Here is a 57,671-nt window from a genome sequence, read left to right on the forward strand (position 1 = left end):
TATAATCGCCAATACTTTTTAACAATTTAGACATTATTTTATGTTTCTAAATAAAAGAAAAAACCGATAGTATTTTCCTATAATAAAGAGTTGGCACAAGAAACTTAATGAAATTTTGAATGAGTTCAATTTGAGAGGAAAAGAGCAAATTAAGGCTAACCCTTTCTGCCAGCCACTTTAATTAAACCCCTATCGAATTCATCTTATTATTTTATAGTTTTTGAGTCATGATTTATAAACTTACTAGTTTAAATTATTCCTACAATTACTCTATAGCCGAATTTTGCATAAAGGTGGTAAAATTTGTATATGTTTTTAGTGCGAAACATTTTAGATTTATCATTTTACTATTAAGGAGAGAATAGTGTTGATATATAATGTAACTTGGTTAACTTCTCAAACAAAACAAATTTATCAAGCTACAAGAACTTCTGAAGTTTTAATGGCTCACTTAGAAGAATGTTTAACTAGAAGTAATTTAGTGGAAATGATAGGCGAGCTTCCAGTTCCAGATAAAGGTAGAGAGTATGGGGTCTTGATTTACTACTATAAAGCAAAACCCAAAAAAAGACTTTTATCAGCTGCTCCACGTCGAGATCATAATCATATTGTATTATTTAGAGGAATTCTTTCTAGAAAAGAATTACTTGATAATAATTTTGACGTTGGCAATTCAACGGACCCTCAACCGGATGTAAAGCTACACTCTCAGGAAGAGGTAAATAGATTAGTAGAGATATTACATAAAAAAATTTCAAAAATATAATAGGAAAGGTATCAATATGAAAAAAAATCCTATACAAAAGGATAAAATTGAAAAACCAGTTAACATATATAAAAATAGTGAACTATTACAGGAATGTCAAAGTATACAAGAAGCTGGTAGATACTTAAAGATTCAAACGGGTGACAAATATTTTCGTTTTGCACAGATTGAGAAAGGCTATATTTACGGAGATAGTTGGTCATTTAAAGGTGCCACATATACCTTTACAACGGATGAAAATTTTCGATTAAAAAGAAAAGCTGAATTGGAAGATAGACAAAAGGAAAAATTCTTATCAAACAAATAATATATGCTCAATAAGTGCTGATTAATCAGTGCTTTTTTATTTTTTTGAAGAAAATAAAAAAGCAGTAAAACTTATCTGGAAGCAATTTTACTTGTATGAAGGATAGCAAATGGAACATAAAACAGATATTAAGGTGGATATAGTGATATAGAATTAAGCCGTTTTCAAAAGTTCTAAGTAAATGTGGTATCCATGTGAAAATGTTCACAATAATGACAAGGAGTTTTAGTAAAATTTACCTTACTAAATGCTAAGATAATTACGTAAACGTTTACTAAATTTCTAGGAGGCAATAACCAAGTTAGAAAAATGAATAACAGAAAAATATTAATTATTATATTATCATTTATTTTACTAGCCCCACTGTCAGGCCCATTAATGTTTAAAAAGAAAAGTAAATCATACCTAAATACTAATGTAAGTAGTAAATCCATTTCAAATACATTTCTTCCCATTAATGGGTCATATAGTCTTAGAACAGGAGTAGTTACACCACTAAATTTTACTTACATTTATTCAAGTGATAAGAAAGACTTGTTTGATAAAATTGATTCGGTCTATCTAAATAATGAAGATACAATTAGCATTGAAAGTTTTGGAGTAAATGGGAATGCCAAGATTGGAAAGTATCATGTGAAAACTTTGGGGCTTAATATTGTTGGTAAATCTGAAGGTAAAACTGAAATAAGGGATATAACCATACAAACTAAAAATGGTTTGAAAAAATATGATGTTGGAGCATTAGGAATAAATGTAATTGATGATACTTCGGATAAGCCTCTAGAAGTAGGGAATTTTTATCCAATTATTAGAGATGAAAAAAATAATTACATTTATAGTTTGCAAAATAATAGTAGCAATAAAATAGTTGTAAATAAATTTGATGCGGAACTGAATGGTGAACAAGTATTCGATGTTAAACCAATCGTTATAGCATCAAATGAACAAAAAGAAGCTGAAATCCCAATTAAAGTAGATTTTCAAAAATCTCCTTATGCTGTTACAGTCTTAAGGCCATTGATACATTACACATATGGAAAAGAAGAAAGGGTTTTACTTCCATCACCAACTTGGTATGGATTAATGGGAATTACAGAAGAACAAATAGAAAAGACAATTGAGTATAATAATTAACCATTTTAGTTCAGTGTAAATAGATTAAATATCTCTACATTTTTATTTCCTAACGTAACTTAATAAACCACAAGAACTGAAATTGAGAGGTTAGTAATTATGAATTCCAAACCAATGTTTTTTATAAACTTTTCTCTATTATTCGGGATCAGTTTTCTAGTATTTATAGAAATTAAGAATTTTTATAATATTGAGTGGTCACGATCAAATATATTAATAACTATATTGGCTATATTTTTTATAACGCTAATATTAATTTTTTTTATTAATATTTTGTTCAACTTTATTTTAGACAGATTTACATCATATAATTTAGATTGTAAAAAGAATAGAGAAAAAGTTTTATTTACTATTTTCTTAGTTAATCAAATATTATTTTTAATAACATATAATTTATTACAATTTAATAATCAATTATTCTTTACCTTACAAGATTATAAATATATTACACCTATTATATTTTCATTATTATTTTCTGTTCTATTGGGATTAAAAATTAAAGACATAATATATTTCAATGTCGGGATAATCTCGGCAACTATTTTTCTTTTGGTTTCCCAGAAACTTTTCTTATCTATAATCAAATCCTTTTAATTGAATCATTAATATGGCTGATATTATGTCAAAAGTGGATAAAGAAATTTTGATTAAAAGGAGTAATTGAAGATTATGGATGAGAATGTTTTTCTAAAGGATGAGAAAGCTTTTCCATTATATAGAATACTATCTATTTCATCAGGGATGCAGTCTTTATTTATTATGTTAAATGGACGTTTTAGGATAGAAAATATCGTGAATGTAGTAGTTTCATGTTTATTTTTAATAAGTTACTTAGTTCTTTTTAAAATAATGCCTCGAACTAAACGAAATTATCAATATATTATTTTAAGTTTTTTATTATTTGTATGTATAACAATATTTATTAATAAATAAAATTGCGGAGTTAAATATTGAATAATTTGAGTGAATAACTTAAAAGTTCTAGATGAATCAAAGAATTTCTCTGAAGCAGTAGCAGCTCCTTCGGTTATTTTAAAAACTGCGCAAATGGATCCAGCATCTTTAGTTTTTATAGCACCTTATACTAGAATGATAGCAGCTTCAGTTGTTGGCTGGAACGATATTATAGACAAAGTTTCAAATAATGGTAAGTATGGTATGTCGTTTAATATTGCAACGAGGCCCAAATTACAGTAGTTGTTCCTTGGAGAAATATTTTAATTAGGAATAAAAAAAAGGCCTGAGATACTTTTGTTCCATAGTCATATGTTCCAATAGGAATAAATGTGGATGTTGAACGGGATGTGAAAACGCTCACACCTTTCATGGTGCAACTAATATTGAAATTGAAAAAAAGAAATTATCATTAATGACTAGAGTTCATGTAAAAAACTTACTTTCACAACATGGAGAATTAGTTATTCATGATGATGGAATTGAGTTTAAAGATTGGAAAGTTATTAAATGGCACAATATTATTGATTTGAAATTGGAAAATGATAGTACAGTTAGTTCAAAATCATTCATGACTCAATCTAGACTTTTCTTCTTTAAATCAGCGAAACCAATAAAGATGTCATTAGTAAATGATGAGGTTATTTACTTTTACGTTAATTGGAATTTTGTTACAGGACTAAGTGATAACAATCACATAATGAAATTAATTAAAGATAAAATCTATTAATAGATCCCTAAATGCATTCGAATAAAAGTTAGATGGTGACAATTTTTATCAGCACATTGTTTTAGATGATAGGAAGAATTTGAAGATTGAAGTAGAAACTCTAAAAAAGAATATACTAGGAGGTTGTTATGATTAAATTAATTAAAAACGTAACGATTATAACAATAGCTACAACGATATTAGGTTCTATTATTCATATGAAATCCCATGCTGAAGAGATTTCGAAACCAAGTAATGAAAAAACTATTAATCAAGTAAGTACACAATCTAGTTTAACAGAACTGTCTATTATTCAAGGAGAGCGGTAAATACTAAGTATACTCAGATGCCTATGCCTACAGTTGAAGTATATTCTAATGAAGATGGTACAGGGACAGGATATTTAGATATTTCTTGGGAGCCAATTGAGGGGGTTACAAAGTATCAAATTATATTATTTGTAATCCTTCGAATGTCTAATCAGACAAACTATTTAATAAGTAATGAACAATCAATAGTTTTAGATAACATATGGAATGAAAAACTCAGAGATAAAAAGAGTAATAACTTAAGCTTTGATCAGGGAAAGTTTAACCGAGAACTAGCTAACAATGTATATATGAAAGGGAAAGAAACAACGATTTATATTTTAACTGTAAAGAAGTTTCTTGACAGTAATAATGAAGGGCCATTTGTGTATGATACTCTATTATTAGAGCACCATGAGGTAGTAAGTAAAGCGACAGTTAAAAACGATACATCAAAAAAATTATTAACATCAGCAAAACAGAAGGGAATGGAAATGCTATTTTCGCACAATCCACTAATAAATATAGAAGATGTAACAATGGTACATTATAAGGAAAACAGAGGAAAAGGAGATTCGTGGGAAAAGGAGCCTAGTCAAAGTTTACTGTCCCTTTTTAATAATTTAAATCAAAAGAGATTATCACATATTATAAAGCGAGATTTGCAAGCAGAAAAATCACAAAATACCTCATTCTATAAAGATGGTGAAGCCAAAGAGTATTATGGCAATCGCTATGAGAGAAAGGCAATAAATAGATTACGTGCTATCGAATTTCATGGTACAACGTGTAAGGTATGTAAGTTTAACTTTGAGGATGTTTATGGGGAACATGGTAAAGATTTTATTGAAGTACATCATTTAAAACCCTTAAGTACATTAGATGAGGCAGTGGAAATTGATCCAGAAAACGACTTAGTACCTGTTTGTTCTAACTGCCATCGAATGTTGCATCGAAAACGTGAAAAGGTTTTGACCATTGAAGAGCTTAAAAGTTTATTAAGGAAAGGGATATTCATTAGTAATTAAGTAGGAATACGGATTAATACGCAAAAACCACAAACTTTACTCGATTAATCACATTATTATAGAAAGCTTCGTAACATTCTATAAAAAGGGCTATCCTATTAGTCAAAAAACCTGACTGATCGGATAGCTCAATTAAATTATAAATATTTCGTTTTTTAGCTGCATACAAATATGATTAAATCAAGAAAATAGCAACAACAGTAGTAACAGCCAAACCAATCAAAACAGGCACTAAATTCCGTCTAGCCAACTCAAACGGACTAACATTACAAATAGCAGCCGCAGGAATCAATGCCCAAGGAATCAACGTTCCACCACCAACCCAAATCGCCGCAATTTGCCCCATAGCAGTCAAAGTTGCAATTCCATGACCAATCGCCGTAGCAAATAATGAAGCAACCGACCCAGCAAGCGAAATTCCAGAGAATCCAGATCCATCTAAACCAGTAATTGCCCCAACAGTTGTTAAAGTTACTCCTGCAACCCCAGGATTTACAGGTACTGAATGCGCCAAAGCAAATCCTAAATCATTCACAATTCCATGTGATCCTTTTGGCAAGTAATCTCCAATAATTGCAGTAAATCCACTATCCCCTAGATAGAAGAAGGCCGCAATAGGAATAACCGGACCAAATACTCTAAACCCAAATTTGAATCCATGAATTAAATAATTTGTTACCTCTTCAAATCCTTTATTTTTGTGCCCCAACATGGATAGAAATGAAAGAATGATTAATGCAGTGCCCCCGATTAATGCTGTTGCATCTCCACCTTGTAAATTGAAGTGAACCATCGACCAAATATCCACTGCAAATAAAATGAAAACAAGAGCGGCCATCCATTTTTGTTGCGTAGATGAAAGCAGATAGTCTTCAGCTTTAGTATCTTCTTCAGGTAATTCTACTGTTAAAAGTCCTCTTTTCATATCTCGTTTTAAGAAGTAAAAAGCAACCACAGTTGTCACGACACCCATTACAATCACAAGTGGAATACTTGCATGTAAAACATCCGAAACCGGAATGCCAGCCGCGTCAGCTGTTAGTTTAGGTGCGCCTTGAATTACGTAATCACTTGAGAGAGCGATACCATGACCGAATAAGTTCATTGCCATCGCAACGCCTAAAGCTGGTAAGCCAACTCTTAATGCAACTGGAAGTAAAACCGCACCAATTAAAGCAACTGCAGGCGAAGGCCAGAAAAACCAAGATACAACCATCATCACAATCCCAATCGTCCAATAGGCAAGTGTGGCGTTTCTCATCACCTTTGTAAATGGACTGATGAGTGCCTGATGCACTCCACTATCAGTTAAAGCTTTACTCATTGAAACGATAATCGAGATTACTAGAATTGTAGAAAGTAATTCGGTTATGGCATAAATGAAACTTGAAAAAAGGATACTGACGGAACTGGAGAGTGACTCAGTTGCTACTAGACCAAGAAGGAAAATTCCTGCGAGGCAGACTAGGCTAGTGTCACGTCTAAGAATTAAAAATAAAATAATTAAACCTATAAATGCTACATAAAGCCAATGTATGGCAGTTAAATCGACATGCATGAGAATAGCCCCCTTTCGTTACATATATTGGATAACAATATATGCGTTCGCCTAGTTCAGGGTGATTGGAAATATTTTACAGATGGGTTTCTGAAAGTAGTACTAAATTAGCTACATTATTAACTCTAATTAATAGAAAGAAAATTATTTAATGACGGAATAGTCAGAATTGTGTATAATGTTAATAAAATAGAAATGGTTTCCGCATTGTGGAAAAAGTGTTGTTAATTACTCGGTGGGAGGGATGAAACAATATGATTAAGATCAAAAGTGTAAGTAAATCATTTGGGCCTTTACAAGTATTAAAAGGAATTGATTTAACGATTAAAGAAAAAGAAGTGGTTGTTTTATTAGGAGCAAGTGGCTCAGGAAAGAGTACCCTTTTGAGATGTTTAAACTTCTTAGAGATTAATGATAAGGGTGAAATTTATTTTGAAGGTGAATTGGTTCAACCCGGCAAAACAGATTTGAATAAAATTCGGTCGGAGGTTGGTATGGTTTTTCAACACTTCAATCTCTTTCCGCATAAAACTGTTTTAGAAAATATAATTGAAGCTCCTATTCATGTTAGAGGAATGAAAAAGAGTGAGGCAAAAGAGATTGCTTATGCTTTGTTGGACAAGGTTGGACTGACAGATAAGGCTGATGAATATCCAGAAATGTTATCAGGAGGACAAAAACAAAGGGTTGCGATTGCACGTGCACTTGCGATGAATCCGAGGGTAATGCTGTTTGATGAGCCTACTTCAGCATTAGATCCTGAATTGGTTGGAGAGGTTCTTCAAGTTATGAAACAGTTAGCAAGTGAAGGAATGACAATGGTTGTGGTCACTCATGAAATGGGTTTTGCTCGGGGTGTAGCGGATCGAGTTTTATTCATGGAGGAAGGTCTAATATTAGAGGAGGGTACACCTAATCAGTTTTTTGAAAATCCACAAAATGAAAGAACAAAACAATTTCTTAATAGTATTTTATAATTTAAAAAAATGATGGAGGTTTGTGTAATGAAAAAGAATTGGCATGGTATTTTATTATCTTCAATGATAGCAGGGGCAATGTTTCTAAGTGCATGTGGGGCAGATAAAACTAGTAATCAAGCGAGTTCAAAAGAATTTCATTATGCGATGAGTGGGTTATATAAACCATTTAACTTTAAGGAAGATGGCAAGCTTACTGGATTTGATGTTGAAATCGGTAAAGCACTTTCAGAAAAAATGGGAATGAAAGCTGTACCAGTAACAAACCCATGGGAAACAATTGTACAAGGATTAATATCCAATAAGTATGATGCGATTTTGGGGAGTATGACGATCACTGATGAACGATTAAAAGTGGTAGATTTCAGTAATCCATATTATATTTCAGGTTCTCAGATTTTTGTCGCTGATAATAATAAGGAAATCAAATCTGCTGAGGATTTAAAAGGGAAGAAAATTGGCGTTGTAAAAGCAAGCCCATATAAAGATTTAGCGATTAAATTTACTGGAAAAGAAAATGTAGTTGATTATGATAGTGATCTTACGGCTATTATGGATCTTCCAACTGGTAGACTTGATGCGGTAATTACGGATCAAATGGTTGGTTTTAGGGTAATTAAAGAAGGAAAGGCTAAAATTAAAGATGTAGGTACACCACTAACTCACGATAATCAAGCAATTGCTGTAAGGAAAGATGATAAAGAACTTGAGAAGAAAATTAATAAGGCTTTAGATGAAATTATTAAAGATGGTACTTACGAAAAAATTAGTAAAAAGTGGTTTGGTCGCAATATTCTTGAAGAAAAATAATAATAGAATGCTAGCGTAAAATAAGAGCCTAAGATTTTTTAGGACAAGATGAGGGGTGAGGTTCATCATGCATATATTATTAAATACGTTTCATGTATTTTTAGTAGCAACTTTATTAACATTAAAATTGACAATCGTATCTACTATTTTGGGAAGTGGAATAGGACTTATTTTTGCATTTTTCAGACTCTCCCGTATTAAAGCGCTTAATTATATTGCTAATCTCTATATCACGGTCATTCGTGGAACACCGCTTATTGTTCAAATCGCAATTTTATACTTCGGACTTTCTAGTATTATTACATTTTCGCAGTTTTGGGCTGGTGCAATAGCGTTAGGTGTGCATAGTGGAGCATATATTGCTGAAATCTTTCGTGGTTCAATTCAATCAATTGACAAAGGGCAATTGGAAGCTGCCCGTTCTCTTGGGATGTCCCAACCTTTAGCAATGAGAAGAATCGTACTACCTCAAGCATTTAAAATTGCGATTCCTACTCTTGGTAATCAGTTTATCATCGGATTAAAAGATTCTTCACTCGTAGCATATGTAGGGATGCAAGATTTATGGGGAGCAGGATTAAGTGAGGCTGCCTCTAACTTTGAACAGATGAATACATATATTGTAGTAGGTTTATATTATCTTGCGCTTGTACTAATCATTACATTTGGAGTTAAAAAGCTTGAAGATTCTTTGGATGTGAGTCGTGGTAAAAAACGAAAAATAAGAAAAAATAAGTCTAATGCATCATTAGAATCAATAAAGCTATAAATTAATCTAAAAGTCCTTGGAAAAAGAGACGATAAACTTGTAAGATAGATGTAAAAAAATTACTCTCACAATTATTCATTTGCAAGTTCGAAATGAAAACAAGAAGAGCTGAGATATTCAAGTCAACGCATCTTTAAAGAAAAGTACGTATACTACCATTACGTAATGAACGGGAATCCACCTAACGAGGAAGATTCCCAGATTTTTGAACAGACTCCCCAAGATAAGAAGTGAAGAGTCATAGGAGTTATGATCATGGTCCAATCAATTGACCGAGCAATGCTTATTATTGATATCCTAAATTCGGATGAATCCAAAAGTAATTGGCAAATCACCGAATTAGCGGAAAAAACATCTCTATCTCTTGGTACGCTTCACCGATTACTAAACTCTTTAATCCAACATGGACTTGTTATTCAAATACCTGAAACGAAGCATTACAAGTTGGGCTATAAATGGATGGAACTTGGCCTTCGTCAACTGGATAAAATGGATTTCAGATTAGTTGCAAGACCAGTAATGGAGCGTTTGGCGAACCATGTAGAGGAAAGTATCTATTTAAATATTGAAAGTGGTATAGATGGAATTGTGATTGATAAAATTGACAGTCCTTTAAAAATAAGAATTGCTGAAAATTTGGGTATCCGAATTCCACTACATATTGGTGCTCCCAATAAAACCCTTCTTGCTTATATGAAAGAAAATGAAATTCAACAAGTACTAGATCAGCTAAATCTTTCACCTGATTCAATCTCAATTTTAAAACAGCAACTGGTCGATATCAGAAAAAATGGTTATGCAATAAGTCAAAGTGAAAAAACAGAGGATACGGCGGCTATTGCGGCACCAATTACTGGATATAACAACAAAGTACTTGGTGCTTTAAGCGTGAATGTACCAGGATTTCGTTTTACTCAGGAACGTATTCCATACTTGATTGAAGAAGTAATGAAAGCAGCAGAAGAAATTTCAAAGAAAATAGGGAAAATATAGGTGATACCTTATAGACGCATTCCAGTGATATGGGATGTGTCTAATTTTTTCTAAAAACATACTTGGTTTTACTCCATCAGAAATTACCATAAGGGGTAAATACGATTCATCCCCATCCAAATTATCAATTCTCTCATTTAATATTTTTCCTATTAATACCTTGTCATAAAAGCGATATCACTAGCGTAAAATTTAAAATATAATTTCAAAATACTTAATGTAATATTAGAAATTTTGTTTATAGTAAACAACCTAAGAATGTTACTTTTTAGGATGTATTAATTGGTCAAATTGCTGAACTGCAGACATTTTCTGAAATTAAGGCATTTGATGAATGTTCATTTAAATTGATAAAAAAGGGAGAGGATAAACAACTAACAATCTAGCAACACCGACTATTCAAATCTATTTCAGGAGTTAGATTATATCTTTTAAACTAATTAACTTGTTAATTTAAAAGGAGATGTAAAGATGACAAAGGGGATTAGCAAATATTTATTAATTGCCGAATTATTATTAGAGCACTTGGGAGGAGCGGAGAATGTCTCGACTTCCACTCATTGTATGACAAGACTGCGCGTAGCGTCGAAAGATCCTTCAAAGGTAGACATAGAGGCGATCAAAAAGACAGAAGGGGTTTTAGGAGTTGTAGAAGAAGAAACGATTCAAATCATACTTGGACCTGGTGTTGTAAATAAAGTTGCAGCAGAGTTTGATAAACTGCTTGCAGCTGCAGAGGATTTTGATTTGAATGAAGTAGCTTCCAAAAACAAATCAGAGATTGATAGAAAGAACGCAAGACCTTTTAAACTTTTTTTACGTAGAATCGCAAGTATTTTTATTCCGTTAATTCCTGCCCTTGTAGCTTCAGGATTAATAACCGGTATAACAAAAGCAATTGTTCAAGCAGAATGGCTTGCAGCAGATTCAAAATTAGCTATTATTTTAACTGTTATCGGATCGGGTCTGTTTGCTTATCTTGGAATCTTGGTCGGAATAAACGCAGCAAAGGAATTTGGTGGATCCCCCGCGCTTGGGGCATTGGCAGGTATTCTTGTCATCAACCCTGGAGTTGCAGATATTTCTTTGTTTGGGCATAATCTGCTTCCTGGGCGTGGAGGGTTAATTGGTGTTCTTTTTGCTGCAATCTTCATCGCTTTAGTTGAAAGGCAAGTAAGAAAATATGTACCGCAATCACTAGATATTATTCTCACACCTACAATAGCATTATTAATTACAGGTATCCTCACATACCTAGTGTTTATGCCTGTTGGCGGCTTTGTATCGGATGCGATCACAAAAGGCTTGCTAAATGTTCTTGATTTTGGAGGAGTTGTAGCTGGATTTGTACTTGGTGCAACATTCCTTCCACTAGTCGTCACTGGGCTCCATCAAGGTTTGACGCCAGTTCATCTTGAATTAATTAACTCCATTGGAGATGACCCTTTACTACCAATCCTTGCGATGGGTGGAGCGGGTCAAGTAGGAGCAGCGTTTGCAATTTACTTTAAAACGAAGAAAAAAAGTTTGAAACGTGCGATTGGTGGGGGACTTCCATCAGGAATGCTTGGAATTGGTGAACCATTAATTTTTGGTGTAACTCTTCCGCTAGGACGTCCGTTCTTAACGGCATGTTTAGGTGCTGGAGTTGGAGGAGCATTTCAGGCTCATTTCCATATCGCTACAATTGCAGTCGGTGTTTCAGGACTTCCATTATCATTCTTAGTTCATACGAATCAGATTTTATTATACTTAACTGGAGTTATTATTTCTTATGCAGCCGGATTTGTTTTTACTTATTTATTCGGATTTAAAGATGAAATGGCAGCTGAATTCAAGTAAACTAAGTTATCATGTCAGCGTGTATAAGTGATTTCCTAAAAAGGATGAAATTAATTGATTTCATTCTTTTTTTATTGCCATCTCCTTGTAAAAGTTTATTTTTCTAAAATTACCGAATAAACTGAAAAAAATATTGACGTGGCTATATTATGATGATAGTATTTTTCTTCCATTCAAAAAATGTTAGGAGGCGAAAAAATTGATTACAGTAGATGGTTTAAGTAAATCCTTCAAGGTTGCGAAACGTTCTTCAGGACTTAGGCAGGCAGTGAAGGGGCTTTTTTATCGTGAGAATACGATTGTTGAAGCGTTGAATGATATTTCCTTCTCTATTGAACCGGGGGAAATCGTAGGCTATATTGGTCCGAATGGCGCAGGGAAGTCAACAACGATAAAAATCATGAGCGGAATATTGGTTCCAGACCGAGGGACGTGTAACATAATGGGATACACTCCATGGAAGGAAAGAGCTTCCTTTGTTAAACAGATCGGTGTTGTTTTTGGGCAACGGTCTCAATTGTGGTGGGATGTACCCGTCATAGACTCGTTTGAGCTTCTCCGTGATATTTATAAAATTCCTCAAAACGAATATCAAGATAATCTTGATCTACTGATTGAAACACTCGATTTACAAAGTCTTATTCATTCACCTGTACGACAATTAAGCTTAGGACAAAGGATGCGTTGTGAAATCGCAGCATCATTGTTACATAGTCCTAAAATTTTATTTTTGGATGAACCCACAATTGGGCTAGATGCTGTTTCAAAAATTGCCGTACGTGAGTTCATTAAAAGGATAAATAAAGAAAAGGGCGTTACCGTCATTCTTACGACGCATGATATGAATGATATTGAAGCTTTAGCTGATCGGGTTATTTTAATAGGTAAAGGAAGTTTATTATTCGATGGTAACTTAAATGAATTACGAAAACATTTTGGGACTCATAAAACGATAACTGTAGATTATCGGGAGGACCACAATCCATTTAAAATTCCTGGAACCACAATGATTTCATGGTTACCTGAACGGGCAATTATAAGTTTAGACACAGAACAAGTTAAAATATCAGATGTGATTTCCAGTTTATCCAGTAAGGTTGACCTACTCGATGTGACGATTGAAGCACAACCAATTGAAGAAATTATCGTTGGTCTCTACAAGGAGTTTCAAATATGAAGCCATATGTATCTGTACTAAAACTACGATTATTGAACGGAATGCAATATCGTTCAGCAGCATTGGCGGGGGTAGCAACACAGTTTTTCTGGGGATTTATGTACATTATGATTTTTGAAGCTTTCTATAGTCAAACAGTACATTCTCAACCACTTTCTTTAAAAGAAATCATTACATACTTATGGTTACAACAATCCTTTTTAGCTTTCATCATGCTGTGGTTTCGTGACAATGAGCTTTTTGATCTCATTACAACTGGAAATATCGCATATGAGCTTTGTAGACCATGCGAAATATACGGATTTTGGTATTCAAAACTTTTAGCTCAACGCTTGTCGAGTGCAATTCTAAGGTGTTTCCCAATCCTACTTGTTGCATTCCTTTTACCTCAACCTTATAAAATGACGTTACCACCAAGTGTCTTAACCTTTGTGTTATTTTTGATTGCCCTTATTTTTGGCTTATTTCTTCTTGTTTCAATTTCGATGTTCATTTATATTTCAGTTTTTGTGACAATGTCACCTATAGGCTCTTTACTACTGTTTGGAGTTATTGGTGAATTTTTCTCTGGATTAACAATTCCGATTCCTCTAATGCCAGCTTGGCTTCAGACCTTTGCTTATTTTCTTCCGTTTCGATGGACAGCTGATTTCCCGTTTAGGGTGTACTCTGGGAATATTCCTCAAACTGAAGCAGTAATTGGTATCGTCATTCAAATTATTTGGTTAAGTTTACTTGTTTGGTTAGGAAGAATCGCTTTTAATAAAGCCTTACGAAGAGTCGTAGTCCAAGGAGGTTGACACTATGGGACTATATTTTAAATATCTTCTTATTCTCTTTAAATCACAAATGGAATACCGCACTTCTTTTTTGTTTTTAACAATTGGCCAGTTTCTAATCCCGTTCTCGATGTTTGCGGGTCTTTATTTTTTATTTGAACGGTTTGGACAAATTAAAGGATGGACTTTTTATGAGGTTGCGCTTTGTTTTGCGATTATCCATATGGCTTTTGCCTTAAGTGAATGTTTTGCTCGTGGATTTGACTCTTTCTCTAGTCTAGTAGCTAGCGGTGGCTTTGATCGAGTACTTGTTCGTCCTAGAAGTACGGTCATTCAAGTTATGGGCTCCAAATTCGAGTTTACTAGAGTTGGTAGATTGTTTCAGAGTTTAATTGTTTTGATTTGGGCATTAAATAATCTCTCCATCGAATGGAGTAGTATGAAAGTAGTAACTATTATTTTGATGATCATTAGCGGGGGCTTTATTTTTACCGGAATCTTTATCCTTGCTGCTACGATGTGTTTTTGGACAATTCAAGGTCTCGAAGTGGTCAATATTTTTACTGATGGCGGAAGAGAGATGGCACAGTATCCATTAAATATTTATCAGAAATGGGTAACCAAATTCTTTACATTTGTTATTCCTTTCGGATGTGTCAATTATTTACCTTTAATGTACATTTTAGATAAAACAGAGGGAAAAGCGTATCTATATATGTTATCGCCAGTAGTGGGGATTATTTTTATTATACCTTGTTTACTAGTTTGGAATATTGGAGTGAGACATTATCGATCGACTGGTTCGTAAAACTCTTTACCTGATGAATCCGTTCAATTAGTGTTCCACTAATCTTCTTATTTGTGAAGCAAACTCTACCTTTTCTTTGATAAAATATTGGATATAAGGGGGAGTTAAGTTGAAAGTACAGATAGGTAAATTAAAGGTTAACTTCTTGGTAATATACGTGATTTTACTTGTATTGATGTTTAGTATAATATTTTCACTAATGTTTTTATTTCATGTATCTCACTTGAAAATTTTATTTGGAGGATTTTCTATTTTATTGTTAATTGTTTTAGCTTTTTACTGGATGGATAGTAAAAGCTTTCATAACAACTTAGGTCGTATTCGAAGGACATATTATACGTTGTATTTAATCGTCATGGCAATTGGAGTTATAACTAGTAATCTAGATTTTAAGAATTGGAAGTTACTTACAGAAATTTCAGCTTTGGTAGTTTTTATAGATTTAGCTGTATTTCTATGTCCAAACATTTTAAAAATTTGGAGTACAGAGTTTAAGTATGAAGATGAAGTTCGTGAGGCTTTGATAGAGAGTAAACAAATGATTTTAAAAAGTGCCAAAAAAGCAGAAAACTTCTCTAAAGTCATACAAGAAACCGTTGTTTCCTTTGATAATAAACCTCTTCCACAATCTAGAGACGAGTATGTTAATCAATTATCGGAATATCTGAAGCTATATAGCGATACATTTGGTATTGCCCTCACTATATTTATATTTGACCCACCAATTAACGAAGAAGATAAGCAAAATAAAATTCGGTCCCAGATTACTAAGATGAGTATTAGACACGCAATAAACTTTTCAACAATTGAAGAAGATAAAACGAGTATGATAAAGTCTTTTTCTTATGGTGAAACCATTATTTTAAAAGAGGAAAAACTAATTTCTATACCTTACTTCGGAAATTATTATAGCATGATTGTGACATTAGAGGCAGGAGATGTAGCAGTCGATGGGATTGATGCTTCTTATATTTCAAACTTGTTATATATTTTTGATTGGTATATGGTTGATTTAGAAGAGGATGATGAATAATTATAATTATTATGATAAGATATGGGTGAAGACATCTAATAGAAACAGGAGGGGTTATCAATGTCAAGTATAAGTGGACAAGCAGTAAGTGAACTTCGTAGATCCGCAGGTATTAAACGAAGAAAATCTAAGTCTAACTCCCCAACAGAGAACTCCTTACGACCAAATACACAAGTAGCAGTTGTTGAAGGATTTAGAAATGTTCTTAAAGCTAACGCTAAAGCAGAAAAGCTTACATATACAAGGTAATTTCATTAAGCAGAGGATGATAATATTCTCTGCTTTTCTTATGCATAAATCCTTCTTTTCCTGTATAGGATTGGTATTAAAAGATTGTACAGGAGGAGCATTATGGGATTAAGACGAAAAAATAAAAGAAAATCCACTCAAACACACACAAAAGTAATCGATTTTGGAATGGGTAAGACTTTAGCTAAAATTGAAAAAGCAATTCGAATTTTAGAAAAGAAATAGGAAATGCACCGTGCAAATACTAAATATATAATTGAATAAAAAGGATTATAGAAAACAATGAAAAAACAAATTAAAGTCGTTGGGGCTGTCATACGAAACGATCAAAACCAAATACTATGTGCCTTACGTTCACCTGAAATGAGCATGCCAAATAGCTGGGAATTTCCTGGTGGAAAAATCGAAAAAAATGAAAAACCTGAAGAGGCTTTGGTCCGCGAAATAAAGGAAGAATTAGGTTGCGAAATATCTGTATCTGAATTAGTTGAAGATGTCATTCATGAGTATCCAAATATAATTGTAAATTTGATAACTTACGAAGCCAAAATTATAAGCGGTACGCCAGTAGCTAATGAGCATGCGAAGATCGAATGGAAAGAAATTTCTGAGTTAGAAGAACTTGAATGGGCTCCAGCTGACCTTCCTACGGTTGACAAATTGATTAGATAAAATATCAAATACTAATATTTAAGTTATTGCTGAACGATTAAACTAAGTAATTTTGATGTCGAACGAATGATAAAAGAAATATTTCTTTGGAAATTGAATTTCTTTCCATATCCAATATAATAATAAATAAGCAACTATAGTGTACATACTAGATGAGTTAAGGAAAATTCTTGTAAAACATAGGAGGAAACTATGGGAAGATTAATTCATTTCGAAATTCATGTTGATAACATGGAACGTGCAAAGAAGTTTTATGGAGAGGTATTTGATTGGACGTTTCAAGATTGGAGTGAATATGCAGGAATGCCATATTTTGGTGCAGTGACAGGTAATGAGGACGAAATGGGAATTAATGGTGCCTTAATGCAACGCCAAAGTGCTCCTCCTGAAGCAAACCAACCATTAAATGGATATGCATGTACAATGGGAGTAGAAAATTACGACGTTACGGAAGGTAAAATTGTTGAAAATGGTGGCAAAGTAGCAATGCCTAAATATGCACTGCCTGGAATGGCATGGCAAGGATACTTCATTGACACTGAAGGTAATATTTTTGGAATTCATCAACCAGATGCTAATGCAAAGTAATTGTTTATGGGTTTGATGAATAATTTAAGAGTTTGATTTGAACTATAATTTATATATCTTAAAGCAACAAAAGTCAACTGTCGGCAGTTGACTTTTTATTTTTCAATTCTTAATTTCTGGTAATAATTGTGAATATTAAATAGCAGATTCTATTAAAATTGTTCAAACACAAAATTGCCATAATACCCTTCTTATTTCGGATATTTTTCATGTTATTCTTAAATTGAAAATTACATTGCTTCATAAGAAACAAGTAAGAAAAGAATAAACCGATGAAAAAAATAATTATTATTACAGTGTTAATCGTCATTCTTATTACAAGTGGTTATCTATTATTAAAAACCAACACATTCGAAAATTACACTAACAATATCAGTGATTTACTCAAACTAAAAAAAGAAAATGCTTATCTAAAAGAAAAAATGGGCAATGAAACCTCTTTAAAAGCAAATATAACTGAATTTAATATTGAAAATAAAGAATTAAAAATGCTAAAAGAAAGACTAAACAAAGAGAGTCAAAAATACAAAACTGATGTAGCGATCGTCACTAAAAGAGATTTTGATACATGGAACAGCTTTGTTGAAATTAATAAGGGTTCTAAAAACGGTGTAAAAATAAATACAAATGTAATAACATCTCAAGGTTTAGTAGGTAAAGTAACCGAAGTCTCTGAGAATACTTCAATAGTAGAATTATTAAGCGCAGTTAAATACAACTCATATATTTCAGTCCAACCAAAAAATAATCATCAATTACAAGGTCTAGTTAAAGGAGCAGACGAAAAAACTGGCTATTTAAAAATGACTCTTTTCAATGTAAATGATAAATTAAAAACTGGTGAAATCATTGTTACCTCTGGTTTAGGAGGAATCTATTTACCTGGTATTGAAATAGGTAAAGTAAAAGAAGCTAAAATTGATAATTTAGGTCTAAATCAAACAGCCTATGTTGAACCTTTATATGATTTAAACGACTTAGAGTACGTTATTTTATTGTTAAGGAAAAAATAAAAAGGAAAGAACAATAGAAAAAGAGAACAATGTTAGAGTTGTTCTCTTTTTTGCATAAATAATTCCAGTACATAAAAGTAGGTGTATGATAATGTTACAATTCCAGGAAAGGATTCAAAAATATGAATATAAGCTAAACGATACGGATGATCAAATCGTCGAGTTCATCCTTAATAACAAGGAGGATGTTGTAGGCTTTTCAATACAGTATTTAGCTGCAAGGGTATTTACGGTTCCGAATACGATTACGAGATTATCCAAAAAATTAGGTTTTGATGGATATGCTCAGATGAAGAATAGTTTAAAAGAGGAAATAATTCAGCAAGATAATTTTACAGAGGAAGATAGTCTTACATACAACATAAATAAAACAATTGGATTAATTGATCAAAATACGCTTTCTCTTACGACAAAATTAATTCAAGAAGCACGTAGGGTACTTTTCTTTGGTGTAGGGGATACTGCGCCATTTTGTGAGATGATGATAAAAAATTTGAAAGTAGTCGGAAAACAGGCTGAGTATTATTTCCATCGTCATGATGTCTTATATGAACTTTCTAAATTTGATTCTAAAGAGAATAATTTACTTTTTTTAATTTCATTATCTGGAGAAACAGCTCAAATATTAGATGTTGCGGAATTAGCAAAATTTAAGGGAATAAAGTTAATATCGCTTACTCATTTTAGTAAAAATCCTTTACAACAAATAGCAGATGTTAACTTGTATTGTTATTCTCCTAATAAAAAAATGCATGAATACAATGTAACGGATAAAACACCTTTATTGTTCGTTATTAGATCCTTATCAGAGTATTACTGGAAAACATTAAAATGATGTGTATAAATACACACTAAAAATAAAAATTTACTAAAAACTGTGTAAAAATAAGAAGTTTCCGGCTTCTTATTTTTTTTTTGCTATGATGAATCCAAAGTAGTCCATTAACTAATGAAAGGGGTTACAAGAATGCAATTAAAAAAGTTAACTTCAGAAGCTTTAATCAGTACAAAAATGTCATTTACATCGAAAGAAGAAATCATAAAAAATTTAGTTAAAAAGTTAGCAACAGAAGGGAAAATCCATTCTGAAGAAGATTTTTACAATGCGGTAATGGAAAGAGAAGATTTATCTCCGACTGGATTTGAAGGTGGCCTCGCAATTCCACATGGCAAATCTTCATCTGTTAAAGAGTCTTCGTTTGCGGTTGTTACACTTGAGAAACCAATTAATAATTGGGAAAGTATTGATCCAAGTAATCAAGTTGAATTAGTTATTTTGTTAGCGATTCCAAAAGAAGAGGAAGGCACAACACATCTAACCTTATTAGCCGAATTGGTTACAAGATTATCAGATGAAGAATATAAAAATAATTTACTTCATGCAAGTACAAATAAAGAACTATTTAATCTTCTTGATGCACCTTTACAGCCTACTAATCTGAAAGTCTCTCCAAATGGTGATAAAACAGTATTAGCTATTACAGCTTGTCCAGCTGGCATTGCACATACATATATGGCAGCGGAAGCACTTGTGAAAGCGGGAAATGAATTAGGTATTAATGTATTCGTTGAAAAACAAGGAGCCAATGGAATTGAAGATCGCCATTCGTTTGATTTGATTAGAAAGGCTGATGCGATTGTATTTGCGGTGGATGTTGCGGTAAAAGATGAAGAGCGATTCAAGCATCTTCCGAAAGTTAAAACATCTGTAGCCGCACCAATTCGAAACGCAAAAGGAATTTTAGAACAAGCTCTCCAAAAAGTGGGAAATGTACCTAAATCAGATATGGACGATAGGGAAGAGCAACATCATGAAGTAGAAAACAAATCTATTAAAACAGAAATTAAGGATTCTCTTTTAACAGGAATCTCTCATATTATCCCTGTCATTGTAGCGGGTGGTATGACATTAGCAGCAGCAGTCTTTATTGCTCAAGCATTTGGTCTTCAAGATGTCTATGCGGCAGAAGGATCATGGTTATGGCTATTACGTCAACTAGGTGGTTCTTTATTAGGACAGATCATGATACCGATTTTATCAGCGTATATGGCTTACTCGATTGCTGACAAACCAGCATTAGGGCCAGGTTTTGCAGCAGGGGTCGCGGCTAATTTAATCGGCAGTGGATTTTTAGGAGGTATGCTTGGAGGGTTACTTGCAGGTTATTTCTTAAAGTACATAAAAGTCAAGGTCAAACCTAAAGGGACTTTCGCAGGATTTGTTAGTTTCTGGTTCTACCCTGTAATTGGAACACTTGTTGTTGGTTCAATCATGCTATTTGTAATTGGTAAGCCATTAGCTCTCTTAAATCAAGGGCTAATTGATTGGCTAAATGGAATGAGTGGAGCAAATGCGATTATACTCGGAGCGATTTTAGGAGCAATGGTTTCATTTGACCTTGGTGGTCCAGTAAACAAAGCTGCTTACACATTCTGTATTGGTGCAATGGCAAGCGGAAATATCGTACCTTACGCAGCATTTGCATCTGTCAAAATGGTTTCTGCATTCTCCGTCACAGGAGCAACGATAATTGGTAAACATCTATTTTCCGAACAAGAAAAAGAAATTGGGAAACAAACTTGGTTACTTGGATTAGCTGGAATAACAGAAGGGGCGATTCCATTTATGATTAACGATCCACTCCGAGTGATTCCTTCATTAATTGCTGGTTCTGCAGTAACAGGAGCGATTGTTGCTTACTTTAATATTGGTTTAAATGTTCCAGGTGCTGGGATTTTCTCATTAGCTTTACTTCAAGGAAAACCAGCCATAGTAGCAGCAAGTATTTGGTTTGGAGCAGCCTTAGTTGGTGCAGTTATATCAACAATTTTACTAATCATGACAAGAAAACAAAAAATCGTTAAAGATATACAAATAAAATCATCACAACAAAATGTAGCATAAGAGTGGAGGCATAAAATGAAAAAGATTCATATCGTCCCACATATGCATTGGGATAGAGAATGGTATTTTACTACTGAAGAATCTAGAATTCTACTAGTTAATAATATGGAAGAAATTATGGAAATGTTAGAAACAAACCCTGATTATCCTTACTATGTATTAGATGGACAAACAGCAATCTTGGAGGATTACTTTGCGGTTAAACCAGAAAATAAAGAGCGAGTAAAAAAGCTAGTTCAAGAAGGTAGATTAATTATTGGACCATGGTATACGCAAACGGATGAAATGATCGTCGGTGGTGAGTCAATCGTTCGTAACTTATTGTATGGAATGATGGATTGTGAAGAGTTTGGAGTACCGATGAAAATTGGTTATCTTCCAGATTCGTTTGGACAATCAGCTCAAATGCCGATGATTTTAAACGGATTTGATATTAAGTATTCAATCTTCTGGAGAGGGACATCTGAACGTCATGGTACAGACAAAACTGAATTTTATTGGGAGACAGATGATGGTTCAAAAGTGTTAGTTCAATTGTTTCCGCTTGGTTATGCGATTGGCAAGTATTTACCAGAGGATGAGGAAGCACTGCAAAATAGAATTGATAAGTATTTTACGGTACTTGATCGTGGTGCAACAACTGATCATATTATCTTACCGAATGGTCATGATCAAATGCCTATTCAAAAGAATATTTTTATCATCATTGAAAAGCTACTAAAACTATACCCAGAGCGTGAATTTTTCTTAAGTAAATATGAAAATGTATTTGAAAATCTAGAAACACAAAAAGATCTAGCTACATTGAAAGGTGAATTTTTAGATGGTAAGTACATGCGTGTTCATCGAAGTATTTACTCAACTAGAATGGATATAAAAGCAGCGAATACTAGAATTGAGAATAAAATTACTAATATTTTAGAACCACTTGCATCAATAGCCTATCGTTTAGGTTTTGAGTATCATCATGGTTTAATTGAATTAATTTGGAAAGAGATTATGAAGAACCATGCACATGATAGTATTGGTTGTTGCTGTTCTGATAAAGTGCACAGAGAAATTCTAAACCGTTTTTATTTAGCAGAGGAAAAAGTTGATCAACTAATCAATTTTTATAAACGTAAAATTGTTGATTCGATGGATACAACTAACCAATATGATCGAATCACACTTTTTAACTTACTACCTTATGAGCGGACTGAAGTTGTGACAGCAAGTGTTATGACAAAGTTAAAATCATTTAAGCTCTTTGATCATGAGTCGAATGAAATAGATTTTGAAATTATCGCAAGCAAGATTACTGACCCAGGCTTAATTGATCGTCAAATTGTTCATTATGGAAATTACGATCCTTTTATTGAATATACAATCCAGTTAAAAGATACTATTCCAGCGATGGGTTATAAGACATATTTTGTAGAGGAAAGTGATGAAGTCTTAAAGATAGTAACATACTCAACTAATAAAATAGAAACAGATTATTATGAGATTACCGTTAATTCAAATGGAACTTTGAATGTTTTTGATAAGCAACATGAACAAAGCTTTACTAATGTGCTGCTTTTAGAAAATGGTGGCGATGATGGAGATGAATATGATTATTCTCCACTTTTAAATGAAGAGTTAATTTATAGTGATACTCTACATGCTGAAACTAAGGTTCAACAAAACAGGTTTGGGGCAACGATTGATATTAAATTTACATTGTCTGTTCCCTCGAATTTAGAAAAACGAAAAGAACAAATAATGGATGGCGCTGTCGACGTTCATATTGTAGTGAATGTTCCAAATCATAAACCAAGACTTGATATAAAATTTGAATTGAATAATCAAGCAAAGGATCATCGACTAAGAGTATTAATTCCAACGGGTATTGCTTCAGCTTTCTCAGTTTCAGATAATCAATTTGGTTCAATAAAACGAGATGTTGTAGATCCGGCAATTCAAGTCTGGGAGGAAGAAAATTGGGATGAACGTCCAGATTCGATTTATCCTATGTTGAGTTACGTTGGTTTATCAAATGATGATTATGGAATTAGTGTATTAACGAATAGTACGAGAGAGTATGAAATTGTTGGTGGAAAATTTGATACGATCGCGATTACTCTGTTTAGGAGTGTTGGTTTTCTTGGGAAAGAGGAGATGGTTCGTAGACCAGGGAGACCGTCTGGGATTAAGTTGCCTACTCCGGATTCTCAGATGATTGGGAAGTTGTCTTTGGAGTTTGCGATTGCTACATATAATAAGGAAGAGAATGTTGCTCGGATTACCAAGGAGTATTTAACTCCTATTGTTTCATATAATAAGATTCCTTATGATGCTATGAAGTTGAATGAGTTTGGTGTGAAGACGCCGTTGGAGTTTAGCTTTTTTAGGGAGAGGTCTTCGAGTGTGATTTTGAGTACATTGAAGAAGGTTGAGAGAGGAGATGGATTTGTTTTACGTTTTTATAATGCATCAGAAAATGAAGAGTATGCTTTTTGGCAATTTTATGATGAAATTGATCAGGTATACAATGTTAATTTAAATGAAAAAGTAAAAGAAGAAGTATTTGTAAACGATCAGCAAGTTGGAATAAATGTGAGAACAAATCAGGTTAAATCGATTTTGTTTTAAGACAAAAATATATGTTTTTAAATCAAAAAAGGCTATTTTTCGTTTTATTATTAACGGAAAATAGCCTTTTTCTGATGGGTATTGTGGAAACTTAGGTGACATTAATAATTTTATCTAATATTTATTAGCTATTGCTGGCTATAGAATATTTAATTTCATGTATAGATTGCATCTTACTTATATAACATAAAAAATATTAAAGTGGAAAGTTGCTTAGGAGGAAGCGCTTTGAATAATTTTATTGTTATGCAAGGACGCACTTATCATGAAGAAAAAGAACTAGGGATTATTTGGTCTCCACAGCAGGATAAAGGAAGTAATGTACCACATTCATGGCAACGAATGAAAGAAATCAAAAAAGGTGATAGGATATTTCATTACGTAAAAGGTAATATCGTTGCTATAAGTACTGCCATAGATGAGTGTATAAAAGCTAGTAAACCCACTATAATGCAAGGTCATAGTCAATGGAATGACGAGGGGTATTTAGTAAATGTAAAATATTTTGAATTAGATTTACCTTTAAATGTGCGAGAAAATTTTAATGATATTTCGCCTCTTTTACCTATAAAGTATTCGGCATTTCAGCAAGATGGAAGTGGAAACCAAGGCTACTTATATCCTTGTAACGAGGAACTAGCAATAAAGTTGCTAGAACTAATTAATGAACTGAATATTTATCAAATAAATGAAGAGCAATTAGAATTATCCATAGATGCAGTAAGAAGAACTGAAAACATTACGTTAATACATGTTATATCAGAGACGGAATTAGAAGCGAAAGCTAAAATTAGATTAGGGCAACATAAGTTTAGAAAAGATCTATTAGAACTCTGGAAAAATAAATGCGCATTGTGTGATATAAATTTAACGGAATTACTTAGAGCTAGCCATTCGAAACCATGGAAAGATTGCAATAATAGTGAACGTTTAGATCAATACAACGGCGTGTTGCTCTGTTGTAATCATGATGCACTTTATGATAAAGGATTGATTGCATTCGATGGCAAAGGGAATTTACACATTTCTTCAATAATTTGTGAAGAAAACTATATGACTTACGGGCTAGACAAGAGGATTAATATACAAATGCATTCCAAAAATAAAGAATATTTCATTTGGCATAAGAAATTTATTTATAAATATTAATAAGTGCTTATTAATGTGCTCATGTTCTAAGTTTATATTTACATGGAAAATTTAAACAAAGGATAATAGTTCATAGAGAAAAGTATAGCCAGTTTTTCTTAATGATATATTTTAGAAGAAGCTTTTTAGATTTTCAGCAGATTAGTTTTCAGTCTTAATAACTGTATACCAAAAAGAACCTGCTCAATTTTTTGAGTAGGTTCTTTTGTATTCTAAATACAGAAAATGTAAATCGAAATGACAATAATCATAGTATTAGGTATTCTTTTAAGTTAAAATCCAAATTAGAAATAAATAAAAACTGTAGTGATTGGGGATCGTATGGTGAATTTTATTCAAAAACTAGAAGAATCTTTACACAAGGGGTTTATTGATCAAAAACATAATTATAACGGAAGTTTTACTCCAAAATTACTAGTCAATAATACTAAAAATAACGAAAATGTATTATCTACTATATTAGAAGAACTAGATAATTGTAAGACATTTTATTTTTCAGTAGCATTTATTACTGAAAGTGGACTTGCCATGCTTAAGTCGCACTTACTTGACCTACAGCGTAAAGGTGTAAGCGGTCGCATTTTAACTTCGACTTATTTAAGTTTTAATCAGCCTAAAATTTTTAGAGAGTTAATGAAGATTAAAAATGTTGAAGTTCGATTAACAAATTTAGAGGGGTTTCATTCAAAAGGGTATATCTTTAATAATGATACTCACTATTCATTAATTGTTGGGAGTTCAAACATTACTGCAAATGCCTTAAAAGTAAATTATGAATGGAATATAAAGCTTACTTCACATGAAGATGGTGAAATTGTTCGTCATTTTAAAGAGCAATTTGAAGATGTATGGGGAAAATCTCAGCCATTAAACCATGAGTGGATTGACAGTTATGAAAGTGCTTATAATCAATTAGTAGAAAATAGAGTTTTCGATCGAATATCAGATTTCCCAGTATCATATCAAACTAATCCAATAGAAGAAGCGTTAAAAATCGTGCCAAATAAAATGCAACAAACGGCATTAGCAGAGATTCAAGCAGTTCGCGAGGCTGGAAAAGATAAAGGAATAATCATTTCAGCAACAGGGACGGGGAAAACTTATCTTTCAGCATTTGATGTCAGAAGTTATATGCCGAAACGAATGTTGTTTATTGTTCATCGTGAACAAATTTTACAGAAGGCTAAGTCAGATTATATAAAAGTACTTGGTGGAATTGAAGAGGATTTTGGTATTTTATCAGGTACAAACAAACAAAAAGATGCTAAGTATTTATTTGCTACTATTCAATCGATTTCTAAAGATGATACATTACAACAATTTGATCCTGAAGAGTTTGATTATATATTAATCGATGAGGTTCATAAAGCAGGAGCTCAATCTTATCAAAAAGTAATAAATTATTTTAATCCTAAGTTTTTATTGGGAATGACTGCAACTCCAGAGCGAACTGATGATTTCAATATCTACGAACTATTTGATTACAATATTGCATATGAAATTCGATTACAAGAAGCACTTGAGGAAGACATGCTTTGTCCTTTCCATTACTTTGGAGTGACTGATCTTGAGTTCGGTGGAGAAACAATTGATGATGCTACAATATTATCAAAGTTAGTAACTGATGAACGTGTTAACCATTTAATTGATAAAATCGAGTACTATGGTTATTCAGGTGATAAAGTAAAAGGTCTAATTTTCTGTAGTAGAAAAGAAGAGGCTGAAAAGCTATCAATTGCATTGAACCAAAAAGGATATAATACTTATGCTTTAACAGGGGATCATTCACAAGAAGAAAGAGCTAGAAAAGTAGAACTATTAGAGAATGGAAACTTGGATTATATCATTACAGTTGATATTTTTAATGAAGGTATCGATATTCCATGTGTTAATCAAGTAGTAATGCTCCGACAAACACAATCCAGCATAATATTTATTCAGCAGCTTGGTCGAGGTTTACGAAAACATGGTTCAAAAGATTTTGTTACGATAATAGATTTTATAGGTAACTACAGAAATAATTATTTAATTCCGATCGCACTTTCAGGAGACAAATCGTTAAACAAAGATAGCATTCGAAGAAATATGAAGGATACAAGTTATATTAAAGGAGTTTCTTCTATTAATTTTGAAGAGATAGCTAAGAAGTTAATATTTAGTTCAATTAATAATAGTAATTTAACAGAGTTGAAAAAACTTAGAGAGGCATTTGTTGAACTTAAAAATAGGATTGGAAGAACTCCATATCTATATGATTTTATTACTAATAATTCAATTGATCCTAACGTAATCGTAAATAAATATCCGAACTATCAACAGTTTTTATTGAAACTTAAAGAAGATGTTTCTTCTTTAAATGATTATGAAGATAAGGTTTTAACATTCCTTTCTTTAGAAATATTAAATGGTAAACGTAAGCATGAGATAATTCTTTTGGAATTACTTCTAAAAGATGGAGTAGTAGAGATAAACGATTATATCGATCATTTGAAAGAAGCTAATTGTTCAATTGATGATTCAACGATAAATTCTGTTAAAAGAATTTTTGATCTGTCATTTTTTACAATATCTTTTACAAGTAAATATGGTGAAATTCCAATTGTAATCTTAGATGAAAATAATAACTTTAGATTAAATGGTTCAATTATTGAAAGCTTACAAATTAATGATCACTTTAAGAAAATGGTTTGGGATGTTATAAAAACATCAAAAGAAAAGAATACCAAGTATCAATCTGATGTACCACTTACTCTGTATGAAAAATACACAAGAAAAGACGCATGCAGATTGTTAAATTGGGCAAATGACGAAAGCTCAACAATGTATGGTTACAAAATAAAATATAATACTTGTCCAATATTTGTAACCTATCATAAACATGAAGAAGTAGAGTCAAGTGTGGCATATGGTGATGAATTTATAAATCAAGAAGTCTTAAATTGGTTTACTAGAAGTAATCGTTCATTGGAATCAGAAGAAGTCAAAAAAATAATAAATGCTAAAGAAAATAATATTGATATTCATATCTTTGTGAAAAAGGATAATGATGAAGGTGGAGATTTCTACTACCTTGGAAAAGCACTTCCTGACAAAAACACGGTTAAACAATCGGTAATGTTGGGTAAAGATGATAAAGAACTTCCGGTTGTCCAGATGAATATGATCATGGAAAACAGTATTGATAGTAAGTTGTACTATTACATTATTAGTGGTGAAAATGAGGAAGAGTAATTGCTCTTATTTTCGGCTAATATTTGAAAAAATTACTTCCTTTATTTAAATTGAATAATCTTTACAATATAATAGAGTTAAATAATATGAATAAAGGGATGTATAAATGAAAAAACAAATTAAAGTAGTTGGTGCGGTAATTCGAAACAATGAAAATCAAATTTTGTGTGCGCTAAGATCACCTGAAATGAGTTTACCGAACCTATGGGAATTTCCTGGTGGTAAAATTGAAAAAGGTGAAAAACCTGAAGAGACTTTAGTTCGAGAAATTAAGGAAGAATTAGGTTGTGAAATTGTAGTTTCAGATTTGGTTGAAGATGTTGTATATGAATATGATGCAATTATTGTAAACCTGTTAACATATGCAGCGGAGATTTCTACAGGAACTCCAGTTGCAAGTGAGCATGCTAAATTGGAGTGGAGAGATGTTTCGGATTTAGAAGAGCTTGAATGGGCTCCGGCTGATATTCCTACTGTTGAGAAGTTAATGAATTAAAAAATGGCGTTCTCTACTAAAATAGGGAACGCCATTTTTTTATCTTATGTAAAATACTTAAAGTAGTTTTACAATCTTTGTAGATTTTAAAATAATAGAGTTTTTTGAGATAACCTTTTATCTTAGCTTTTCATTTCAAGTATTTTATCATTAAGAGTGTTCAATTTAAAAAATATAAATAAAGTTAGTAAATTATTTCCAAACATACTATCCTTTAAATGAAATCCAAAACTGTTTTAAGTAATCCTTTTCAATAGCAATTTGTAGTTGATCAAATTCTTTGGATTTGTTATCAAGAACTTGTAGTAAAGCTTTATTTCGCTCCTCTAACCTTGTAATATCTTGTTCTAATGGCATACGATTAGACTTCTCCGAGTTTTCACCTTTATGGCAGTAAACTAAATTCCATAAGTCATCAGAAAACATATAAGACCAGGGAATAACATGATCAACTGATAATTCATTTTCTAGGATTTTTTCACCACAGTAAAAACATTTACGATTTCCATCTTCAAATAATAAATCAATATGTTTATGAAACTTTTTTAACGATGATCTTCTGATTTTATCTTCATCAATAGCTCTTACTTTTCGAGAGATACGGGGGCTATAATTAAATCCCTCTAATATTTGTGTCCATCTGTAATTAATAACAGTAAATAAAAAATCACTATGGATTTTAAGTGATAAAGCATCTTGTTTGGTAAAATATACTTTTCCTTCATCTTGGTCTAATTCATAAATTTCGTAAGTATTACTATTAAGATTCATAAATCGCCAACAAACATCTTGTTTTAGAATTTTTATTATTCTTTTAATTGATACAAAATAATTATTATTTAATCCAATGGAATCAAAGTTTATTTTTTCAAATCTTATTGGTTGAACTGAGCCTCTTTTAATAAAATACTCTTTAATTAATAGTTTAGTAATACTAACTATTTCAGGAGGTTTCTTTAAGTTTGCACTCTGTATTAAGTCAAAGTATATAATCTGATTCCAATAATATTTTAAGCAAAGCTCTGCAATATCTTTAAATTCAAATACAACCATATCCTTGTCATAATCATCACTAACATTTAATGATAATTCAACTAATGCTTTTCCCCAAACCATTTTATAGGTATTATCAAAACTGCAATTAAGTATTAAGTTATGCCATTGATTTACATAATCATTCATTTTATCACCACTAAGATAATGTTGTTACAAACATTCAATATTGGAAAAAACATAGTTCACATAAAAATCGAAAACAACTCCTATTTAAATAAAATATTCTTTTAAATATTAAAAATAATGAAATTATTTTATAGAGATATATATTATACTAATTATGTGGAAAAGGAGAGTTCTTTATGACTATAAAATATTATAACAAATTAGTGAGAGATAAAATTCCGGCCGTAATAACTAAATCGGGAAGTACATATGAGACAGAAGTACTAGGAGAAAAAGAATACTTAGAAAAACTAAACGAAAAGTTAAATGAGGAACTTGAAGAGTTTTATAATGCGACACCTGAAGAAACTGTTGGAGAAATTGCAGATATTTTGGAAGTGCTTTATGCTCTAGCTGAAATGAAAGGTATTTCTATTGAGGAAATTGAAAAAGTTCGACTTCAAAAGAAGGAAGATCGTGGTGGGTTTAAAGATAGAATTCTATTGAAGCATGTTGTGAAAAGTAATTAATCATTTTTTTATCTATTCAAAGAAATCCCCAATGGAAAATGGAAAGTTACGAGTAATTGAAAATATAGTGGGGGTACAAAATGGACTTAAAGAGTTTATTAGAATTTTATGGTTTAGACACTAATAATTCGAAAATTAAAATAGCTCGACATAAAGATGAAAAGAGAGGATATGATTTACCTCTACTTTATCGTATTAATCAATTTGATATTTATCAAAGTTACCAGGAGGATAAAGATTTTCACGGTTGTGATTATCTTATTTCCTTTCTTGGAATAAATAATAGCCAAGCTGTATTTATCGGTATATATAAGGTGAAATCAATAAAAAGAGCGTCTGAGGTACCTTTACCAATTGATTTTTATTATTATGACATATATAAACCTAACCGAAATTATTTTTATGAGCTAGAAGAGTTGTCTGGTTTTGAGGATTTAAAAGATCGACTTATAATAAATTGGAGTGGCGGGGCGATAAATTGGATTCAATGGCTTGATACAAGGAATAAAGAAGTTGTTCAAATACTTCCAAAGGGATATGTTTCACACTTTCCAGGTTATTCAAACTTTATCCTGACTTATGAAGAACTGAAAAAGATTATTAATAACCCAGATGCTCATAAAGAATGGCATAATATGCTCGCTGCAATATCGGGAATTTATGTAATAGTAGATACTTCAAATGGAAAACAATATATTGGTTCTGCTTCAGGAAATGAAGGAGTTCTTGGACGTTTTAAGGAATATGCCAAAAGTCCAGATGGTGGTAACATAGAGTTACAAAAATTAATAGAAAATGATCCTATGAAAGTAAAGTTTTTACATTACACTTTGCTTGAAACACTACCTCGTACACTACCGAGAAAAGAAGTTTTGGCTAGAGAAGAACTTTATAAACAGAAACTCGGCAGTCGTAAGCACGGATATAATTTGAATTAGGATTTCAAAAACCTACTCAAATTTTGAGTAGATTTATTAATTTAGTAAATACTTCCTATACAAATCTGGTTAATTTTAACTAAAATAACAAGATTTTCTATGTTAAAATTATAAATAGATTAAGATAGATTTAACATACATCTTTATTTCATACAAACTTTTAACAACTTTTGCTAGTCTAATATTATTAAATATAAAAATAGATTGGAGTTAATACAAATGAAAAAACTTGTTATTTATATTCTTACAATTGGCCTTATTCAAAGTTCAATTATTTCAACTGATGATGCTAGTGCAGCTGTGAAAAAATTTAAAAACTGTACTGAATTGAACAAAACATACAAGGGTGGAGTTGCCCGAAGTTCATCCGTTAAAAATAAAGGCGGTAAAACTAAATATAAACCATATGCATCAAAAGCTCTATATGATGCTAATGAAAAAATGGATCGAGATCATGATTATATAGCGTGTGAAAAATAAGTTTTAGAAGTTTAAAAAAGAGGGTTTCTAGGAAGGACATATTCCAAAATGTTGGCAAACCTTATTTTCATCGAGTTTGTCTACAGTGACGCATAACTTCCTATGCCAATATATTTTGCGCATAAGCTCTATACAATTAAAGTATCAATGCAGTCTTTAAACTTTTAAAGACTGTTTTTTTATTTCCGAATTCTTCAATTTATTATCACAATTATAGTGAATTTAACAGAATTTAATATGTTAACATTTTCACAAGTTGATAAATTTTACTTATTATTAAATTACCTACTAAAAGGAGTGAGACATTTGAAGAAAAACTGTTATTTTCTTCAACTAGAGCTTAATTGTAAAAATCATATGATTCTTGCTATAAATGAAGATACAAAAGGAGCTAGAAGTTTAATTGGTTATATGGTGTTAGAAGATGTTAATCGTCCAGGTACGCCTAATGATTTTAAAGATTTACATCCTGTTTTTTTTAAAGACTGGGATGATGATAGAAACCTTATTTTTGCGAGAATTTATACTTTTGATAGTATAACTGAGGAAAAACAAGATGCATTAATCGAACTTGCAGAAACGTTTATTGAGTTTAAACCAAGTGTGAATCTTAAATTAGATTTTTTTGTTGCAAGCGAGGTTTTAAAGTTATATGAGAATAGTTGGGAAAATGATATGAAGATGATTCCAGTTTATCAATGGTTGATAGATGCTGATAGTGAAAATCCAATTAGTTTAGCAAAATTAAAAATTGATTCATTAAATCATCTATCACAAGATGAATAAATAAGAACTGAATGATGTGGAAGAGAGACTTTTAAAGAGGACACTAAAAAAGTTTTTCTTGTAGTTATGGGTCATGGAATACCTACATTTCGTAAAAGTTCGGGGAAATAAAAATGATATTAACAGTCTTAGTTTTAATTTTATTACTTATTCTTGGGAACGTATTATTTAAAATTCTCCCCTGGAAGTATATTACTGCACTATTTGGAATTATTGTATTGCTATTAATAGGTTTTTTCATTGTTGAGCGTACTTCTATTTTAGTAAAAAATACACTACTAGAAAGTACTTCACTAAAAAGTGAAAGATTGAATGAAATTAAGATTGATAAACAAGTTACACCTGAACTATTGGTAGATCTAAAAAGTAAATATGGTAGAACAGTTAAACACACAGATATTGTAGTAATACTTTCTGTTGAAAATGATAGAAACTATCAATTTAAGAAATTATATATAGGAACTAAAAATAATAAAATTAATAGTATTTTTTCTGAAGATCCTAAACTAAAAACTAATAAAGGTATTGGAATAGGAGATGATATGTCTACTATTATAAGTAAGTACGGTAATAACTACATTCACTCGCTTGAAGAAATTGGAGAAACGATAACGTATCTTGATAAAGAGAGAAATGTAAAATTGACTTTCATAATGTATAAAGAGAAAGTATTTCAAATGATTCTAAATAAGTATTAAATCTTTAATTTAACAAAATTAAAAATGGTTTATTAAATCGTCTATCACAAAATGAATGATATGGAAGAGAGTCTTTTATAGACGGAAGAAAAAGTTCGTTTATAAAATAGTGCGAAGCCTTTCTCTATTTCCTCGTGGAAGTCTTCGCTGTTTTCTTTAGGTGACTCGATATTATCGTTCCGACAGATCAAATAAATGAATTAGTTGATGTTCATTTGTAATAGTAAAAGTAATCTTTTTGCTAATCATTTCAAAATAAAAAATCCGGCCCACTCAATGAACCGGATTTTTTCATGACTGCTTAATTTCTAACCTCCGAGCAACTAAAGACAATCCATAATTAACAATAAAATACATCAACGAAACCATCACCATAACGGGAATCACATAAGATTCCTTCTGCGCATAAATAATCTGTCCATTATGCAATAAATCCGGCAATGCAATAACAACAGCTAATGAAGTATCCTTCAGTAATGAAATAAACTGACTAACAATCGGTGGAACCATTCGTCTCAATGCTTGAGGCAAGACAATATAACGTAATGTCTGGGTGTAATTGAGGCCGGACGCACGTGCTGCTTCAATCTGTCCTTTTTCGATTGAGTTTAATCCACTTCGAATAATCTCCGAGATCATAGCTGATTCAAAAACCGTTAATGCTGCAATGGCTGCTGTCGTTATTTTCATTTCAATCCCGATTTCCGGTAGGGCAAAATACGTAAAGAAAATAATCAGTAGCAAAGGAAGGTTTCGAATCGTCTCAACAATCGCGGTAAGTAATTGAGTAACAACAGGAATCTTCGTATATCTAAGCGTACCAATAAGTCCACCAATAATAAAACTAAGTACAATTGAAATGGCAGCGACCTTAAGGGTGACCCAAAATCCTTCTAATAAAAACTTGATATGATCTAGTGTGTATACATCAGCGAACGGCTGCAGAAAATCCATTCATCCACCTCCTTAATTACTTCTAGCCAAGCGTTTTTCTAAATAGCCCACACCAATACTTAAAGGAATCGTTAAGACTAAGTAAAATAAGGCTACGAAAATATACGTATCAAACGTTACGTAAGTCATTGCAGATATTAGATCGCCTTGATACATTAGATCTCCACCAGCTACGACTGCTAATAAAGATGAATTTTTTACTAGATTTAGAAATTGATTGCCAAGAGGAGGGATGACGATTTTTATCGCCTGGGGAAGTATAATGAATCTCATTGCCTGTCCGTAACTCAATCCTGTCGAGCGGGCAGCTTCCATTTGTCCTTTTGGAACAGAAAGGATACCGGCACGAATTGCTTCGGCAATGAAGGCTGCTGTATAGATGGTTAATCCAACCGTTCCTGCAACCATCCCACTAAAGCTTCCAGCTAAGTAAGTGAAAAACACAACAACTAGTACAGGGATGTTACGGATAAATTCAACATATACCGAACCTAACCAGTTGAACGGTTTAAATGGAGCAATTCGCATAACAGCAATAATTGTTCCTAAAATAAAGCTACATAATAAAGCGATTAAACTAGTTAAAACGGTGACTCTTAATCCTTCTAAAAAATACTCCATATGATCCGTTAGTATCGAGAAATCAATCAAAGGATTTCCTCCTAATTATCAGGAAAAGCAGGTCCGTAATAATACGGACTCTGCGGATCCCAACGATAATATCAGTTATTATTTTTTAATCCATTTATTCTTAATTTCATCGTATTTACCTGAATCTTTCAGGCTTTTTAATGCTTTATTTAATGCGTCGACAAGATCTTTATTGCCTTTTTTAACAGCGATTCCATAAGGTTCTTCGGTAAAAGTTCCACCTACTAATTCAAATGAAGGATCTTCTTCTTTCATACCGTAAAGGATTGAATCATCAGTCGTTAAGGCATCACCTTTACCAGCTTTTAAAGCTGTAAAAGCTTCAGCATAGTTTTCGAATTCAAGTACTGTTGTTTCAGGAGCTTTCTGACGAATATTTACAGCAGAAGTGGACCCTTTAACAGCAAGCACTTTTGTCCCTTTTTTCAAGTCAGCAAGTCCATGAACTTTACTGCCTTTTTTAACAAGTAAAGATTGACCGGCATTAAAGTAAACATCAGTAAAATCTACTTCTTTTTTACGTTCTTCATTAATGGTCATTGTAGCGACTACTGCATCAACTTTCCCATTATTTAAGAGACCAACCCTAGTTTTTGACGTAACCTCTATGTACTCAGGTTTAACATCATCGCCAAACATTTCTTTTGCCAGAGCTTTAGAAAGGTCAATATCAAATCCTTCTACTTTACCTGTTGATGGGTTTTTCAATCCAAATAAACGAGTGTCATATTTTACGCCAAATACGATTTTCTTATCATCCTTAATACGTGTAAGAGCATCCTTGCTTTTAGAATCATCCTTACCACCACAACCTGCAAGAACTAAGGCGGCCGTAGTTGAAACTAATGCCATTTTCATGAATTTTTTTAGAAACATTCCATTACCTCCTATTAATGATTTAATATACGACTGAGAAATAAGCGAGCCCGTTCTTCACGCGGGTTCTCATAAAACTCAGCCGGAGTTGCTTCTTCTAATATGCGACCCTCGTCCATAAAGACGATTCGGTCGGCAACCTCTCTGGCAAATCCCATCTCATGAGTCACGACAACCATCGTCATGCCTTCCCTAGCAAGAGTCTTCATAACATCGAGCACTTCACCAATCATTTCAGGATCAAGTGCCGAAGTAGGTTCATCAAAAAGCATAATATCCGGTTTCATCGCAAGCCCGCGAGCAATTGCCACACGTTGTTGCTGACCACCAGAAAGCTGGGAAGGATAAGATTTCGCCTTCTCTAAAATGCCTACCTTTTCAAGAAAATGTTTGGCTGTTTCATCAGCCTCTTCTCTAGATTGACCCAACGCTTTCATAGGAGCGAGAGTGATATTTTCAAGCACAGTTTTGTGCGGATACAAATAAAAATGCTGAAAAACCATTCCAATATTGCGCCTTAACTTATTGAGATCCGTTTTTTTATCCCCAACAGAAATCCCACTAACTGTAAGTGTCCCGTCATTAATAGATTCCAGATGATTGATACATCGCAACAAAGTACTCTTACCAGAACCAGACGGCCCAATCACAACAACAACTTCACCTTTATTGATTGTGAGATTAATATCTTTCAAGACTTGAAAATCGCCATAAAACTTATTTACATGTTTAAATTCAATCATTCCTGACCTCCTGTACAATTTTCTTAACTATGTAAAATGGGGAATTTTGGGAATCAATATTTTATGTGTATGCTTGTTTACTTTTTTATATCACGCTAAATTAGTATTTAGTCTTTTTGGACGAGTACTTGTGTACTAGATAAAAAATATAGGAAAACTAAATAAATCAAAAACCGAAAGCACTATCCAAGTGTTTCCGCCTATTATTTACTAAAATTTATGATGAAATAGTAAAATGATTTAATTGAACTATAGTAATAATAGACTAGTATTTTTTAACCATAAATTTTACCAATTAAATATGTTAAAATTAAAATTAGATTAAGTTACATATAAAATACATCTTATGAATTTTACTAAATAAACGGAGGATTCCATGGATAAAAACCGTGTACGCTTTTATAATTTAATGAAGCTTCTAGAAAGAAAAACAGATATTGATAATGAGTTTACCTTTGATGATATAAAAAAGAGACTAGCTGCAGGTGAAGAGGGCTTTTCCTATAGTAAAAACACATTTTTAAAAGATATATCGGTATTAGAACATGTAGGTTTTGATGTAATTGAAAACGCTTCAGATGGTAAGGCAACTACATATAGTCACCAAGAAAGACTATTTGAATTACATGAACTCCGTTTATTAGTAGATGCTGTTACAGCTTCAAGATTTTTAAACAAACAAGAAACAAAAAAGATCATTGATAAATTAAAAAACCTTACAAGTGAAAACGAAGCCAAAAAGCTTCACAATGGCATTATCCCAGACACAGCCATTAAAAGTGAGAGCAATCGAATTCACTTCTCAATCGATCAAATTCATCAAGCCATTGCTGAGAAAAAATTACTTACATTTCAATATGGTCGATACAATTTTAATAAAAAATTTGAATTAAGCCATGATGGTAAAGAATACGCAGTAAAGCCACTCGCAGTAATTTGGTCAAATGACTACTATTACTTAATTACAAGAAGCTTACCTGATGATCAACTTAGACATTTCCGCGTAGACCGAATGAGAAAAGTTAAGAGAACGGAAGAGAAATTTCAAGATGAACGCTTTAACGTTGATGAATATTTGAGTACAGTTTTTAATATGTTTGCTGGAGAACCTGATTATGTAAAAATCAAGTTTAAAAAAGGCTTATTAAATGTCGTACTAGACCGATTTGGATTAAAGGCTGATATTCAGCAAGTGGATGAGGAGAATTTCATTTTAACTACAAAAGCTGCGATAAGTGATGGATTGATTACTTGGATTTTAACATGGGGTAAAGATGCTCAAGTTATTAGTCCACAATCAGTAATTGATAAGGTTCAGGAGCAAATTTTTGAGATGAGTAAGTTGTATAGAATGAACTTACAACAATAATTTTTTACTAAAAAGAGTATCTTTCGGGGATGCTCTTTTTTCATTATAAAACCTTCATATTAAATTCAAAATTGCTTTAAATAAAATGCTTTTAAGTATGTTACTATTTTCACAAGTGAACTAGTTGCAAATACATATGAATTTTCAGTACTTAAAAAATCATCATTGACTTCCACTTCCATCTTTCTTATAGATTTGTGACTTCTTTCATAACCAATCCTTTGTTCAACTATAACCTCCTGGTTTGCTTCCAATTCACCTTTTAAATTATTTTCGACTACAACCTTATATGGTGTATATGGTCCACCCTCATCTGATTCAGTATCTAATTGTTCGACTACTCTTCCTACAAACAACTGTTTTGCTGCTTCTGTAATATTTTCCTTTTTATTAATATCAAATTCATATTCTGCATTTGAAATAATTACTCTATTAGGCTTATTAGTAGAATAAAGTACACCAACCACAAATAAAAAGATAGTTGAACTTAAGGTAATCTTTGTAACCATATTCATTTTTTTTCTTTTAAATTAGTAGGATTACAGCTTCGATTGGTACTCGATCAATCAAATTCAATATAACATCTAATATAAAAGAGATTATAAGTAATTGTTACAATTTAAGGAACAAACGTTAATAATTAGTTCAACTTCATACATAATTCAAATTTAGAACATTTTACCAGAAATTAATATGTTAATATAATCAAAAATACAAAACGTTTTCTTGGGGATGGGTTAAATTTGAAAAGTTTCTACTATCTTATCATTAGTTACTCAATTTTCATTTTAAATGTCACCTTCAACGGATTTAACAACTTCAATCTATTTTTAATTTTAAATTGCATTAGTATTTTATTAAGCCTGCTTAGTTTTCTAGTTTCAATCATTTCATCAGATAGGAGATGGAAAGAAAAGGTCAATATTGGTCTAAGTTTGAATTTAATTCTAGTCTCATCACTTTGGATTAACTTAGTATATGTTGGGGTTTAAATGGTTTTAAATAGTAATATCAAGAAATAGGTGAGTATAATGGAGAAGTTTTTTAGAGTAATTTTAATTCTTATTTTAACTTTTATTGTGATTGTTTTTACGTTAATTTTCATTTTTAATCCAGTCAGTAAGGAGATTAGCGGTTCTTCAAAAAGTATTGATTCACTTGAAACACTTAAGGAGGATAAGGTTGGTACAAGTAGATCCAATATTATTTCTGTTGAAGAACAAAACATGGTTGAAAATAGTTCGGCACAGCAAGGTTTTGTTCCAAAAGAAAATGGAATAGGATTCTATTTTGTAAAAAATAAATAAATTCAACTATCAAAATAAAACGACTGACTAAAATAGCAGTCGTTTTACCTTATTATCTAAATCTCACTTCTTACAATCATAAGCAACCAAAGTAATATCCAATTCCTCTTCCAAATTCTCAATCTTACTCTTAGCATCATTAGTTAAATCCGCAATAAAAAAGTCACTATTATTTAAATCTTTATTCTCATTACTCATTTCAAAAATCCCCTTTACCAAAATTTTACCTTTTCATTATTCCCTGAGGTAAAAAAACTATCCAACTATAATTAGACAATTAAATAAAATTTTATTACGTAAAAGAAGCAATAAGACGGATAACTTACTTTAGTAATTCATATTTGTTAAACTATTTATATTATTTAAACAATTTAGTGGGAATAATAGGCTTACAGAAAGGGTTGGATGTATGGATAAGGACACGGTATTTGCAATTGGAGATATACACGGCAGTATAAATGAATTAGAAAAATTACTTAAACAATGGAATCCAGATCATGAAAGGCTAGTCCTACTTGGAGATTTAGTAGATCGTGGTGAGAATCCATACGAGGTTTTAATAAGAGCGCAGCAATTAGAAAAAGAATATGGAGCGGTTGTTTTACTAGGAAATCATGAGCAAATGTTATTGGACTGGCTTGGGCAACCTGAATTTAAACAAGCGTATTACTACGGACAAGGTGGTTTAGAAACAATTAATTCATTTTTTAAATTTGAAATTACAAATAAAAGAGGTCCTAATGAAGTAGCACAATTAATGAAAGAGCAATTTGAATCTGAACTACAATTTATTAAATCTAGACCATTGTATTTCGAATGGGAAAATTATGTATTCGTTCATGCCGGAGTCAATCTTAATCTTGAAGATTGGAAAGAATCGACTGACAAGGATTTTTACTGGATTCGCGATGAGTTCCATTACGGAAAAAATGAAACAAATAAAACATTTATTTTCGGCCATACCCCAACATCAATCCTTCACAAAACTGAAGGGAAATTCGATATTTGGTATTCAACTTGTAAAACGAAAATCTGTATTGATGGGGCAGCTGCATATGGTGGGATTTTACATGGCATTAAAGTAAATAAAGGTGGAATAATCTCAACTCATTCGATTTCTTCTAAGACAAAGTCTACAAAATATGAAATATAATCTTCAATTTTAAATAAAGTAGTTGTAGAATTTTTTTGAGGCTTATAGTTGTTTTAATGTGGAAAAGTATTAAAATAAAGCAATTAAAAGATAATATATGAGATTTGGATTAATAATTCAATTTAATATTATTAAGTTATAGGTCGTTGTCAATAAGATAACGGCTTTATTATTTTTAAGATATAAAAAACAACTTTTTATAAAAAATTCTATTTTTGTATAATTTTTCAAGAATGAAGTGTCTTATAATATAGAAAATACTTTATGGAGGTATATCTTGCATAGATTGGTTAAGTTAACATGATTTGTATAGATAGAAAGGTAGCCTTTATTTAAGAAAAAGGCTGCCTTTTTTGATAATAGCCTGAACAAATTAATTGAAAGTAAATGAAGTTGTGGGAATTGACATTATAAAAAAAAATAGGTACTATTATATGTTTTTGGATTATTATGATAAAATTAATCTTATTCAAGTTCATTTTGAGGTAAATGATCATTTGAATAGGAAGAAGAGCTATTTATATGAGCTCTGACCTTTAATATTTCAGAGGTTGACTTTCCGACTACAAGAGAAGCCATTGTGGCTAAGGAGGAATTGAAAATGACTAAACTAGACCTACTGAAAGATTTTATTCTTAACAAAGAATTAGACATCGATGTATCTATACCTACTGAGGATTATACAAATTTTTCATATAATGGATTTGATGCGGGTACAGTCTATAATAATGACACTTACAGAATTTCTGTAGCTCGTGGAACAAAGGTAGAACGACTATTCCGTAAACGTAAATACAAAATGAAGGTTTCTAAAGACAATAACAACAATCTAGTTGCAATTTTTGAACTAGAAAGTGCTGATGATTTTGTACAAGTTAAAACGCTACTTCTAAATATGGATAAATTAGCTAGCAACGGACTTCGTGTAAACGTTGGTTAAATAATATGATCGAACCCACCTATCAATGGTGGGTTTTGTTTCATCTGAGCAACTATATTTTCGAAAAGAGCCTATTTGATAAAAATTTAATTTACTTTAATAGAGCCATGATTAAATTAAGAAGTTGAATAAATAAGCAGGTTAGAAATGCGTACAAAGACATTATAATCAGTTAATTCTAAAGATTTTAAAATTAGTTATTGACGTATGAGTAATTCGTTATTATGATTAACATATGTAACCGGTTACATATCAATGAAGATAAAATGCTATTGTAATGTAGCTTTTATTTTTTAAAGTGCATGTAACCGGTTACATATAAAAATTGACTATGTTAGAAGGTAGAAATGATGTCAGAAGAAATTAAAATCTTGTCTCCATGTGGGATGCTTGGGTATGGATTTCCAGCCGCTTCATTTTTAAATGGACTAAAAGATAAAATACATGGAATCGTCGTTGATGCTGGTTCTACGGATGCGGGCCCTCATAAATTAGGGGCAGGTGTTTCAATCGTTAGTGAACGGGCGTTAATGAAGGATTTAGAATTAATTATAACAAATGGTGTTCCAAGAAAAATTCCGATTATCATAGGATCTGCTGGAGGAGCGGGAGCACGACCACATGTAGAAGCAACGATTTCTATTATAAAAAAGATATTAAAAGAAAAAGAATTAAGTGCTAAGGTTGCAGTGATTTGGGCTGATTTTACTCAAGATCAAATTATTGAAGCAAATCGTGCTCAAAAAATTAAACCTTTAAGTCAGAATATTCCTGAACTAGAGGAAGAGACGATTAAAGAAACTATTCAAATCGTTGCCCAAATGGGGCATGAACCAATTTTAGAAGCTTTAGAGAATGATAGTGACATTATTATATGTGGCCGAGCTTATGATCCATCGCCATTTGCGGCGATTGGAATTTATCATCAAAAAGATCCAGGACTAGCTTATCATTTAGGCAAAATTTTAGAATGCGGTGCACTGTGTGCGGAACCTGGAACGACAAAGGATAGTATTTTAGGCGTTTTAAAGGATGATTCTTTCACAGTTGAATCATTAAATCCATTACGAAAGTGTACACCGATTAGCGTGGCAGCTCATACTTTTTATGAAAAAGAACATCCATACATATTACATGGTCCTGGATTCAGACTTGATCTAAGTGAATGCGAGTTTCATGACTTAGGAAATGGCGTTGTAGAAGTATCGAAAAGCCGATTTATTACTGAAGACACTACATTCATAAAGCTTGAAGGAGCAAAAAAGGCTGCCTATCGAACATTTGTGATGGCAGGCATCAGGGATCCAATTTTAATTGAAAATATTCATGAGATTGAGGATCGCGTAAAGGAACAAGTTTTTGAATACTATCCAGAAATTGACCGAAATGATTATAAAATTAACTTTTTAAATTATGGAATGAATGCAGTTCTTGGCTCAAAAGAAATAGAGTCATTTAAAGGCCATGAGATTGGTGTTTTATTTGAAGTTATTGCTAAGACTCAAGAACTAGCAAATAGTATTTGTGCGACAGTCAGATCAACTTTTCTACATTTTGGTTATGAAAAGCGCAAGTCTACTGCTGGAAATCTAGCATTTCCATTTGCACCGAGTGATGTAGAATTTGGAGCGGTGTACGAGTTCTCTATTTATCATTTAATGGAAATACATCATAATCCGTTTCAAGTTGAGTACTTGTAGGAGGGCGAAGTAATGACTACATTGTTTGATTTAGCTAAAGTACTTAGAAGTAAAAATTCAGGTCCATTTGAATTAACGTTAGATATATTATTTGATTCAGAACATGTCTATCAAATGGTAAAAAACTCAGGAAAGATTACGAAACAGACAATTTGTCGCTTATATAATTTACGAGAAGAACAGATTCACCATTTTGTTTTCTTTGACCAAGCATTGGGAATCAAAATTACGATTGAAAGAGATGTCTCTTCAGGTAGTGTTGGAGACAGAGATGTATATGGTGCGCAACAACATGCACCATTAATGAAGATTACTTTTGATGAGGCGGAGATGACTAGTGAGGAAGATTGCAGTTGTAGGTAGTATTAATATCGATTATTTTGTTGAAGCAGAAAAATTACCGGAAATAGGTGAAACCCTGTTAGGGAATCATTTCTTTTTATCGGTAGGCGGTAAAGGCTCTAACCAGGCTGTAGCCGCTTCTCGTTTAGGTGCTGAAGTTGCTTTATTTGGCTCGGTAGGTAAAGACGAGATTAGCGAAATTTTTATCGAAAATATGAAAAATGAAACAGTAGATATAACGAATTTAAATGTAGTTGAAGGAAGTCATACTGGCGTTGCATTTATAGAAATTTGTAATAGCGTGAATAGAATTCTAGTTGTACCTGGGGCAAATGACTTTACTGATGTTAACTATATTACTAAAGTTTTAGACGAATTGCTCACTTATGATGTCGTTTTATTCCAAATGGAAACACCAATGGAATTAATAGAATACTTGATTCCTATTCTACATGAAAAAGGAAAAATTATTATCGTTAATCCTGCTCCTGCTCAAAAAATTAAAGAAGATTTACTAGAAAAGATCACCTATTTAACACCAAATGAGCACGAGTATGAAATCGTATTTGATTGCAAACTTCCAATGGAAGAATTACTTAAGAACTATCCAAATCAATTAATTATTACATGTGGGAAGAATGGCATTGTTTATCATGATGGACAAGATATAGTTCGTGTACCAATTATAAAAGTAGAACCAGTCGATACAACTGGTGCAGGAGATTCATTTTCTGGAGGGTTTGCTGTAGCAGTTTCTGAAGGGGAAAATCTTTATGACAGTATCCGATTCGGAACAATTGTAGCTGGTTTATCTGTTACGAAAAAAGGTGCTCAAACAGGTATGCCATATCGAGACGAAGTAGACCTTTTATGGAAAGAGGAGTTGCAACATGAAGGTAAAGACCACGTTATCGAAAATTAAAAAAGATTGGGTCATTTATTTAATGCTTCTTCCAGCAATTGTTTATTTCATTATTTTTAATGTAATACCTTTGCTGGGAATGAAGCTTGCCTTTCAGGACTATCGGATTATTGGTGATAATGTGTGGGTAGGGATGAAGCATTTCAAAGTGTTGTTTAGCTCACCGGCTTTCTTAGATGTTTTAAAAAATACGGTTATTATCAGTACAATGAAAATTATCTTTATTTTTCCGATTCCAATTATTTTATCACTTTTAATTAATGAAGTTCGAACAGGGCCTTTTAGAAAGTATGTTCAATCAGTTGTTTATTTACCTCACTTTCTATCATGGGTTGTCATCGCCGGTATTTGGATCAGTCTATTAAATCCGCAAGATGGAGGCGTAAATATAATTCGTCACTTTTTTCATCTACCATCTATTGATTTTATGACTAGTAAGGACCATATTCGTTGGGTTTTAGTTTTTTCAGAAATGTGGCGTTCATCTGGATGGGACTCGATTCTTTACTTAGCGGCAATTATGAAAATCAGCCCATCATTATATGAGGCTGCGCGAATGGATGGCGCATCTAGTTTACAACAAATGAGATATATTACTTTACCAGAATTAACAAGTACAATCGTTACTGTTTTTATCTTAAATTTAGGCTTCTTTTTAAACGCTGGATTCGATCAAGTGTTTAACTTAATTAATGACTCTGTTATTAGTAAAGTTGATATTTTAGATACTTATGTGTACCGAATTGGTATTTTAAATGCTCAATACTCCTATGCAACAGCGGCTAGTTTATTTAAGGGTGTAATTGGCGTAGTTTTAATTCTTGGAACACACTTTATCTCAAAAAGGATTTCAGGTAAAGGTGTTTGGTAAAAGGGGGTGTAGATTTGAAGAAGATTAATTTGACAAGAACGATTATCTATTTAGTGTTGTTTTTATTATCTATATCAATATTAATTCCAATTTTAAACTTACTGGCAATGTCCCTTTCGGATCCATTAAAAGTTCATAAATTAAAAGGTTTAAGTATTTTGCCAGAAGGTTTTTCTTTGATTAATTATAAAATATTGCTTTCAAATCCACTAATTATACGCAGTATTTTCAACACGTTTCTAATTACAATCGTTGGTACTGCATTAAATCTGTTTTTGACAGCAATGGCAGCTTATGTGTTAGCTCGAACGAACTTTGTAGGAAAAAAAGTGATTATGGTTTTCCTTATTGTTCTAATGGTTTTCGAACCAGGATTAATCCCGGAATTCTTGCTTGTTAAAAATCTAGGATTACTAAATACTTACTCTTCATTAATTCTTTACAAGGCAATCAACGTATTCTATTTGTTTATTCTAATGAGATTCTTTGAAGATGTACCGGATAGTATTTTAGAGGCTGCAAGAATAGATGGGGCGGGACATTTCAAAATATTTACTAAAATTATGCTTCCTCTATCCAAACCTGCGCTTGCAACGCTTGGATTATTTTACGGGGTTTATCACTGGAATGAATATTTTAGAGCAACCATTTATATTACGGATCCACATAAATGGCCATTACAAGTTGTTCTACGACAATTTGTTGTGATGAGAGATAATACTTCAATGCTAGGAAACTTAACTAGTGGATCATATAAACAAATTGCTAACCTAGACTTTGCTTCCTTACAAGCGGGGACAATCATTATTTCAATGATACCTTTACTAATTTTGTATCCATTAATTTTAAAATATTACGCTAAAGGTGCGCTTGAAGGTGGAGTAAAAGACTAATAAATAGTCTAATTTTTAAAAATAACACACATTAAATCAGGGGGTAAAAAAACCAATGAAGAAATTACTTATGTTGATTTTTAGTGCATTATTAGTATTTACATCAGCTGCTTGTTCGAATGATAAAGCAACGAATGCAAATGACAAAACAGCCGATGGAAAAACAATTATCCGTGTGGTTGCAAAAGATGATTCACCATCAAATCCTGCTTCAGTAAAATATTACAATGAATTAGAAAAAGCCTTAAAAAGGGATGAAAACCTTAACGTAAAATTTAAACTAGTAGAAGTTCCACAAGGGGATTATGCTGAAAAATTAAATCTATTATTAACAGGTGGAGATATTCCAGATTTAATTTATTTCCAAGGTGGAGATCAGCAGATTTCACAACAACAACTTTTAGAAAAGTTAACTCCATATATTGATAAGTCTAAGTATATTAAAAATTTACTTCAACCTTATAACCAAGAAAGATTAAAAAATTATCCTTACTTATTATGGATTAAACCACTTGATAAAAAGACACCTGTTATTCGAAAAGACTGGTTTGATAAGATGGCTAGCTCTCAAGAATTAATGGCAAATCCAACAACAGATAATTATTATAAGTTTTTAAAAGAATTAGTTTCTACACATCCAGGAGGGGCTAACAAACCTGCTTATGGCTTAACAGCAGCAGGAGATATTTCAGAATTAGATTCTATGTTTAAAATGGCATTCGGAATGAATCAAACATGGTTAAAAAATAGTGATGGAACATATGTTTACTCAAAAGTATCAAATAATGAAAAAGAGTTATTAGCTTACTATAGCAAGCTTTATAAAGATGGAATCTTAGATCCTCAATACTTAACAAAACAATGGGATACAAAAGAAAAAGCTTTCTATGATGGGGAAGCTGCAATTATTACAGGAACAAATGGTAAAGTTATCGATCTTTACAATAGTAAAATGACTCAAGTAAACGGTAAGCAAGCTGAGTTAGTCGTTCTTCCAGCTGCTAAAGGAGTTTACCAAGGTTTCGGTGAGACAGATGTAACGAAAGAATCTCGTGGTTATGCGATTTCTTCTCAATCAAAACATAAAGATTTAGTGTTTAAAGTTTTAGATTACTTAGCAAGTCCAAAAGGTCAAATGTTAGATCGACTTGGATTTGAAAATGAAGAATATAAAATTGAAAACGGTCAAATTGCTTTAACAGATAAATATTATAGTGAATGGTTTGCTAGATATTGGGAACCAACAGAATTTAAAACAGAGCAACCATTAAAAACACCTCTTTTAAGCGAACCGGCTTTAAAATCACAAGAATTAGTTAAACAATCTTATACGGAAGATAATAGTTTTATTTTGCCGGAGAAATTCGTAGCAAATTGGGATGCGATGGAAAATCTTTATAAAGAGTACGCTACTGATATTATTACAGGAAAACGCCCAGTAAGTGATTTCGACAAGTTTGTGAAAGAATGGAAAAAAGCTGGCGGAGATGAGCTTACTAAATATGCAAATGACAAAATAAAGTAAGGAGTTCTAAAGTATGGTTTCGTTTCAGGATCGTGTAAGAGGTGTTATTCTTTCAACAGCCTTAGGTGATGCACTTGGGGCACCTATTGAAAAGTTAACCTATGAAGAAATAAAAGAGAAATATAGACGAGTAGAGTCATTGAATACAAGTTGGTATAAAGAAGATGCTCCATATGAAGTAACACTTGGTAAAATGCGTGGACAAGGTATCGTAACAGACGATACCTTGATGACCGCAGCCTTAATTAATGTTTATTTAAAAGAAAAAAGACATCTTGATGCTTACGATGTAGGAAATGAATTCGTGAAAGAGATTGCTTTTAAGAAGACATATATTCCTGAATTTGGTCGCGAAGCATTAATTATTGATCGTCTGTTTTATCCTGAAAAATATATATTTATGCGACATGTTTTGGCTAATTGTGAACCTAGAGAAGCTGGTATTGGAAATATGATCAATTGTGGAGCAGCTATGTATATTGCCCCAATTGGAGTTGTTAATGCAGGCAATCCGAAAGCAGCCTATGATGAAGCCATTTTATTTGCGATGGGCCATCAAAGCAGTTACGGGCTTGAAGCGGCAGGAGTTTTAGCTGCATGTGTGGCGAAAGCTTTTGAAGAAAATGTAAGCATTGAAGAAATAGTTGAAACTGCTATTTTATTTGCAAAAGACGGTACAAAACAAGCGATTATTGAAATGACTGAAGCGGCAAGAAAACTTAGAGCAGAGCATGCAGAAATGGATCAAGTCATTGAAACTTTCCAAAACGTCATTGCTAAGTTTTCACCAATGAAAGATGATGTACATCGAAAAATTGAGAAAGTTGGCATTCCATCAAATCATTATACACCGAGTAGACTGTTTTCAATTGAAGAGCTACCTATGGCGTTGGCATTTATCGTTTTAAATAATGGTGAATTCTATAAATCTATTTACGATGGTATAAATTCGGGACGTGATACAGATTCCATTGGCGTTATGATTGGCGTAATTCTTGGAGCAAAATATGGATCTGCGGTTATTCATCAAGAAGATATTCAACTTTTAGAATCGAAAAATAAAATGAATCTAACCGAATTATCAGATACATTTGCTGACATTGCAAAAGAGATTATTTTACAAGATTTAAATCTAAATGAACAAAGAAAAAGATTACTGTGAGCAAAAGTGTAACCTGGAAGTGGAGTGAATGAAATGATTTCGAATGATTATTTAGAGAAGGTATACGCTGGATTTTTAGGAATGAATGCTGGAATCCGACTTGGTGCCCCTGTAGAACCTACTGAGTGGACACCAGAAATAATTCAGGACGTTTATGGTGATATAAATGGATATTTAAAAGATTATAAAACTTTCTCAGCAGATGATGATGCAAATGGACCGGTATTTTTCCTTCGTGCATTATATGATGACGCGAAAGATCGTGAATTAACTCCAGAAGACGTAGGCCGTGCATGGCTCAACTATACACGTGAAGGAATCGGAATGTTTTGGTGGGGCGGAGAGGGTATTAGCACAGAACATACTGCCTATAATAATCTGAAAAAAGGCATTTCTGCGCCAAAATCTGGTTCTTCTGAAGTGAATGGGATTGTCCTTGCAGAGCAAATTGGTGGGCAAATATTCGTTGATAGCTGGGGGTTATTGTTACCTAATAATCCAAAAAAAGCAGCTGATTATGCTGAGATTGCAGCAAGCGTATCGCATGATAAAAATGGATTGTTTGGGGCCAGATTTATTGCTGCATGTATTGCTCAGGCGTTCTCTGCAAAATCAATCAAAGAGATTATTGAAGCCGGCTTAAAAGAAATACCAGAAGAATCTACTTATGCTTTAGTTGTTAGAGCAGTTCTTGACTTTCATAAGCAGGTACCGAACGACTTCCGCCTTTGCCGTCAATATCTTGAAGACGAATGGGGATATGATAAATACCCAGGAATTTGTCATATTATACCAAACGCAGGAGTATGTGTCCTTTCTTTACTTTATGGAAATGGCGACTTTGCAAGAACAATTCAAATTGCAACAATGTGCGGTTGGGATACAGACTGTAATGCTGGAAACGTTGGGACAATTTTAGGTGTTTTCACTGGAATTAGCGGAATAGCTGATCGTTATAGAAAACCAATTAATGATTTTATCGCCACTTCAAGTGTTTCTGGTTATTTAAATATTTTAGATATTCCTACATTCTCTAAATCACTAGCAATCTTAGGATACAAGATGGTAAATCAAGAGCCACCTATAGATTTAATAGATAGTTTTCGAGAAGAAGAAATTTATTTTGATTTCACGTTACCAGGTTCAACACATGGATTGCGAACGGACTTTCCTTTTAAAACTTTCTTAAAGCACAATTCTGAGCATGGGTATCAAAGGAAAGGATCACTTGAAATCTTTATCGACAGAATGGTAAAAGGTGAAAGTAGTAAAGTTTTCTATAAGCCTTTCTACCGAAGAGAAGAATTTAACGATGAAAAATATAAACCAACGTTTGCCCCTCAAATTTATAGTGGACAAAGCGTCTCTTTAAAAATCTATTCAGATAAAATTCAAGGTGAAGACTTTATTTTAACACCTTATATTCGGAATACTTATTCAAAAGAAACTGTAAAACTGAATTCTATTACACTTACAAATGGTGAATGGAATTCGATCGAATTTATCGTGCCAGATACAGATGGTGATTTAATTGATGAAGTAGGCTTTATAATTGAAAATCCTTCAGAACTAACAAAAAGAGCCTTTGGAAAATTATATGTTGATGAATTCAGGATTTTTGGTAAGTCATGCTATTCAATCGATTTTTCTAAGCAAGCAATTGAATTTCTAAGTGTAACTCCATTTTCTCACCATAGAGGAGAGTGGACCCTTGAAAACGGGAAAATGAAGGTTAGTAGTTTAACAGACTGTGCAGCATTTACAGGAAACTATTATTCAAAAGATGTAATCATTAATGCATCCATTATCCCTAAGAAAGGTGACTCTCACAATCTACTATTTAGAGCATCTGGAGTAGAACGTCATTACCAAGTAGGTTTTGATGGGAAAAATCAAGTTTCACTCATTGCGAACGATTTTGGAATTGAACGTATACACTCTGTCCCTTTTGAATGGAAACATGATGAAGAATATCAGTTTGAATTGAAATGCAAAGATAATGAAATCCGCTTTTCTATTAATAGTGATGAAGTACTCTCATATGAGCACGATCGATTTAATCGAGGAATGGTCGGATTTGCAATGATAGAACAAGGAGAATCAATTATATCTGATTTTTCTGTGAAGGAATTATAAGGATGAAGTTTATGAAAGGTAGCGTTTAGCTACCTTTTATTATACCGTCAATCACATTTTTGATTAATCTAACGAGGTGAATAGAATGAATCGGAAAGAAATTTACGATAAAGTATACGGGTGTCTGATTGGTCTTTCTGTTGGTGACGCACTTGGCGCGCCAACGGAGGGTATGACACTAGAAGGAATTAAAGAGAAATACAATTGGGTAGATGGCTTTATTTCAGACGATCCTGTTGGGACAGATGATACAGAATACTCGATGTTAACTTCCCTAATTTTACTAAAATATGGTGAGAATTTAACTTATCGAGATATGACGTATGAATGGAGCCAATACTTATTAGATCAAAATGGTGGGTTTAAAGGCGGAGGTTTTAGTGAAGTCGATGCTATTTTTAATTTAAGAAAAGGTCTCGTTGCTCCTTATTCTGGTATGGATAATCATGAAATGTGGAGTGATGGTGTTGCCATGCGAATCGCTCCAGTTGGTGTTTATTTTGCCGGAGATCCAGAAAAAGCTGCAAAAATAGCAGAAATTGAGGCAAGAATCAGCCACGACAGAGACGGTGTCTATTGTGGAATGGCGATTGCTGCTAGTGTTGCTTATGCTATGACAGGAAATTCTTGGGAAAAGGTCATTCAAAATGGCCTAGTCGTATTACCGAAAGATTCATGGTCTTATCGTAAAATAAGTGAAGCCGTAAATATAGGGATGAAATATTCCAATGTTCAAGATGCAATGGAAGAACTATACAATAAAGTTTCAATTTTCTATTATCCATGGGCTGACGTTGCACCTGAAGCTACGGCTTTAGCGTATGGTGTATTTGCTGCGTCCAAAGGAGATTATAAACAAGCAGTTTTAGGTGGAACAAATATTGGTAGAGATTCGGATACGATTGCTTCTATGAATGGGGCATTATCTGGCGCATTAAACGGTGCTAGTGTGATTCCAGAGGACTGGAAGAGCAGAATCAATGTCATTAAAGGAGTATGTGTAAAGAAAACTAAAGGAATCGATATTCGTGATTTAAGTGAAAAATTTACAGATGTCATAGTTGGGAGAGGGATCTAATGAATAACCAAACTTTATATAGCAAAGCCTGTGGAGCATTTTTAGGACTCTCAGTTGGAGATTCATTAGGATTTCCCGCAATGTACCATCGCACCTCGGTTTTACCTACTAGAAGAAGGAATCGCCTTTGGGACTTTAGTAAACAGACTGATGAATATAAAATTAATAAGTTTTCATTACCATTTACGCATGCAATGGATGAAAGTATTCTAGACTTTTCGGGCACTGATGATACTGAATTTGCGATGATTTCTGCACTTACATTACTTGAAAGCACTCAATATAGTGAAGAAGAATTTTTTAAGCAGTGGAAAAAACTTGTCGTTGATTACGAAAGCGAAATTTGGAGCGGAATTAGTGAGCGCGCTTCGATTGAAAATATTAAAAAAGGTTTGATTCCACCTGCAACGGGAAATGACAATCCTCATCATTTCGATGATGGAGCTGTTGCTAGAGCAGTACCAATTGGTATTAAGTTTAATAGAAACCCTGAAAAAGCAGCGGCTGTAGCAGAAAAAATGGCATCCATTACGAACGCAGAAGATGGAGTATATGCTGCAAAGGCTATGGCTGCTAGTATTGCAATTGCTCTTGATGGAGCTTCACCAAGGGAAGTTATTGACGCAGGTTTAAAACAGATCCCCGAGAATACATGGTTAAGTAGAAAAGTAAGCCAAGCATTTTCAATTTTGGATTCAACTAATAACGATGGATTTGCTGCGATCCCACTTTGGAATAATCAACTAGTCAACTCAATTTATAACTATGGAAATATTGCTCCTGAGACATTAGCAGTTGCCTATGCTATAATTCTTGCTACAGAAGGAAGTTTTGAAAAGAGTATCATGATGTCACTTATGTTACCTAAACAAGCCGACAGTATGCCAGCAATGGTTGGTGCATTGGCAGGCGCAATGAACGGAATAGAATCAATTTCGAAAAGTTGGGTAGATAGTGTTGATACACTTAAAGGCTTCTGTGTCCCTTATTTAAAGGGCTTAACGATTACGGATACAGTAAAACGTTTAATTGAATCAGAATAAGAAGATAATAAATATTAGAAAATATGTTACATTTTAGGGGAGTACAATCTAGTGAAGAATAAGAAAGCGACGATTCGAGATGTCGCAAAAGAAGCTGGTGTTTCTGTAGCTACGGTATCAAGATATATAAATAAAATAAGTTATATTAGTCCCGAAACCGAACAAAAAATTAAAGTAGTTATGAAAAAGCTTGATTATAAACCAAACGAGATTGCTAGAGGACTTGCGAAACAAAAATCGAAAACAATTGCCTTAATTATTCCTGATATTTCAAATCCGTTCTTTCCAGAATTGGTTGTTGCAATTGAAGAAGTTGCTAAGTTAAAAGGGTATGGCCTAATACTAGTTAATTCAAATAATGATGATCTAAAAAACCCTATGTTTTGGAAGGAATTTCAAAGCAGATATATTGATGGTTTTGTGTTGGCATCATTTGAATTTAATGAAGAGATTCTAAAAAGCTTACAGAATTTACAAATACCATTTGTTAGAGTGGACCGTGCAGTCGATACGCATACAGCTAATTCAGTAGGCGTGGATAATTACCAAGGTGCTGTAATGGCTGTTGAACATTTATATGAACTTGGATGTAAAAATATCGCTCATATTAGCGGTCCTGATGTTTTCATTCCTGCGAATGACAGGCTGAGTGGATATCTAGATACTTTGCAAAAATACTTCCCATTACAAGAACCAATTGTATACCAAGGGGATTTTGCGATGGAAAGTGGCAAGCAATTAACTCAAAAGTTGCTTGAGGATCATCCAGAAGTAGATGGTATATTTCTTGCTAATGACTTAATGGCAATTGGTTCTTTAAAGGCATTAAAAATGCTGAATATCAAAGTGCCTTCTGACATTGCCATTATTGGATTCGATGGAATTAAAATAGCTGAAATGGTAGAACCTGAACTGAGTACAATCGTCCAACCAATCTATCGAATCGGCGTCACTGCAACTAATAAATTAATCAGTTTAATAGAAGAGAGAGATGACACCGAAGAATATCAACTAGAAGTTGTACTAGTTAAAAGAGAATCTACTTTAGGTTTTTTACCTAAGGGGTAATGATTCAAACTTTGCTTGGATATATTTGAATTAGTAATAGATTTATCCCCATGTTCATAGAACTATAAGGGGAAAGACTGTATAAAAACTCGATGAAAATCGTGTATGCTTACAGTCTTTTTTATTTTGTAATTGATTTAGTAAAATTTTTTGAGGAAAGATACATACTTTAAAAAACCTCGTTCAATCCTGAGATAGGTATTAATTTCCTACAATTCTCCTAAATAAGTCCTATCTAATAAAAGTCAATAAAACAATAATCGTAAGAGACTAGACTAATAAAGCATCCTGACATAAAGAAAAAAGTATTAGTTAACTAGCACTGTTTATACACCCATTTTTAGGTACACGGTCACGATGAAATCTAGTATCCAGTTCACTTTTGAATATTCAGATATTTTTGTAATATTAAATAAAAGGAAATAAAAAGGTGATAAACATATGTGCAAAAATAATAAAACAATCATAACAATGAATAAATATTATGTAAGACCTGGTGACGAAATCGAATTTATGCCAAAAGAGGATAATGTAAAAGAGGTCAAACCGAGTTTCGTAAAAGGAATCGTAACGAAAGTTCTTTCAAACTCTGTGATTGTAGATATGAGAATTGATCGTACCCACCGAAATTATTACGAACATGATCACACTGTAATCAATCACAAAAAGTATAAAATTTTAGCTTCTATTTCAAAAAGTTAACAAACTTAATTTCCTAGAAAATAGCCTTAACCCAAATTAAAGGGATAAGGTTATTTTTAATTTTAGTTCTTATTATGTTTTTAATATATTAAAGTATAAAATTCACATGAAGTAATGAGACCATTAGAGTAGTTCTAGAGCAGGCACAAACTGCTTTTTTTGTTGCAGGAGAATAGGAATAAAATACTAATAGTAACTGTCACTTTCAATGAACAATCTATATTCATAAATTAATAAAAATTGCTTTTTTAAGTTAATTAAATATGTGACGATCCTCGCAATTTATACCACGATAAGCTGCATATTATCACTCTACGAAATTAAATAAACACTAGTAAAAGTAAATATTTCAAAAATCGGTGGCAAAACCAAAGATAATGTAATATTCTTCATATTTCCGTAACATTATATTACAGTTTTTAACAAACTCAGTCTTTAGACCGTTTTGTTCTCCAATTAGTTTTGTTAAAATAGAATTAGAAATTTAGAAAATATTGGAAATAAGGAGGACGAAATGAAAAAGGCAATTGTACAAATTAAGAACTTATCAAAGGAAATAAAAGGGAAGAAGATTGTTTCTGATTTAAGCTTTGATATTTTTGAAGGCGAAGTTTTTGGATTCTTAGGTCCAAATGGAGCTGGTAAGACGACGACGATCAGGATGATGGTTGGTTTGATGAATATTTCTGAAGGTGACGTTGTCATTAATGGTCATAGTATTAAGTCCAACTTTGAAGATGCAATTAAGAATGTAGGGGCAATTGTAGAGAATCCAGAATTGTATAAATTTCTAAGTGGTTATGATAATTTACTGCAATATGCTCGAATGGATAAGAATGTATCAAAAGAGAAAATTGATGAAGTTGTTGAGCTTGTTGGTTTAACTGGAGCTATTCGTCAAAAAGTTAAAACTTATTCTCTTGGTATGAGACAGCGTCTTGGTCTAGCTCAATGCTTATTGCATGATCCGAAGGTATTAATTCTTGATGAACCAACGAATGGACTTGATCCAGCGGGTATCCGTGAAATGAGGGACCACTTGCAGCTTCTTACGAAGAAAAAAGGAATGGCGATTATTGTATCGAGTCACTTATTAGCAGAAATGGAAATGATGTGTGATCGAATTGGTATTATTCAACAAGGTAAGCTTGTAGATGTACAGGCTGTAACAGAGCTTACAACTGAAGATGTCCAAACATATTCAATTGAAGTAAATAATAATGAAACTGCACTTAAAGTATTATCTAAACATAACGTTCAATTAGTTGATGGCGAAATACATATTGAATTAACGAGAGAAGATGTACCGAATGTAATTGAGCTATTAGTCGAAAATCACATTCGCGTATATGGATTTAAGGCAAATGCAAAAACATTGGAAGATCGTTTCTTAGAAATTACGAATGTTTAACAACTCTATAATTTGTTGATGCTTATTATTTCAAAAAGAAAGGAACTTAGGACATGTTAAAATTGATTCAAAATGAATGGATAAAGATTATAAAAAGACCAGGTACAATTGTGATGGTTGCTCTTATTATTTTACTTGTAGGAGCTATGGGTTCATTTGTAAAATATAATGAACATAAAAAAGACCAAAATGCAGATCAGAATTGGAAGCAAACATTACAAGTACAAACAGCAGAAGATAAAAAACAATTAAAAAGTATTAGTGATAAAAATGACCCTGAAAGAAAGTTTTTAGAACGATCAATTGCAATTAATGAGTATAGAATAGTTCATAATATATCACCAAATGAAAAGACAAATGTTTGGACTTTTATGGATGTTTCATCAAGTTTAATTATTTTAGTAGGACTATTTACGATTATTGTTTCTGCCAATATAGTGGCAAGTGAATTTAATTGGGGTACGATTAAGCTATTACTAATCCGTCCGTTTTCTAGAAAAAAAATAATTATGTCAAAGTATTTAACTAGTATTCTATTTGGTTTTGCGTTGTTATTTATATTATTTTTAGTTTCGAATCTATTAGGTTTAGCACTTTTTGGTACAGGAAGTGGGAATACTTCATACCTAGCATATGTTGATGGCCATGTTGAAGAGCAAAGTAGACTTGTCTATTCTGCAAAGCTTTACGTAATGAGCTTCATCGAAACATTTATGCTTGCTACGATGGCGTTTATGGTTTCAACAGTATTTAGGAACAACACAATTGCGATCGGTATTTCAATTTTACTATTAACAGTCGGAAATACGGTAACAGTTATTTTGGCTGGATTCTTTGACTGGACAAAGTTTATCTTATTTGCCAATACAAATTTAATGCAGTACGTAAATGGTACTCCACCAATTGAAGGGATGACAATGACATTCTCAGTCATTATGCTATTAGTCTATTTTGTTATTTTCCTAGGATTATCATTAGTTGTATTTTCAAAACGAGATGTAACAGCTTAAGTCGCTAGAGTGACTAGTTTCATTGTAAAAGCCTTATTCAAAGTGCAGAACAAGGCTTTTTCATTTTTCTAAAATAATGATTGTATTTTTTCTTTCATCATTTCATTATACAGTTTCAATGCTTGGTCATACTCTTTTTCTTCAAAAAATTTAGTTAAATCTTCATACTGTTTAATATGATTTTCAACTGAACTTCTTCTATAGGAATAATATTTACTTGCAATAATCTCAAATTTATTTTGTAATGCCCCGATTGTTTCCATCATTAAATCGTTTTGGCTCGTTTGTAAAATAAGATTATGATAGCGATTTGCTTCATCGAAATATAAATGATGCTCTTCATTAGCTACC

General features: G+C 32.5%; 59 protein-coding genes (1 of these 59 running past the window's edge). 50 read left to right on the forward strand and 9 right to left on the reverse strand.

Features of this window, described 5'->3' with window-relative positions; translation table 11 throughout:
- The first annotated feature begins 364 nt into the window (after nt 1-364).
- The 7 genes from COJ46_RS09735 to COJ46_RS09775 all read left to right on the forward strand — a co-directional run bounded on the left by COJ46_RS09735 (nt 365) and on the right by COJ46_RS09775 (nt 5,206).
- Nucleotides 365-766 (forward strand): hypothetical protein, encoded by a 402-nt coding sequence (locus tag COJ46_RS09735; protein WP_141437818.1) that lies wholly within the window; start codon nt 365-367, stop codon nt 764-766.
- Between the two features lie 16 nt (nt 767-782).
- Nucleotides 783-1,073 (forward strand): hypothetical protein, encoded by a 291-nt coding sequence (locus COJ46_RS09740; protein WP_098565893.1) that lies wholly within the window; start codon nt 783-785, stop codon nt 1,071-1,073.
- 378 nt (nt 1,074-1,451) lie between these two features.
- Nucleotides 1,452-2,207: a hypothetical protein gene (locus COJ46_RS09745; protein ID WP_141540896.1), complete on the forward strand. Its 756-nt coding sequence runs from the start codon at nt 1,452-1,454 to the stop codon at nt 2,205-2,207.
- Between the two features lie 963 nt (nt 2,208-3,170).
- Nucleotides 3,171-3,404 (forward strand): hypothetical protein, encoded by a 234-nt coding sequence (locus tag COJ46_RS09760; RefSeq protein ID WP_097978033.1) that lies wholly within the window; start codon nt 3,171-3,173, stop codon nt 3,402-3,404.
- Nucleotides 3,405-3,576: 172 nt separating this feature from the next.
- Complete coding sequence (locus tag COJ46_RS09765; protein WP_097978032.1) at nt 3,577-3,891, forward strand: hypothetical protein; 315 nt, start codon at nt 3,577-3,579, stop codon at nt 3,889-3,891.
- Between the two features lie 128 nt (nt 3,892-4,019).
- Nucleotides 4,020-4,199: a hypothetical protein gene (locus tag COJ46_RS09770; RefSeq protein ID WP_097978031.1), complete on the forward strand. Its 180-nt coding sequence runs from the start codon at nt 4,020-4,022 to the stop codon at nt 4,197-4,199.
- A 17-nt stretch (nt 4,200-4,216) separates the two neighbouring features.
- Nucleotides 4,217-5,206, forward strand: coding sequence for an HNH endonuclease (locus COJ46_RS09775; RefSeq protein WP_097978030.1), 990 nt, complete (start codon nt 4,217-4,219; stop codon nt 5,204-5,206).
- A gap of 175 nt (nt 5,207-5,381) precedes the next feature.
- On the opposite strand, the gene COJ46_RS09780 is transcribed toward COJ46_RS09775, so the two are convergent.
- The gene (locus tag COJ46_RS09780; RefSeq protein ID WP_097978029.1) at nt 5,382-6,764 is read right to left on the reverse strand and encodes a hypothetical protein; all 1,383 of its coding nucleotides are present in this window, start codon (nt 6,762-6,764) and stop codon (nt 5,382-5,384) included.
- A gap of 254 nt (nt 6,765-7,018) precedes the next feature.
- Between COJ46_RS09780 and COJ46_RS09785 the strand changes: the two genes are divergently transcribed.
- The 20 genes from COJ46_RS09785 (at nt 7,019) to COJ46_RS09875 (ending at nt 28,871) form a co-directional block, all read left to right on the forward strand.
- On the forward strand, nt 7,019-7,741 hold the full coding sequence (locus tag COJ46_RS09785) for an amino acid ABC transporter ATP-binding protein (RefSeq protein ID WP_097978028.1): 723 nt from the start codon (nt 7,019-7,021) through the stop codon (nt 7,739-7,741).
- A gap of 78 nt (nt 7,742-7,819) precedes the next feature.
- Nucleotides 7,820-8,551 carry an ABC transporter substrate-binding protein gene (locus COJ46_RS09790; RefSeq protein WP_286133629.1) on the forward strand — a complete coding sequence of 244 codons (732 nt, stop codon included), beginning with the start codon at nt 7,820-7,822 and terminating at the stop codon, nt 8,549-8,551.
- Nucleotides 8,552-8,618: 67 nt separating this feature from the next.
- Entirely contained in the window at nt 8,619-9,320 is a 702-nt protein-coding gene (locus COJ46_RS09795; protein WP_097978026.1) for an amino acid ABC transporter permease, read from the forward strand.
- A 255-nt stretch (nt 9,321-9,575) separates the two neighbouring features.
- Nucleotides 9,576-10,313: an IclR family transcriptional regulator gene (locus COJ46_RS09800; RefSeq protein ID WP_097978025.1), complete on the forward strand. Its 738-nt coding sequence runs from the start codon at nt 9,576-9,578 to the stop codon at nt 10,311-10,313.
- Between the two features lie 471 nt (nt 10,314-10,784).
- Nucleotides 10,785-12,155, forward strand: coding sequence for a PTS transporter subunit EIIC (locus tag COJ46_RS09805; protein WP_097978024.1), 1,371 nt, complete (start codon nt 10,785-10,787; stop codon nt 12,153-12,155).
- 199 nt (nt 12,156-12,354) lie between these two features.
- The gene (locus COJ46_RS09810; protein ID WP_097978023.1) at nt 12,355-13,332 is read left to right on the forward strand and encodes an ABC transporter ATP-binding protein; all 978 of its coding nucleotides are present in this window, start codon (nt 12,355-12,357) and stop codon (nt 13,330-13,332) included.
- Nucleotides 13,329-14,132 carry an ABC transporter permease gene (locus COJ46_RS09815; protein ID WP_097978022.1) on the forward strand — a complete coding sequence of 268 codons (804 nt, stop codon included), beginning with the start codon at nt 13,329-13,331 and terminating at the stop codon, nt 14,130-14,132. Before COJ46_RS09810 ends, COJ46_RS09815 begins: the two co-directional genes overlap by 4 nt.
- Before the next feature lie 4 nt (nt 14,133-14,136).
- Nucleotides 14,137-14,919 (forward strand): ABC transporter permease, encoded by a 783-nt coding sequence (locus COJ46_RS09820; RefSeq protein ID WP_097978021.1) that lies wholly within the window; start codon nt 14,137-14,139, stop codon nt 14,917-14,919.
- 109 nt (nt 14,920-15,028) lie between these two features.
- On the forward strand, nt 15,029-15,952 hold the full coding sequence (locus tag COJ46_RS09825; RefSeq protein ID WP_097978020.1) for a type II toxin-antitoxin system SpoIISA family toxin: 924 nt from the start codon (nt 15,029-15,031) through the stop codon (nt 15,950-15,952).
- A 60-nt stretch (nt 15,953-16,012) separates the two neighbouring features.
- Nucleotides 16,013-16,201 carry a hypothetical protein gene (locus COJ46_RS09830; protein WP_097978019.1) on the forward strand — a complete coding sequence of 63 codons (189 nt, stop codon included), beginning with the start codon at nt 16,013-16,015 and terminating at the stop codon, nt 16,199-16,201.
- Between the two features lie 102 nt (nt 16,202-16,303).
- Nucleotides 16,304-16,426 (forward strand): hypothetical protein, encoded by a 123-nt coding sequence (locus COJ46_RS24970; protein ID WP_286133620.1) that lies wholly within the window; start codon nt 16,304-16,306, stop codon nt 16,424-16,426.
- Nucleotides 16,427-16,483: 57 nt separating this feature from the next.
- Nucleotides 16,484-16,873 (forward strand): 8-oxo-dGTP diphosphatase MutT, encoded by a 390-nt coding sequence (gene mutT, locus COJ46_RS09835; RefSeq protein ID WP_097978018.1) that lies wholly within the window; start codon nt 16,484-16,486, stop codon nt 16,871-16,873.
- A gap of 192 nt (nt 16,874-17,065) precedes the next feature.
- Nucleotides 17,066-17,461: a VOC family protein gene (locus COJ46_RS09840; RefSeq protein WP_097978017.1), complete on the forward strand. Its 396-nt coding sequence runs from the start codon at nt 17,066-17,068 to the stop codon at nt 17,459-17,461.
- A gap of 272 nt (nt 17,462-17,733) precedes the next feature.
- Nucleotides 17,734-18,474: a rod shape-determining protein MreC gene (gene mreC / locus COJ46_RS09845; protein ID WP_097978016.1), complete on the forward strand. Its 741-nt coding sequence runs from the start codon at nt 17,734-17,736 to the stop codon at nt 18,472-18,474.
- 91 nt (nt 18,475-18,565) lie between these two features.
- Nucleotides 18,566-19,309: a MurR/RpiR family transcriptional regulator gene (locus COJ46_RS09850; protein ID WP_176522617.1), complete on the forward strand. Its 744-nt coding sequence runs from the start codon at nt 18,566-18,568 to the stop codon at nt 19,307-19,309.
- Between the two features lie 132 nt (nt 19,310-19,441).
- Entirely contained in the window at nt 19,442-21,379 is a 1,938-nt protein-coding gene (mngA, locus tag COJ46_RS09855) for a PTS 2-O-a-mannosyl-D-glycerate transporter subunit IIABC (RefSeq protein ID WP_097978014.1), read from the forward strand.
- A 15-nt stretch (nt 21,380-21,394) separates the two neighbouring features.
- Entirely contained in the window at nt 21,395-23,995 is a 2,601-nt protein-coding gene (mngB, locus tag COJ46_RS09860) for a mannosylglycerate hydrolase (protein ID WP_097978013.1), read from the forward strand.
- A gap of 228 nt (nt 23,996-24,223) precedes the next feature.
- Complete coding sequence (locus COJ46_RS09865) at nt 24,224-25,144, forward strand: HNH endonuclease (RefSeq protein WP_097978012.1); 921 nt, start codon at nt 24,224-24,226, stop codon at nt 25,142-25,144.
- Between the two features lie 321 nt (nt 25,145-25,465).
- Nucleotides 25,466-28,375, forward strand: a complete 2,910-nt coding sequence (locus tag COJ46_RS09870) for a DEAD/DEAH box helicase (protein ID WP_097978011.1) — start codon at nt 25,466-25,468, stop codon at nt 28,373-28,375.
- A gap of 106 nt (nt 28,376-28,481) precedes the next feature.
- A complete protein-coding gene (locus tag COJ46_RS09875) occupies nt 28,482-28,871 on the forward strand; it encodes a (deoxy)nucleoside triphosphate pyrophosphohydrolase (RefSeq protein WP_097978010.1) in 390 nt (129 codons plus the stop codon).
- Between the two features lie 207 nt (nt 28,872-29,078).
- On the opposite strand, the gene COJ46_RS09880 is transcribed toward COJ46_RS09875, so the two are convergent.
- On the reverse strand, nt 29,079-30,053 hold the full coding sequence (locus COJ46_RS09880; RefSeq protein ID WP_097978009.1) for an HNH endonuclease domain-containing protein: 975 nt from the start codon (nt 30,051-30,053) through the stop codon (nt 29,079-29,081).
- 176 nt (nt 30,054-30,229) lie between these two features.
- Between COJ46_RS09880 and COJ46_RS09885 the strand changes: the two genes are divergently transcribed.
- From COJ46_RS09885 to COJ46_RS09905, 5 genes are all read left to right on the forward strand, one after another.
- Entirely contained in the window at nt 30,230-30,562 is a 333-nt protein-coding gene (locus tag COJ46_RS09885; RefSeq protein ID WP_353615935.1) for a pyrophosphohydrolase domain-containing protein, read from the forward strand.
- Nucleotides 30,563-30,642: 80 nt separating this feature from the next.
- Nucleotides 30,643-31,500 carry a GIY-YIG nuclease family protein gene (locus COJ46_RS09890; protein WP_097974052.1) on the forward strand — a complete coding sequence of 286 codons (858 nt, stop codon included), beginning with the start codon at nt 30,643-30,645 and terminating at the stop codon, nt 31,498-31,500.
- A gap of 219 nt (nt 31,501-31,719) precedes the next feature.
- Nucleotides 31,720-31,980, forward strand: a complete 261-nt coding sequence (locus COJ46_RS09895; RefSeq protein WP_097974054.1) for an excalibur calcium-binding domain-containing protein — start codon at nt 31,720-31,722, stop codon at nt 31,978-31,980.
- A 306-nt stretch (nt 31,981-32,286) separates the two neighbouring features.
- Entirely contained in the window at nt 32,287-32,766 is a 480-nt protein-coding gene (locus tag COJ46_RS09900; RefSeq protein ID WP_097974055.1) for a hypothetical protein, read from the forward strand.
- A gap of 113 nt (nt 32,767-32,879) precedes the next feature.
- Nucleotides 32,880-33,464 (forward strand): hypothetical protein, encoded by a 585-nt coding sequence (locus tag COJ46_RS09905; protein WP_097974056.1) that lies wholly within the window; start codon nt 32,880-32,882, stop codon nt 33,462-33,464.
- A gap of 291 nt (nt 33,465-33,755) precedes the next feature.
- On the opposite strand, the gene COJ46_RS09910 is transcribed toward COJ46_RS09905, so the two are convergent.
- From COJ46_RS09910 to COJ46_RS09925, 4 genes are all read right to left on the reverse strand, one after another.
- Nucleotides 33,756-34,418, reverse strand: a complete 663-nt coding sequence (locus tag COJ46_RS09910; protein ID WP_097974058.1) for an amino acid ABC transporter permease — start codon at nt 34,416-34,418, stop codon at nt 33,756-33,758.
- A 12-nt stretch (nt 34,419-34,430) separates the two neighbouring features.
- On the reverse strand, nt 34,431-35,069 hold the full coding sequence (locus tag COJ46_RS09915; protein WP_097974060.1) for an amino acid ABC transporter permease: 639 nt from the start codon (nt 35,067-35,069) through the stop codon (nt 34,431-34,433).
- Nucleotides 35,070-35,147: 78 nt separating this feature from the next.
- Nucleotides 35,148-35,945: a transporter substrate-binding domain-containing protein gene (locus COJ46_RS09920; protein WP_097974062.1), complete on the reverse strand. Its 798-nt coding sequence runs from the start codon at nt 35,943-35,945 to the stop codon at nt 35,148-35,150.
- 14 nt (nt 35,946-35,959) lie between these two features.
- Nucleotides 35,960-36,688, reverse strand: coding sequence for an amino acid ABC transporter ATP-binding protein (locus COJ46_RS09925; RefSeq protein WP_097974065.1), 729 nt, complete (start codon nt 36,686-36,688; stop codon nt 35,960-35,962).
- Nucleotides 36,689-37,064: 376 nt separating this feature from the next.
- On the opposite strand from COJ46_RS09925, the gene COJ46_RS09930 reads away from it, so the two are divergent.
- Nucleotides 37,065-38,057, forward strand: a complete 993-nt coding sequence (locus tag COJ46_RS09930; protein ID WP_097974067.1) for a helix-turn-helix transcriptional regulator — start codon at nt 37,065-37,067, stop codon at nt 38,055-38,057.
- 65 nt (nt 38,058-38,122) lie between these two features.
- On the opposite strand, the gene COJ46_RS09935 is transcribed toward COJ46_RS09930, so the two are convergent.
- Nucleotides 38,123-38,572 carry a hypothetical protein gene (locus COJ46_RS09935; RefSeq protein ID WP_097974069.1) on the reverse strand — a complete coding sequence of 150 codons (450 nt, stop codon included), beginning with the start codon at nt 38,570-38,572 and terminating at the stop codon, nt 38,123-38,125.
- Nucleotides 38,573-39,088: 516 nt separating this feature from the next.
- Here COJ46_RS09935 and COJ46_RS09940 point away from each other — a divergent pair.
- The gene (locus tag COJ46_RS09940; protein WP_097974071.1) at nt 39,089-39,364 is read left to right on the forward strand and encodes a hypothetical protein; all 276 of its coding nucleotides are present in this window, start codon (nt 39,089-39,091) and stop codon (nt 39,362-39,364) included.
- A gap of 63 nt (nt 39,365-39,427) precedes the next feature.
- On the opposite strand, the gene COJ46_RS24975 is transcribed toward COJ46_RS09940, so the two are convergent.
- The gene (locus COJ46_RS24975; RefSeq protein ID WP_286133442.1) at nt 39,428-39,562 is read right to left on the reverse strand and encodes a hypothetical protein; all 135 of its coding nucleotides are present in this window, start codon (nt 39,560-39,562) and stop codon (nt 39,428-39,430) included.
- A gap of 211 nt (nt 39,563-39,773) precedes the next feature.
- On the opposite strand from COJ46_RS24975, the gene COJ46_RS09945 reads away from it, so the two are divergent.
- The 16 genes from COJ46_RS09945 (at nt 39,774) to COJ46_RS10020 (ending at nt 57,320) form a co-directional block, all read left to right on the forward strand.
- A complete protein-coding gene (locus COJ46_RS09945; protein WP_097974073.1) occupies nt 39,774-40,517 on the forward strand; it encodes a metallophosphoesterase family protein in 744 nt (247 codons plus the stop codon).
- Between the two features lie 601 nt (nt 40,518-41,118).
- Nucleotides 41,119-41,457 (forward strand): hypothetical protein, encoded by a 339-nt coding sequence (locus COJ46_RS09950; RefSeq protein ID WP_097974075.1) that lies wholly within the window; start codon nt 41,119-41,121, stop codon nt 41,455-41,457.
- Between the two features lie 350 nt (nt 41,458-41,807).
- A complete protein-coding gene (locus COJ46_RS09955) occupies nt 41,808-43,157 on the forward strand; it encodes an acyclic terpene utilization AtuA family protein (RefSeq protein WP_097974077.1) in 1,350 nt (449 codons plus the stop codon).
- 12 nt (nt 43,158-43,169) lie between these two features.
- Entirely contained in the window at nt 43,170-43,520 is a 351-nt protein-coding gene (locus COJ46_RS09960; RefSeq protein WP_097974078.1) for a DUF4387 domain-containing protein, read from the forward strand.
- On the forward strand, nt 43,495-44,421 hold the full coding sequence (locus COJ46_RS09965) for a ribokinase (RefSeq protein ID WP_097974080.1): 927 nt from the start codon (nt 43,495-43,497) through the stop codon (nt 44,419-44,421). The genes COJ46_RS09960 and COJ46_RS09965 overlap by 26 nt, the downstream gene beginning before the upstream one ends.
- Complete coding sequence (locus COJ46_RS09970; RefSeq protein ID WP_097974082.1) at nt 44,390-45,292, forward strand: ABC transporter permease; 903 nt, start codon at nt 44,390-44,392, stop codon at nt 45,290-45,292. Before COJ46_RS09965 ends, COJ46_RS09970 begins: the two co-directional genes overlap by 32 nt.
- A 14-nt stretch (nt 45,293-45,306) precedes the next feature.
- Nucleotides 45,307-46,185 carry a carbohydrate ABC transporter permease gene (locus COJ46_RS09975; protein ID WP_097974083.1) on the forward strand — a complete coding sequence of 293 codons (879 nt, stop codon included), beginning with the start codon at nt 45,307-45,309 and terminating at the stop codon, nt 46,183-46,185.
- A 55-nt stretch (nt 46,186-46,240) separates the two neighbouring features.
- A complete protein-coding gene (locus COJ46_RS09980; RefSeq protein WP_097974085.1) occupies nt 46,241-47,710 on the forward strand; it encodes an extracellular solute-binding protein in 1,470 nt (489 codons plus the stop codon).
- A 13-nt stretch (nt 47,711-47,723) separates the two neighbouring features.
- Nucleotides 47,724-48,872, forward strand: coding sequence for an ADP-ribosylglycohydrolase family protein (locus tag COJ46_RS09985; protein WP_097974087.1), 1,149 nt, complete (start codon nt 47,724-47,726; stop codon nt 48,870-48,872).
- 33 nt (nt 48,873-48,905) lie between these two features.
- On the forward strand, nt 48,906-51,008 hold the full coding sequence (locus COJ46_RS09990) for an ADP-ribosylglycohydrolase family protein (protein WP_097974088.1): 2,103 nt from the start codon (nt 48,906-48,908) through the stop codon (nt 51,006-51,008).
- An 85-nt stretch (nt 51,009-51,093) separates the two neighbouring features.
- Nucleotides 51,094-52,086, forward strand: coding sequence for an ADP-ribosylglycohydrolase family protein (locus COJ46_RS09995; RefSeq protein WP_097974090.1), 993 nt, complete (start codon nt 51,094-51,096; stop codon nt 52,084-52,086).
- Nucleotides 52,086-53,129, forward strand: a complete 1,044-nt coding sequence (locus COJ46_RS10000; RefSeq protein WP_097974092.1) for an ADP-ribosylglycohydrolase family protein — start codon at nt 52,086-52,088, stop codon at nt 53,127-53,129. Before COJ46_RS09995 ends, COJ46_RS10000 begins: the two co-directional genes overlap by 1 nt.
- A 51-nt stretch (nt 53,130-53,180) precedes the next feature.
- Nucleotides 53,181-54,197, forward strand: coding sequence for a LacI family DNA-binding transcriptional regulator (locus COJ46_RS10005; RefSeq protein WP_097974094.1), 1,017 nt, complete (start codon nt 53,181-53,183; stop codon nt 54,195-54,197).
- A 441-nt stretch (nt 54,198-54,638) separates the two neighbouring features.
- A complete protein-coding gene (locus tag COJ46_RS10010; RefSeq protein ID WP_097974096.1) occupies nt 54,639-54,899 on the forward strand; it encodes a DUF2187 family protein in 261 nt (86 codons plus the stop codon).
- 514 nt (nt 54,900-55,413) lie between these two features.
- A complete protein-coding gene (locus COJ46_RS10015; protein ID WP_097974098.1) occupies nt 55,414-56,310 on the forward strand; it encodes an ABC transporter ATP-binding protein in 897 nt (298 codons plus the stop codon).
- Nucleotides 56,311-56,363: 53 nt separating this feature from the next.
- Nucleotides 56,364-57,320 (forward strand): ABC transporter permease, encoded by a 957-nt coding sequence (locus COJ46_RS10020; RefSeq protein WP_097974100.1) that lies wholly within the window; start codon nt 56,364-56,366, stop codon nt 57,318-57,320.
- Nucleotides 57,321-57,388: 68 nt separating this feature from the next.
- Here COJ46_RS10020 and COJ46_RS10025 read toward each other — a convergent pair whose 3' ends face one another.
- Nucleotides 57,389-57,671: the 3' portion of a GntR family transcriptional regulator gene (locus COJ46_RS10025; RefSeq protein ID WP_141437758.1), read on the reverse strand. 356 nt of this gene lie beyond the right edge of the window; only the last 283 of its 639 coding nucleotides appear in the window; its start codon lies off the right edge, out of view; the stop codon is at nt 57,389-57,391.

This window comes from Bacillus sp. AFS077874 (genome assembly GCF_002566505.1).
Classification (GTDB): Bacteria; Bacillota; Bacilli; order Bacillales; family Bacillaceae_G; genus Gottfriedia.

Excerpts from the sequence above, each read along its gene's own strand:
- COJ46_RS09775 (WP_097978030.1), top strand. The coding sequence starts at position 4,217 with ATGCCTATGCCTACAGTTGAAGTATATTCTAATGAAGATGGTACAGGG.
- COJ46_RS09995 (WP_097974090.1), top strand. The coding sequence starts at position 51,094 with ATGAATCGGAAAGAAATTTACGATAAAGTATACGGGTGTCTGATTGGT.
- COJ46_RS09930 (WP_097974067.1), top strand. The coding sequence starts at position 37,065 with ATGGATAAAAACCGTGTACGCTTTTATAATTTAATGAAGCTTCTAGAA.
- COJ46_RS09795 (WP_097978026.1), top strand. The coding sequence starts at position 8,619 with ATGCATATATTATTAAATACGTTTCATGTATTTTTAGTAGCAACTTTA.
- COJ46_RS09820 (WP_097978021.1), top strand. The coding sequence starts at position 14,137 with ATGGGACTATATTTTAAATATCTTCTTATTCTCTTTAAATCACAAATG.
- COJ46_RS10000 (WP_097974092.1), top strand. The coding sequence starts at position 52,086 with ATGAATAACCAAACTTTATATAGCAAAGCCTGTGGAGCATTTTTAGGA.
- COJ46_RS09905 (WP_097974056.1), top strand. The coding sequence starts at position 32,880 with ATGATATTAACAGTCTTAGTTTTAATTTTATTACTTATTCTTGGGAAC.
- COJ46_RS09815 (WP_097978022.1), top strand. The coding sequence starts at position 13,329 with ATGAAGCCATATGTATCTGTACTAAAACTACGATTATTGAACGGAATG.
- COJ46_RS09880 (WP_097978009.1), bottom strand. The coding sequence starts at position 30,053 with ATGAATGATTATGTAAATCAATGGCATAACTTAATACTTAATTGCAGT.
- COJ46_RS24970 (WP_286133620.1), top strand. The coding sequence starts at position 16,304 with ATGGGATTAAGACGAAAAAATAAAAGAAAATCCACTCAAACACACACA.
- COJ46_RS09870 (WP_097978011.1), top strand. The coding sequence starts at position 25,466 with ATGGTGAATTTTATTCAAAAACTAGAAGAATCTTTACACAAGGGGTTT.
- mngB (WP_097978013.1), top strand. The coding sequence starts at position 21,395 with ATGAAAAAGATTCATATCGTCCCACATATGCATTGGGATAGAGAATGG.
- COJ46_RS10015 (WP_097974098.1), top strand. The coding sequence starts at position 55,414 with ATGAAAAAGGCAATTGTACAAATTAAGAACTTATCAAAGGAAATAAAA.
- COJ46_RS09985 (WP_097974087.1), top strand. The coding sequence starts at position 47,724 with ATGGTTTCGTTTCAGGATCGTGTAAGAGGTGTTATTCTTTCAACAGCC.
- COJ46_RS09950 (WP_097974075.1), top strand. The coding sequence starts at position 41,119 with ATGACTAAACTAGACCTACTGAAAGATTTTATTCTTAACAAAGAATTA.
- COJ46_RS09885 (WP_353615935.1), top strand. The coding sequence starts at position 30,230 with ATGACTATAAAATATTATAACAAATTAGTGAGAGATAAAATTCCGGCC.
- COJ46_RS09955 (WP_097974077.1), top strand. The coding sequence starts at position 41,808 with ATGTCAGAAGAAATTAAAATCTTGTCTCCATGTGGGATGCTTGGGTAT.
- COJ46_RS24975 (WP_286133442.1), bottom strand. The coding sequence starts at position 39,562 with ATGAGTAATGAGAATAAAGATTTAAATAATAGTGACTTTTTTATTGCG.
- COJ46_RS09740 (WP_098565893.1), top strand. The coding sequence starts at position 783 with ATGAAAAAAAATCCTATACAAAAGGATAAAATTGAAAAACCAGTTAAC.
- COJ46_RS09920 (WP_097974062.1), bottom strand. The coding sequence starts at position 35,945 with ATGTTTCTAAAAAAATTCATGAAAATGGCATTAGTTTCAACTACGGCC.
- COJ46_RS09970 (WP_097974082.1), top strand. The coding sequence starts at position 44,390 with ATGAAGGTAAAGACCACGTTATCGAAAATTAAAAAAGATTGGGTCATT.
- COJ46_RS09840 (WP_097978017.1), top strand. The coding sequence starts at position 17,066 with ATGGGAAGATTAATTCATTTCGAAATTCATGTTGATAACATGGAACGT.
- COJ46_RS09770 (WP_097978031.1), top strand. The coding sequence starts at position 4,020 with ATGATTAAATTAATTAAAAACGTAACGATTATAACAATAGCTACAACG.
- COJ46_RS10020 (WP_097974100.1), top strand. The coding sequence starts at position 56,364 with ATGTTAAAATTGATTCAAAATGAATGGATAAAGATTATAAAAAGACCA.
- COJ46_RS09890 (WP_097974052.1), top strand. The coding sequence starts at position 30,643 with ATGGACTTAAAGAGTTTATTAGAATTTTATGGTTTAGACACTAATAAT.
- COJ46_RS09800 (WP_097978025.1), top strand. The coding sequence starts at position 9,576 with ATGGTCCAATCAATTGACCGAGCAATGCTTATTATTGATATCCTAAAT.
- COJ46_RS09945 (WP_097974073.1), top strand. The coding sequence starts at position 39,774 with ATGGATAAGGACACGGTATTTGCAATTGGAGATATACACGGCAGTATA.
- COJ46_RS10010 (WP_097974096.1), top strand. The coding sequence starts at position 54,639 with ATGTGCAAAAATAATAAAACAATCATAACAATGAATAAATATTATGTA.
- COJ46_RS09805 (WP_097978024.1), top strand. The coding sequence starts at position 10,785 with ATGACAAAGGGGATTAGCAAATATTTATTAATTGCCGAATTATTATTA.
- COJ46_RS09875 (WP_097978010.1), top strand. The coding sequence starts at position 28,482 with ATGAAAAAACAAATTAAAGTAGTTGGTGCGGTAATTCGAAACAATGAA.
- COJ46_RS09780 (WP_097978029.1), bottom strand. The coding sequence starts at position 6,764 with ATGCATGTCGATTTAACTGCCATACATTGGCTTTATGTAGCATTTATA.
- COJ46_RS09850 (WP_176522617.1), top strand. The coding sequence starts at position 18,566 with ATGTTACAATTCCAGGAAAGGATTCAAAAATATGAATATAAGCTAAAC.
- COJ46_RS09940 (WP_097974071.1), top strand. The coding sequence starts at position 39,089 with ATGGAGAAGTTTTTTAGAGTAATTTTAATTCTTATTTTAACTTTTATT.
- mutT (WP_097978018.1), top strand. The coding sequence starts at position 16,484 with ATGAAAAAACAAATTAAAGTCGTTGGGGCTGTCATACGAAACGATCAA.
- mreC (WP_097978016.1), top strand. The coding sequence starts at position 17,734 with ATGAAAAAAATAATTATTATTACAGTGTTAATCGTCATTCTTATTACA.
- COJ46_RS09745 (WP_141540896.1), top strand. The coding sequence starts at position 1,452 with ATGTTTAAAAAGAAAAGTAAATCATACCTAAATACTAATGTAAGTAGT.
- mngA (WP_097978014.1), top strand. The coding sequence starts at position 19,442 with ATGCAATTAAAAAAGTTAACTTCAGAAGCTTTAATCAGTACAAAAATG.
- COJ46_RS09935 (WP_097974069.1), bottom strand. The coding sequence starts at position 38,572 with ATGAATATGGTTACAAAGATTACCTTAAGTTCAACTATCTTTTTATTT.
- COJ46_RS09980 (WP_097974085.1), top strand. The coding sequence starts at position 46,241 with ATGAAGAAATTACTTATGTTGATTTTTAGTGCATTATTAGTATTTACA.
- COJ46_RS09990 (WP_097974088.1), top strand. The coding sequence starts at position 48,906 with ATGATTTCGAATGATTATTTAGAGAAGGTATACGCTGGATTTTTAGGA.
- COJ46_RS09830 (WP_097978019.1), top strand. The coding sequence starts at position 16,013 with ATGTCAAGTATAAGTGGACAAGCAGTAAGTGAACTTCGTAGATCCGCA.
- COJ46_RS09790 (WP_286133629.1), top strand. The coding sequence starts at position 7,820 with ATGTTTCTAAGTGCATGTGGGGCAGATAAAACTAGTAATCAAGCGAGT.
- COJ46_RS09785 (WP_097978028.1), top strand. The coding sequence starts at position 7,019 with ATGATTAAGATCAAAAGTGTAAGTAAATCATTTGGGCCTTTACAAGTA.
- COJ46_RS09925 (WP_097974065.1), bottom strand. The coding sequence starts at position 36,688 with ATGATTGAATTTAAACATGTAAATAAGTTTTATGGCGATTTTCAAGTC.
- COJ46_RS09910 (WP_097974058.1), bottom strand. The coding sequence starts at position 34,418 with ATGGATTTTCTGCAGCCGTTCGCTGATGTATACACACTAGATCATATC.
- COJ46_RS09960 (WP_097974078.1), top strand. The coding sequence starts at position 43,170 with ATGACTACATTGTTTGATTTAGCTAAAGTACTTAGAAGTAAAAATTCA.
- COJ46_RS09765 (WP_097978032.1), top strand. The coding sequence starts at position 3,577 with ATGACTAGAGTTCATGTAAAAAACTTACTTTCACAACATGGAGAATTA.
- COJ46_RS09895 (WP_097974054.1), top strand. The coding sequence starts at position 31,720 with ATGAAAAAACTTGTTATTTATATTCTTACAATTGGCCTTATTCAAAGT.